Source organism: Shewanella sp. 5S214, assembly GCF_041439795.1.
GTDB classification, from domain to species: Bacteria; Pseudomonadota; Gammaproteobacteria; order Enterobacterales; family Shewanellaceae; genus Shewanella; species Shewanella vesiculosa.
Window position 1 is genome coordinate 1 of sequence record NZ_JBGOOV010000035.1, and the last position, 47,329, is coordinate 47,329.

Annotated in this window: 46 protein-coding genes and 3 pseudogenes; 23 read left to right on the forward strand and 26 right to left on the reverse strand. The window is 40.2% G+C overall.

The window, feature by feature from the left end:
* Positions 1 to 356 precede the first annotated feature (356 nt).
* The 12 genes and pseudogenes from ACED29_RS18565 to ACED29_RS18620 all read right to left on the reverse strand — a co-directional run bounded on the left by ACED29_RS18565 (position 357) and on the right by ACED29_RS18620 (position 7,656).
* Positions 357 to 947: a hypothetical protein gene (locus ACED29_RS18565; protein ID WP_371698356.1), complete on the reverse strand. Its 591-nt coding sequence runs from the start codon at positions 945 to 947 to the stop codon at positions 357 to 359.
* Between the two features lie 9 nt (positions 948 to 956).
* Positions 957 to 1,256 (reverse strand): AHH domain-containing protein, encoded by a 300-nt coding sequence (locus tag ACED29_RS18570; RefSeq protein ID WP_371698393.1) that lies wholly within the window; start codon positions 1,254 to 1,256, stop codon positions 957 to 959.
* Entirely contained in the window at positions 1,232 to 1,567 is a 336-nt protein-coding gene (locus ACED29_RS18575; RefSeq protein ID WP_371698357.1) for a hypothetical protein, read from the reverse strand. Before ACED29_RS18575 ends, ACED29_RS18570 begins: the two co-directional genes overlap by 25 nt.
* Before the next feature lie 256 nt (positions 1,568 to 1,823).
* Positions 1,824 to 2,141, reverse strand: a complete 318-nt coding sequence (locus tag ACED29_RS18580) for a hypothetical protein (protein ID WP_371698358.1) — start codon at positions 2,139 to 2,141, stop codon at positions 1,824 to 1,826.
* Positions 2,142 to 2,593: 452 nt separating this feature from the next.
* A pseudogene (locus ACED29_RS18585) lies at positions 2,594 to 3,277 on the reverse strand (endonuclease).
* Positions 3,255 to 3,563, reverse strand: a complete 309-nt coding sequence (locus tag ACED29_RS18590; RefSeq protein WP_371698360.1) for a hypothetical protein — start codon at positions 3,561 to 3,563, stop codon at positions 3,255 to 3,257. Before ACED29_RS18590 ends, ACED29_RS18585 begins: the two are co-directional and overlap by 23 nt.
* 16 nt (positions 3,564 to 3,579) lie before the next feature.
* On the reverse strand, positions 3,580 to 4,050 hold the full coding sequence (locus ACED29_RS18595; protein ID WP_371698361.1) for a hypothetical protein: 471 nt from the start codon (positions 4,048 to 4,050) through the stop codon (positions 3,580 to 3,582).
* A 76-nt stretch (positions 4,051 to 4,126) separates the two neighbouring features.
* Positions 4,127 to 4,585 (reverse strand): hypothetical protein, encoded by a 459-nt coding sequence (locus ACED29_RS18600; protein ID WP_371698363.1) that lies wholly within the window; start codon positions 4,583 to 4,585, stop codon positions 4,127 to 4,129.
* The gene (locus tag ACED29_RS18605; protein WP_182742717.1) at positions 4,575 to 5,084 is read right to left on the reverse strand and encodes a hypothetical protein; all 510 of its coding nucleotides are present in this window, start codon (positions 5,082 to 5,084) and stop codon (positions 4,575 to 4,577) included. Before ACED29_RS18605 ends, ACED29_RS18600 begins: the two co-directional genes overlap by 11 nt.
* Before the next feature lie 9 nt (positions 5,085 to 5,093).
* On the reverse strand, positions 5,094 to 5,549 hold the full coding sequence (locus ACED29_RS18610) for a metal-dependent hydrolase (RefSeq protein WP_182742718.1): 456 nt from the start codon (positions 5,547 to 5,549) through the stop codon (positions 5,094 to 5,096).
* 2 nt (positions 5,550 to 5,551) lie between these two features.
* Positions 5,552 to 6,295, reverse strand: coding sequence for a hypothetical protein (locus ACED29_RS18615; RefSeq protein WP_182742719.1), 744 nt, complete (start codon positions 6,293 to 6,295; stop codon positions 5,552 to 5,554).
* A 14-nt stretch (positions 6,296 to 6,309) separates the two neighbouring features.
* The gene (locus tag ACED29_RS18620) at positions 6,310 to 7,656 is read right to left on the reverse strand and encodes a hypothetical protein (RefSeq protein WP_371698365.1); all 1,347 of its coding nucleotides are present in this window, start codon (positions 7,654 to 7,656) and stop codon (positions 6,310 to 6,312) included.
* 214 nt (positions 7,657 to 7,870) lie between these two features.
* On the opposite strand from ACED29_RS18620, the gene ACED29_RS18625 reads away from it, so the two are divergent.
* From ACED29_RS18625 to dnaN, 5 genes are all read left to right on the forward strand, one after another.
* Positions 7,871 to 9,043 (forward strand): PD-(D/E)XK nuclease-like domain-containing protein, encoded by a 1,173-nt coding sequence (locus ACED29_RS18625; protein WP_347691020.1) that lies wholly within the window; start codon positions 7,871 to 7,873, stop codon positions 9,041 to 9,043.
* A 54-nt stretch (positions 9,044 to 9,097) separates the two neighbouring features.
* Complete coding sequence (locus ACED29_RS18630) at positions 9,098 to 9,796, forward strand: recombinase RecT (RefSeq protein WP_182742722.1); 699 nt, start codon at positions 9,098 to 9,100, stop codon at positions 9,794 to 9,796.
* 11 nt (positions 9,797 to 9,807) lie between these two features.
* The gene (locus ACED29_RS18635; protein ID WP_347691021.1) at positions 9,808 to 10,752 is read left to right on the forward strand and encodes a hypothetical protein; all 945 of its coding nucleotides are present in this window, start codon (positions 9,808 to 9,810) and stop codon (positions 10,750 to 10,752) included.
* Between the two features lie 2 nt (positions 10,753 to 10,754).
* The gene (locus ACED29_RS18640) at positions 10,755 to 11,705 is read left to right on the forward strand and encodes a hypothetical protein (protein WP_347691022.1); all 951 of its coding nucleotides are present in this window, start codon (positions 10,755 to 10,757) and stop codon (positions 11,703 to 11,705) included.
* 71 nt (positions 11,706 to 11,776) lie between these two features.
* Complete coding sequence (dnaN, locus tag ACED29_RS18645; protein WP_347691023.1) at positions 11,777 to 12,865, forward strand: DNA polymerase III subunit beta; 1,089 nt, start codon at positions 11,777 to 11,779, stop codon at positions 12,863 to 12,865.
* 416 nt (positions 12,866 to 13,281) lie between these two features.
* Here dnaN and ACED29_RS18650 read toward each other — a convergent pair whose 3' ends face one another.
* The 5 genes from ACED29_RS18650 to ACED29_RS18670 all read right to left on the reverse strand — a co-directional run bounded on the left by ACED29_RS18650 (position 13,282) and on the right by ACED29_RS18670 (position 20,240).
* The gene (locus ACED29_RS18650) at positions 13,282 to 16,431 is read right to left on the reverse strand and encodes a DEAD/DEAH box helicase (protein ID WP_347690964.1); all 3,150 of its coding nucleotides are present in this window, start codon (positions 16,429 to 16,431) and stop codon (positions 13,282 to 13,284) included.
* Complete coding sequence (locus tag ACED29_RS18655) at positions 16,421 to 17,251, reverse strand: Hachiman antiphage defense system protein HamA (RefSeq protein WP_347690965.1); 831 nt, start codon at positions 17,249 to 17,251, stop codon at positions 16,421 to 16,423. The genes ACED29_RS18650 and ACED29_RS18655 overlap by 11 nt, the downstream gene beginning before the upstream one ends.
* Before the next feature lie 257 nt (positions 17,252 to 17,508).
* Positions 17,509 to 17,961, reverse strand: a complete 453-nt coding sequence (locus ACED29_RS18660; RefSeq protein WP_347690966.1) for a HEAT repeat domain-containing protein — start codon at positions 17,959 to 17,961, stop codon at positions 17,509 to 17,511.
* Between the two features lie 646 nt (positions 17,962 to 18,607).
* Entirely contained in the window at positions 18,608 to 19,684 is a 1,077-nt protein-coding gene (locus ACED29_RS18665; protein ID WP_347690967.1) for a hypothetical protein, read from the reverse strand.
* A 16-nt stretch (positions 19,685 to 19,700) separates the two neighbouring features.
* Complete coding sequence (locus tag ACED29_RS18670; protein ID WP_347690968.1) at positions 19,701 to 20,240, reverse strand: zinc ribbon domain-containing protein; 540 nt, start codon at positions 20,238 to 20,240, stop codon at positions 19,701 to 19,703.
* An 882-nt stretch (positions 20,241 to 21,122) separates the two neighbouring features.
* Here ACED29_RS18670 and ACED29_RS18675 point away from each other — a divergent pair.
* Together ACED29_RS18675 and ACED29_RS18680 are read left to right on the forward strand one after the other, a co-directional pair.
* Positions 21,123 to 21,755: a hypothetical protein gene (locus tag ACED29_RS18675; RefSeq protein WP_347691046.1), complete on the forward strand. Its 633-nt coding sequence runs from the start codon at positions 21,123 to 21,125 to the stop codon at positions 21,753 to 21,755.
* 1 nt (position 21,756) lies between these two features.
* Positions 21,757 to 22,302, forward strand: a complete 546-nt coding sequence (locus tag ACED29_RS18680) for a CFI-box-CTERM domain-containing protein (protein WP_347691047.1) — start codon at positions 21,757 to 21,759, stop codon at positions 22,300 to 22,302.
* Positions 22,303 to 22,770: 468 nt separating this feature from the next.
* Here the strand turns inward: ACED29_RS18680 and ACED29_RS18685 are convergent, their stop codons facing one another.
* From ACED29_RS18685 to ACED29_RS18705, 5 genes and pseudogenes are all read right to left on the reverse strand, one after another.
* Complete coding sequence (locus ACED29_RS18685; RefSeq protein WP_347691048.1) at positions 22,771 to 23,340, reverse strand: PIN domain-containing protein; 570 nt, start codon at positions 23,338 to 23,340, stop codon at positions 22,771 to 22,773.
* The gene (locus ACED29_RS18690; RefSeq protein ID WP_347691049.1) at positions 23,340 to 23,792 is read right to left on the reverse strand and encodes a helix-turn-helix domain-containing protein; all 453 of its coding nucleotides are present in this window, start codon (positions 23,790 to 23,792) and stop codon (positions 23,340 to 23,342) included. Before ACED29_RS18690 ends, ACED29_RS18685 begins: the two co-directional genes overlap by 1 nt.
* Positions 23,793 to 23,912: 120 nt before the next feature.
* A pseudogene (locus ACED29_RS18695) lies at positions 23,913 to 24,071 on the reverse strand (integrase); the annotation flags it as partial.
* Between the two features lie 242 nt (positions 24,072 to 24,313).
* A complete protein-coding gene (locus tag ACED29_RS18700; RefSeq protein ID WP_347691050.1) occupies positions 24,314 to 24,904 on the reverse strand; it encodes a hypothetical protein in 591 nt (196 codons plus the stop codon).
* A gap of 51 nt (positions 24,905 to 24,955) precedes the next feature.
* On the reverse strand, positions 24,956 to 25,390 hold the full coding sequence (locus ACED29_RS18705) for a hypothetical protein (protein WP_347691051.1): 435 nt from the start codon (positions 25,388 to 25,390) through the stop codon (positions 24,956 to 24,958).
* A 90-nt stretch (positions 25,391 to 25,480) separates the two neighbouring features.
* Between ACED29_RS18705 and ACED29_RS18710 the strand changes: the two genes are divergently transcribed.
* Positions 25,481 to 25,882, forward strand: coding sequence for a hypothetical protein (locus ACED29_RS18710; protein ID WP_347691052.1), 402 nt, complete (start codon positions 25,481 to 25,483; stop codon positions 25,880 to 25,882).
* Between the two features lie 498 nt (positions 25,883 to 26,380).
* Here ACED29_RS18710 and ACED29_RS18715 read toward each other — a convergent pair whose 3' ends face one another.
* Both ACED29_RS18715 and ACED29_RS18720 read right to left on the reverse strand, forming a co-directional pair.
* Positions 26,381 to 27,919, reverse strand: a complete 1,539-nt coding sequence (locus ACED29_RS18715) for a Fic family protein (protein WP_371698371.1) — start codon at positions 27,917 to 27,919, stop codon at positions 26,381 to 26,383.
* Positions 27,920 to 28,016: 97 nt separating this feature from the next.
* Positions 28,017 to 28,609 (reverse strand): annotated as a pseudogene (locus ACED29_RS18720) (tyrosine-type recombinase/integrase).
* 556 nt (positions 28,610 to 29,165) lie between these two features.
* On the opposite strand from ACED29_RS18720, the gene ACED29_RS18725 reads away from it, so the two are divergent.
* The 5 genes from ACED29_RS18725 (at position 29,166) to ACED29_RS18745 (ending at position 35,966) form a co-directional block, all read left to right on the forward strand.
* Positions 29,166 to 30,080 carry an ABC transporter six-transmembrane domain-containing protein gene (locus ACED29_RS18725; protein WP_371698373.1) on the forward strand — a complete coding sequence of 305 codons (915 nt, stop codon included), beginning with the start codon at positions 29,166 to 29,168 and terminating at the stop codon, positions 30,078 to 30,080.
* Between the two features lie 23 nt (positions 30,081 to 30,103).
* Positions 30,104 to 31,306 carry an efflux RND transporter periplasmic adaptor subunit gene (locus ACED29_RS18730; protein WP_371698375.1) on the forward strand — a complete coding sequence of 401 codons (1,203 nt, stop codon included), beginning with the start codon at positions 30,104 to 30,106 and terminating at the stop codon, positions 31,304 to 31,306.
* Entirely contained in the window at positions 31,306 to 34,437 is a 3,132-nt protein-coding gene (locus ACED29_RS18735; RefSeq protein WP_371698377.1) for an efflux RND transporter permease subunit, read from the forward strand. Before ACED29_RS18730 ends, ACED29_RS18735 begins: the two co-directional genes overlap by 1 nt.
* Before the next feature lie 49 nt (positions 34,438 to 34,486).
* The gene (locus tag ACED29_RS18740; RefSeq protein WP_371698379.1) at positions 34,487 to 35,470 is read left to right on the forward strand and encodes a helix-turn-helix transcriptional regulator; all 984 of its coding nucleotides are present in this window, start codon (positions 34,487 to 34,489) and stop codon (positions 35,468 to 35,470) included.
* Between the two features lie 184 nt (positions 35,471 to 35,654).
* Positions 35,655 to 35,966, forward strand: a complete 312-nt coding sequence (locus ACED29_RS18745; protein ID WP_371698381.1) for a hypothetical protein — start codon at positions 35,655 to 35,657, stop codon at positions 35,964 to 35,966.
* Between the two features lie 834 nt (positions 35,967 to 36,800).
* Here the strand turns inward: ACED29_RS18745 and ACED29_RS18750 are convergent.
* On the reverse strand, positions 36,801 to 37,742 hold the full coding sequence (locus ACED29_RS18750; protein ID WP_182741265.1) for a ParB/RepB/Spo0J family partition protein: 942 nt from the start codon (positions 37,740 to 37,742) through the stop codon (positions 36,801 to 36,803).
* A gap of 2 nt (positions 37,743 to 37,744) precedes the next feature.
* Entirely contained in the window at positions 37,745 to 38,941 is a 1,197-nt protein-coding gene (locus ACED29_RS18755) for an AAA family ATPase (RefSeq protein WP_182741266.1), read from the reverse strand.
* A gap of 907 nt (positions 38,942 to 39,848) precedes the next feature.
* Between ACED29_RS18755 and ACED29_RS18760 the strand changes: the two genes are divergently transcribed.
* The 10 genes from ACED29_RS18760 to ACED29_RS18805 all read left to right on the forward strand — a co-directional run bounded on the left by ACED29_RS18760 (position 39,849) and on the right by ACED29_RS18805 (position 47,153).
* Positions 39,849 to 41,549 (forward strand): PRTRC system ParB family protein, encoded by a 1,701-nt coding sequence (locus ACED29_RS18760; protein WP_371698384.1) that lies wholly within the window; start codon positions 39,849 to 39,851, stop codon positions 41,547 to 41,549.
* 88 nt (positions 41,550 to 41,637) lie between these two features.
* Entirely contained in the window at positions 41,638 to 41,982 is a 345-nt protein-coding gene (locus tag ACED29_RS18765) for a hypothetical protein (protein WP_371698386.1), read from the forward strand.
* An 11-nt stretch (positions 41,983 to 41,993) separates the two neighbouring features.
* Positions 41,994 to 42,215 carry a hypothetical protein gene (locus ACED29_RS18770; protein ID WP_182741269.1) on the forward strand — a complete coding sequence of 74 codons (222 nt, stop codon included), beginning with the start codon at positions 41,994 to 41,996 and terminating at the stop codon, positions 42,213 to 42,215.
* A 2-nt stretch (positions 42,216 to 42,217) separates the two neighbouring features.
* Positions 42,218 to 42,367 (forward strand): hypothetical protein, encoded by a 150-nt coding sequence (locus ACED29_RS18775; protein ID WP_182741270.1) that lies wholly within the window; start codon positions 42,218 to 42,220, stop codon positions 42,365 to 42,367.
* Between the two features lie 292 nt (positions 42,368 to 42,659).
* Positions 42,660 to 43,694: a hypothetical protein gene (locus tag ACED29_RS18780; protein WP_371698387.1), complete on the forward strand. Its 1,035-nt coding sequence runs from the start codon at positions 42,660 to 42,662 to the stop codon at positions 43,692 to 43,694.
* Positions 43,695 to 43,746: 52 nt separating this feature from the next.
* Positions 43,747 to 44,487, forward strand: a complete 741-nt coding sequence (locus tag ACED29_RS18785) for a PRTRC system protein B (protein WP_347691002.1) — start codon at positions 43,747 to 43,749, stop codon at positions 44,485 to 44,487.
* An 8-nt stretch (positions 44,488 to 44,495) separates the two neighbouring features.
* Positions 44,496 to 45,197, forward strand: a complete 702-nt coding sequence (locus ACED29_RS18790) for a hypothetical protein (protein ID WP_371698389.1) — start codon at positions 44,496 to 44,498, stop codon at positions 45,195 to 45,197.
* A gap of 109 nt (positions 45,198 to 45,306) precedes the next feature.
* Positions 45,307 to 46,074 (forward strand): hypothetical protein, encoded by a 768-nt coding sequence (locus tag ACED29_RS18795; protein ID WP_347690999.1) that lies wholly within the window; start codon positions 45,307 to 45,309, stop codon positions 46,072 to 46,074.
* 118 nt (positions 46,075 to 46,192) lie between these two features.
* Positions 46,193 to 46,972 carry a PRTRC system ThiF family protein gene (locus ACED29_RS18800; RefSeq protein ID WP_371698390.1) on the forward strand — a complete coding sequence of 260 codons (780 nt, stop codon included), beginning with the start codon at positions 46,193 to 46,195 and terminating at the stop codon, positions 46,970 to 46,972.
* A gap of 4 nt (positions 46,973 to 46,976) precedes the next feature.
* Positions 46,977 to 47,153: a hypothetical protein gene (locus ACED29_RS18805; RefSeq protein WP_371698392.1), complete on the forward strand. Its 177-nt coding sequence runs from the start codon at positions 46,977 to 46,979 to the stop codon at positions 47,151 to 47,153.
* Positions 47,154 to 47,329: the final 176 nt, after the last annotated feature.

Here is a 47,329-nt window from a genome sequence, read left to right on the forward strand (position 1 = left end):
CTAGGAGAAAATCGAAAAGGCAAGCTCGTAACGCTTGGAATGAACCTGCTCTCACTGCTTTATAAGTTGCTGGGTATCAAACGATACCTTTGTGGAGGCTTGAGCCTAGTGCAGTGAAAGTTGCACGCTGGGTTTTTAGGAGGGCGGCACTTGGTAACAAGTGTCGTCTATCCGACATAAATAATTTACGTGTCGAGGCTAATTTCTGTACATGTATATGATTCAGTGAACATTTTTTATGGTTCATAAGAGAGCTAGCTTCACACGCGGAGCTTTTTTCTCGGTCAACATCACCTTTAATGGCATCAATAGCTTTCAGAGCTTTTTGATATGAAAAAATAATAAAAATCTTATTCTCAACAGCACTCTACTTCCTTAAAAAAGAGTCCTGAAATACTATTTTTTGTAACTATTGAATATAAGCTATTTTCTGCATCTGTAGTGTAATAAAAAAGACCCGTTTCACGAACTCTAAATAGGTTCGGGTTAGTTATACCACTCTTATTAAATACCATGCGCTTAAACTTACGAATCCTATCAGGTCGATCATTACGCATATTTCTTTCACTAAGATCTTCATTCAAAGCGCTATCAAACCCTAAAACATTAAATGCAAGCCATTTTTCGCCGTCATTATTACATTCTAGAAGCTCAATGTTCTTTCCAAAATCATTAAGGAATAAGTGCGAATACATTGGAGAAACAACAAAGGTAGAGGCTCCTAAGCCAGCTATGTCTGGTACTTTAAGCTTCTGATTGTTCGAAGGTTCAACTTGCCAAACAACATTGAGTAATCCCCAAAATTCTTTCATTGAAATATTACCGTTAAATGAAAGCAATCTATTTTCAGTCAATTGCAAAACATGTTCAAATGCGGATTCACTCAGAAGCATAAATTCATCAGGGTCAAGATATACGCTAAATACCTTATTAAACTTTGAAGTCATTAGTTATTATTACCCTGCTGCAGTTAAAGATGAATTAATCGGAAATACACCAATCTTGAGGTCTTCTGCTACATCACGTAACGTTTCAATAATCCCACGATGGCCTAAACCTTCGGCTATAGTATCTTCAAGTAGGTATTCAACATTCAGATAGTATTTACCGGAGTGTATCTTTGAGTGAGGATAAGCATCAGGCATTGAGTCCATTGGGACATGCTTTTGAAATCTAGGAAGGTAAACACCATTGGCTTCATGATCTATATCTATACCAAAAGCTGCTAATCTTAATCTAGACCTAGCGGCACGCAGATCACTCCAGGATAAATATGATGAGCTGCAGTATTATCAGGCTTCTTTCCACGATTAGCGGCATACATATTCTCGGCTAATTTAGTAGAGTGCATCTTCATGTGTTCCCAACGCACTCTTCGGGATAAAAGCAAGTCTGCTTGTTGAATTATGCCTTCTTTATACTTTACCGAGTCAATAATTTCACCTCGATAATAAATACTAAGAGATTCAGCATGAGCTTTTGCGAGGGTACGGTCACCTGTTATTCGAGTTAAATCATCCTCAATAGCAGTGACCGATACTTCATATATTTTTTGTTGATGGTTCATTTATCTAAGTTCCTTTTAGATTTTAGAAAGTTATTATCACAAATGGTAAGATTATATTCAAGTTTCATATGGATATGGATAAGTTATTACAACATTTATAAGTAAGGCAATAGGTGTTATTTACTTATATTTTGTTCACTAACTTATTTTTGGACATGTGTGAGTCCGTCTATGATCTAATTTAGATTTTCACGGATTAGCATAGATATCGAAAACTAGGTTGATGCAGTGCTCCGGCTGGCTCGGAACAATTTATCTACTCAAGTTTGGCTACTACACGTTTTTTGCGAGGTTTAGTTGATGCGGTAGATTGCCTTGCTAAATCTTCAAGTGTTAATCCTTGTGCTAACAATAAATCTTGAATTTCTTTAATCTTAGATGCTTTAGCTGCATTTTCAGCCAGCTCAGTATCCTTTAGTTTTTTGAGCGCGTTATAAACTGTATTAACTCGGTTTACTAGTTTGGTAACATCTTCATAATGAAGCTCCGAAAACAGACCTTTAATACTGTTTCTGTTGCTTAGAATTTCTAGTGCGATAGCACGTTTTTCAGTGATAGTGTTAGCTTGGCTCATTTGTATCTCCTACAATTTAAATAAATTTGTATCACAATATATTACCTCAATGAAAAAAGTTATAGAAGTTAAAGACATGGGTTTATCAATGAAAAGTGTCATGATTATATAAATACAGTAATAAAATACTTTCACTAAAATGGCGGCTTGCTGCAACAGGTAGATGTAGTCAGCAAAAATTAGTCAGTTTTATAGAAACGATGTTAATTACACTACTAGTTGTATATCCGATAAAAAATTTGTACTTTAATGATATTTAAAATGCACTTTTAACGTGTTTTAGCGCTTTATTAGCTCGTTCTGCATGTAATCATAAAAAATAGAATATGCAGCGTTTGCTGCATATTTAGTCATATTTTATCAATTTACAACGAGAACACATCTATCTGTGTGGAGTCAGTATAAGCATTGCAATAAGATGAAATACAGCAGTCAACTAAACAGTTAATTCACTATTGAATAGATTCGCAGCGACTATCAACAATCTTATTTGCATTGCCTTGAAGCTTTTCAATACGTTTAGAACGTTTACACTCCCATCGAGTAACAGGATCTTGTTTGTCCCAAACATGCATTAATTGACTTTGTTGCTTACTCATTTTGTATTTAGGATAAGTCTGTTCCATGTACATATATGTTCGAGCGATAATGCCACGAGCAACTATCGGAGGTTGAGCCTTGCGATTATCAATTCGCATGTCACAATTACCAAAATCAGATTTCGCTGATGGGAGCATAGTAAAGTTGTAGTTACTACGCAGCGCATTGACGGCACCAATTGCAGGGAAAAGATTGTGCATATCGGCCTGCATATATTGATACTCTGTATTCATCTTCTCAGCACACTTTCTTCCCTTAAATGACTTTCCTTTGCTATTGACACATTCGTTATGACCATCACTCTATTCACTAAAAGCACGGCCAAAGTTCTCAGCAGGAACCACATGTTCCCATTCGACTTTTTTAGCTCTTTTTAAATGAGTAGTAGTCACAAAGCCTTCTGGAGCTTCGATATTCATTTTAGCGTCAAATTTTGCACCACAGTAGAGAGTCAGACGATGATCTTGATAGACCTGTCGCTCAAGCATCGTTTTAGCTTTAGTAAATGAGTCGTTAGACACCAATACTTTCGTCATTCATTATTTGCATTATCCACGCCATGTGACCTACTTTGACCCCCTCGTGTCCATACAGAGTTCTAATGCGAACAATTAAGGTTTTATATCGGGTTAATTCATCACCTTGAAAAAAACGAACCCCCTCTTCTATCACGCCTTTATCAACCGGTTTAAATTGGTTTTCAATAATGAATTGTGCAGACTTTAATCCTTTTACTTTTCTTAAAAATACAAATGATATTCCAAGGAAGAACATGGCTATAACCATGAGTACATAAGGATGATTACTAATTTCTACAAACATTTCTTTTCCTTGCTTCTCAATTAATCGTTGTTAATACCAAGGAGTTATCTGCATAATCACTAGCCCTAAAGGTAAAGTTGATGCCCTCATGTCTAATGATAAGTTCGTTTAGCCCTAAAAGGTCTTGGTGCTGGGTTAAGGCTTCTTTTACAAGGCTATTACACCAACTGCTAATCCCACGTTCGCCATCGAATTCATTAATGAATCTATGCAAATAGATGGTACTAAGCCTATCTATTGCATGAAGGGTTATATCAAATGAAATTCCTAACACCTGGCTATCGATATAATTGCGTCTCTCGAGCTCGGCTGAAGCCAAAGACTTTTGAATCTCACTCGATTTAGAATGAAACTTTATTAATTTTAATTCTCTACCACGAAGCAGGGTGTATCGTTTACCTTTACAGGTTGAGAATGTGCACATTACGTTATGCGTTGAGCAGTCTTCATCTGTTTTTTGAATTTGATGATCTAAAATTATGTTCATTAGCTATGCCTATTAATGTGAGTTGTTTGATAGTTATATCTTTACACTCCATTCAAAACCGGCAACTGGGCCAAAATCATTTGATTTTAGCGTGAAACAATTCATATTTTTTTTTAAATTTTTGACTCATTTTAAAATAAATCACAGAGTCTTCTACCGATTTAATCAACTCAAATGCCCCCATCGAACCATGGTGGAACGTTTCATTTGTGGGTAAGAGCGTAAACTCATAATCATATTTTATTACTCCCTGGTTACACATATCCATGGCGGTTTCTTGCGGAGTAATTAGAACTTGCTTAATGGGTGTCCGTTTTCCATTCTTTACAAAAAATTCGTTCGTTATGTCGACGCCATCAATGCCTTGAACGTTTGTATTACAGAAGCCTTCTGCAGCGACCCAATCACCATAGACATTGGCTGTCATCTCAGCTTGCACTGATTCTTGGTTATTTTTAGAATCAGTAATATACCAAGCCGCAGCTGCGCCCAACACGCCTAAGACCAACACTGTTTTGAGTAGTCTAATGTTCATAGACACCCTCATTTGATATTAGCCCCGAGAACAGATGGTTATAACAATTTATAAAAGTATTGATCATGTAATAAATATTTCGCTTGGTCACTCCACCATTCATGTGAATATCAACGCGGTATATTGTAGCGTCGTTACTCTGGTCTATGGTGTAAAGTCGTCCTATTTTGGTGTTCTGATTGAATTTTGAAATAAAATTTAAATCAAAGCCAACAGGCAGCGTTGCCATAATGCCAAAGAAAGTCTCACCATTTCTCGTTGACCAAGAGCTATTACTGAAAAATAGTACCCTGCCAGCTTCAATGTTTATGCTAAACATTGAATCATCTGCAGCGAGCGCAACATCGGCATTGCTGAAACTAAACTCATTAATAATATCTACTAGTTCTTGAGTTGTTATGCGTTCGTATACCTCGGCTGAAACAATATCCGGTATTTCACTAACATCCTCTTTGGATAAAAGCACTTGATCTAAAAAGTCATCTTGTGTCGATTTCATATAACGTCCTTAATAAATGATTGATAAGCCCAGTAAGCCGAATGCAATTATCGGCTCAATCACACTGCCTGATGAACATAACTTTATACCCACGCGCCTCTGAAACGGCCAAAATAATGGTACTCCACTATCAGACACTAAATCCGCCAGCAAATGAGAGGCATACCCAATCATAAAGGCTAAAATTAAAGTCATTGTACTTGGCTCATAACTAAAAACCCATAATATGATGACAAATGGCCACAATGAATGAGTGATCTGTCTATGCCCAAATAAGCCTGATAACGGCAATGAAATAAATAGAAAGCGCCTTCCTATCGTAGAACTTGGATGGTCCAGATCTGGTAGCAAAGAGCCCACATAAATAGCCACCAGCAGCAACCACAACGGCAATGCAAAATCAGCGTGTTTTACAACGGTAATAGCTACCGCTGTGGTTACGACTAGATGGTTACGAAACATCATAATTAATTAACCATATCCAAAAAGGTCGATTTAACTGTGCTTTTCACTGTTTCTGGCTTAGGTTGTTCAACTGGCTTAACGATAGTTTTAGGCTTATCTGACAACACCATTTGTTGTTGCTGCATTAATTCCATCTTACGTTCATGATCTCGTTTCGCTTCATCAGCTTTACGATTACGTTTTGCTTCTAATCGTCGCTCTAAGTCATTAAAAGCTTCTAGTTCGCGAGCATCTTGAGAATCAAGCTTAATGCTTTGAAGCACCTTGTTGAATTCATCATATGGCAGTTTTAATAAGCTATAAGCCTGAAACCGTCCGTCAGGAAGTACTTGGATTTTTTGGTCTACCATGTCGTAACCAACAATCGGAACCGAATCAACCAGCTTGTCGATTAAGAACTGGCTCGTTTGCACGAGTGTGCCCATCCCATTTTCACGCTCATATACCCGTTCAGAGCCAGAAAGCTCTTGTCGATAGTTTTTAGCTAGCTCGAACTCAGCTTGTAAACGTGCCTTTTTCAATGCGTGATTCATGTCTTTTGACGATGCTGCACCTACACCCATGATGCCCAGGTCATCATTTTTAGGCGGATTTAAGTACCAATCTGGCACGCTAGCCAATTGAGCATTAGCATTATCTACGGCTTTTTCTTTTAGTGTTTCTTGATGTTCAACATACTGTTCTACGGGGTCAGTCGCACAACCCGCAAGCAATAATCCAATAAACAATAATGATAATTTATTCATTTGTGAGTCCTTAATTAATAAAATGCAATTTGTCTGCTTTGAAAACGCAATAGTTTGCCTGATACGTCTTTCCACTTATGCGATGTTATATCGTATGTTTCCCCCTCAACCTTAAACCCAACTTTTAACCCGTTAATGGCTTTTGCTTCAGGCATAAATGCCGACATAGTGACGTCTTCAATCAAAAGGTTGCTGATGTTCACTTTGAACTTTTCATCACCAATATTGATGTGCAACCAAAAGGATGTATTCGATAATTCTTTAAATGCATCCGTAAATACTATGGGGTCACTTGGCATTTGTGCCATAGGCCGCATATTGGTATAACCGGTTTGATAGAAATGCATATTTTTATAAGCATACTTTTTTGAACTTCCACACCGAATTTGGTTATTGTCATCACTGAATGACTTCGCACCAGGCGCGTAATAAGGGAGAAATTCAAACAATGAATCACCACAATATTTCGGCCTTAACACTTCTTTGACCTCAACTTCCTTTAACTTGGTATACACCAGCGCGTCACAGCCATAAAAGAACTTATTACATAATTCAACGTCTGCACCGTTTTGCAATGATGGATACCAAGGCGCGTTGTAATCACCCTTTCGATTTATCGTAACTCGGATCTTAACTTCCGCAACTGCGTATTCATGTGGAATAATATCAAGCACTTGGTAGTCAACCATTGGGTTGGCCATGAATGGCAACACAAACATTTCATAAGCTGCAAGCAACTCGGCTTTCAATTTCCCTTTACTTGTAGTGCCTTGCTTATGAGCCAGTAATTGATTTTTAATCGCATCACCGTCAATTACAGTCAATGAACTATTTAACGCTGCGTAATAATCGGTAACAACAAGAGCATCAAGATTGCTTAACGTGATATTCCGTTTCATCTTTTCAATTACTGCTGATAGCTTTTGGTACTCATTCGATAAATCATCTATGGTTGATTCCAATAGCCGTTCACGCTTCTCACTCCCAAGCTTTGCTTGCATCGCTGAAATATCTACCGACACATCGGCCGTAACGTGTAGCACAATTCGACCATCCTCCAGTCCTCGTTCATATTGAGTATTAAACACACGAACATTGGCCCCTTGAGCAATTAAACCTTTCTCAATAATTTCATCCGTTTTGCTATCGTAATGCGAATCGAGGCTTACAAACTTTGGCGTCATTGATACAGCGTTTATCTGCAACATTGATTTTGCTCTGTTTACAGCTTGGTCAATTGTCTCGTTATCTTCCAAATACACGGAAGCCGATAAAGCTTTGAATTCATATATATGCTGACTTTCTGAAAAGGCATAACTACTCACTAACAGCATTAATATACAAAATAACCATTTTCCCATTGATAACTCCCTATTCGATATAACAGATATATCAAATGTTTTCGTTTTATCGTCTTAACATCGTGTCTATTTGGGACACGCTATTTTTTATTTCATTTTTACACATCTTTAAAAACGCGCAACTGAACATTAAGTTATTGATTAGTAATGCAGTTGCGGGTTTCGACTTTCATGTGATTATAAATATTAGAAATCGAAACAAAAGGGTTTAATTATGAATACGGCGCTCAAATCACAATCTACTTGGCATGACTTTATTCAACCTGCCTACGGAGCTAATGGTAAGGCCAACTTCCTTACCGATTCTGGTGATATTGTTGAGGGTATTTATACTGATATGCCTAATGCCGTTTACCATTCCTTAGACGCACACAGTTCTACGGGGATTAAAACCTTTGCCAAAGGTCGCCATCATTACTTTCGACAATACCTTTCAGATATTTGCCGTCTAAGATCTAAACAACAAAAACATACATTTGATGCGGGTACTTATGGACATATGCTTGTGCTTGAACCACACAATTTTCATGGTAATTACATGAAAAACCCGACCCCTGATGATTTCCCTGATTTACCCTTGATTGATACTATTCCACAGCTTAAAGAAGCGTTGGCTAGCCGTAACTTGCCCGTTTCAGGCGCAAGAATGGCATTAGTGGAGCGCTTATACGAAAGCGACCCTACATTGCCTATTTTTGAAAAGCTACGCGAAAATGCCATCTGTAAATTTTTAGATGCTCGTTATGCAAATTATCTTCGCACTGATACAGAACTCAATGAAATGGCAGCATTTTATGGTATTGATACCTCGTTAGGTCGTGATATGAAAATTGAATTAATTCTCGAAATTAGTCCATCTCAACCTATTTGGGAAAACCTCATTGAACAACACGTTATTGACCATATCGTATGGGATGATGCCTTTCGAGTTGAAAAAAGTACCCGAGCGCACCCGAAAGCAGATTGGTTAATTAGTGACGGTTATCCAGAACTCTCTATGATTGCTCGATGCCCTAAAACGGGGTTACTGTTTAAAGTTAGATTTGATTGGCTGCGTAATGACGCGATTGCCGTTGATCTTAAGACCACCCTTACCACTAACCCCACTAAGTTTGGCTATCAGATACGTGATCTTCGTTATGATTTACAGCAAGTCTTCTATACCTACGTGGCTAATTTGGCTGGCGTTCCAGTAAAACACTTTTGTTTTGTCGCCACAGAGTACAAAGACGCTGACAATTGTGAAACCTTTGAATTATCAGAACGAAAAGTCACTGATTCAACTGATGAACTGTTTACTTTATTGGATGATTTCAATGAAGCCCTCTCCACAGGCAATTGGTATGGCCATGATAAAAGCCGTTCAACATGGGTATTAGATGTGTAGTTGCGGGTTTAGCAATCTGATTTACATTAAACCTATCTTTTTTAGGAGCCAGTTATGAATATCATCCCATTTCAACATGTTTTCACTGAAAGCTTTGCATATTTAAGTTCCCAAGTCATTGGCCAATCAATTGATCTAAATGAAGAGATTAATTATTTAAACCATATCATTTTTAATTCTGAAAACACGGCGACCCCTTTTAGCGAGGCGGCACCATGGTCTGTCTACGAATTATTATTGAATATGTGTCGTTTAGGCCTATCCCTTAACCCTGTGAAGAAACTGGCTTATGTAATGCCCTCTTATACTGAAACAGGTGAATTGCAACTTAAACTCTATCCTGGTTATCGTGGTGAAATCGCCATCGCAACTCAATTTAATGTGATTAAAAATACCAGTGCAACACTGGTTTACGAAAAAGACCAATTTAGAGTCCAAGTGGCTAATAACGACGTTGAGCATTTTGTCACGTCTTTATCCATTGACCCCAGTGTCCGTGGCGCTTGCACTGGCGGGTATTGTCGCAGCGTTTTAATGGATGGTTCCGTCCATGTTTCTTATATGAGTATCGAGGAATTAGATGCTATCGCCCAAAATCAAATTGAAATGAAAATGGGCAATACCCCATGGAATAGCATTTGGGCAACGGAAATGCGCCGTGTCGCACTATATCGACGCGGGGCTAAAGATTGGCGCAACATGATTAACGCATCGAGTGATACGCGCTCTGCTCTTTACTCTACTGAATATTAGGATTAATCAACATGGATACTATCAAATCTACATTAGAACAAATGACAGATGCTTTTGCTCACCCATTGAATAACCAACAGCTAGATGATATCGCTAAGTTCGTTACCGACTCATTAAGCACCCGATTTCAATTCGGCCATGATTTCTTCACGATGAAAGATGTGATCCCTACATCGCTGGTTGAAGCATTATCGCCTTACATTGATTCTGGCTTACAAATCACTGGAGACTTAATGGAGTTAGAAGCTCGCTATCATGAAGCTAAATTCAGCTTTGAATTTGAAATTAGCCATAGCTTGAGCGGCCTTGTGTCATTGCTTACAACCCAAACTAGCATTGCAAATATCGTGATCAATGCCGTATATGAAAATGACTCATTCAAACTCGACCATGCTAATCAAAAAGTATTTCATGACGTGTCTGCTGAACCAAGTGAATTACACGGAGTATACTGCATCATTGATATGGAGAATGGACAATCGTTCTTATCTCAGATGTCTGCTGAAGAAGCCAAACAAGCTATGTGGGCAAACACTCATGACCGCTTGAACGGCGTCAATCCTTATACAACGAATACGAAAAAATTGATGTTTTATAAAGCATCATGCTTACGTCGCGGCCTTAAAACGATATCAGCTTTGAATAACTGTGGTGACATTCAATTAGTTTCTACATTGTTGAATTTGCATGACCGTCAATTCAATAAAGCAAAAGCGCTACGCAAAGTAATGCCGTTAAATAACTACAAATTTCGTGGCTGTTCAAAACAACCCAGCTCAATTGACCAGATTTTCAAACAAGAACATGGGAATGTGGTGATACCGTTCTCTCAACCTGTAAAACCAACGGTGAAAAATAAGAATGTCGTTAAAGAGGACTCTACTAAATGGCTCACTGAATTGCCAGAAGATTGTATCGAGTCATGGAGTGAAGACACATTAGGCGTGGGGTTTTAATTATGCATCCTTATAAATTTATTGAAAAATTAATCGTGCTACAACATCCAGATACGAAACATATTGTACGGCTCATGATAGAGCATGATGGCCAACAAAATTACGGCCTACAACGTTCCATCCTTAACAATGGAACGACCCGGCATTTCTATAATAAGAAAATTTGGCATTCAGCTTATAACATTAAATTGGAGCTCAGTCGGCGGGTGTCTGACTATGAAGATAAGGGTTTTGACATGATGACTGAAATTTCGCTTCGGCCGAATGATGTCCCGCCCTGTCCTGAGTTTAATTACTCTACAAATATGATTGAACCCGATGAGAATACCTTACCCATTAACCCAACAGAGATGCCAATATTTGTTGATTGTAGCTTCCATCAATTATCTGTTCGGGATTTACGCTATAACACTGAAGTTACCAATGAAGAATTACTCACGTTTTTTAAGGATTTACGTAAATCAATCGAGTATCTCCCTTTTGCAATGGTAGCGATATGGTCTGAAAAATCGATAAAAGTTCTGAGTCTTGAATTCCGCTCAAAACCTCAACCCAAACACGCTATAAACTATATATTGATGCTTTCTAGTAAAAAAAATAGTCATTTTATGATTGTCGATGCCACTGGACCGGGTTCTAACCAACAGTCACAAGAAAGCAATCAAAGCTATGCAGTGTTAGCAGGGGGCAACTTAACATTTCATGTGGCTTCTACATGGAAAATTGCCAAGGCTTTCTTAGAGAAGCATCCTCACTCTGCTAATTTTTCGGTTTACGGCATGGATTCAGATAAGTTTATGAAAGTTGGAGAAGACATCTCATTAGGCAACTTTAAACGCTCTGGTAATGCTGAAATACTGTTTACTCATGTGAATAGTCAAATAGCTAACATAACATTCATTCGCTCACTTGAATTTGACGTGACAATTGATAATTTGAATAAGCTAATTTGAGATAGTTGCGCCTTTTAAAGTGTATGTGACCATAGAACACATGGCTCACAACACAAACAAAGGCGCTCAATATGTTCACTTTACCGTTAGATCAAAAACATCGTATTCAAACTATTTGCAATCACGCTAATAGTAAAGTTAATCCAATTTTTGAACTCGTTTTAATTGAAGTTGATAATGATCAAGTCCGATTTAGCGCCTCTAATGGCACTCAGTTCAACTCATTAACATTACCTGCACAGATTGACACCCCTGTATCGTTTAGCATGTCAGGCAAGCGATTAAGTGCCGTATTGAACGCTTTATCTGCCGATATCGCAAAGTTTGAAATAAAAAATGAAAGTCTATTAATGAAAAGCGGCAAAAGTAAATTGAAGTCGCCCATTTTTAATGCCGATGAATATCCCTCTGCCCCCATAATAAATGCCCCTATTTCTACTATCCAATGTTCCATTTCACAACTCACCTCACTATTTAATTCTGCGAGTTACGCGGTGGCAAAGAATGATGTTCGAAATTATTTGTGCCACGTAAATTTGAAGATAGACGATCAAGTCGTTATGGTTTGCGCCAAAGACGGCCATCGACTTAGCCAATTACAACATAGGAATTTAACATGTTCTGGAAATGGTAATTACTTAGTGCCTACATCATTAATGGCGGCTGTATTAGCTCAAAACTTGGACGATGATGAAGTTGTGAGTATTGAATTTGATGAACAAAAAGCCTCTATTGTCAGTCAAGACACCTCTGTTATATCAATCCTTGGTGATGGTAATTACCCTGATACCAATCGAGTAATACCAACTGATAGACGTAACGGAGTGACATTTAATTTGGCAGAGCTAAAGAGTACCGTTAAACGATTTCATGCTGTAGCGGCTCTTGAACGCATTCCCGTTATTAAATTTGATATTGGTGAAACCGTGCAAATGTCGGTATCAAGTAGCGACCAATCTAACGAGTTTTCAGAGTTGATAGAGTCCGAAATAAACCAATGTGAGAATTTGATAGTCGGCGTTAATCCGTCCTGTCTTGCTGATGCGCTTGCAAAACAGTCTGGTGAAACCGTGACATTTTATTTTACCAAAAAAACGGCCATATTAATTACTTTTGATATTAGTGAGTTAGTTACTCTAATAATGCCCGTTAGAGTCTAACGGTAGATTTGTAAATGTTTTATTCTCACAAAAAAGTCCATGAAGTGAATACCTTCATGGACTTATTTATATATTTTTACCTAATCTTCGGTAAACACCAATTCCACTGGGTAATAAGCGCATGTTGGATTATGCTCAAGCCTGAAGGCTTCTAAAGCAGCCTGAATCTGGTCTTGTATGACCATATTAAAGTTTGATAAAAAATTAAGGTTGTCATGAGCGGTAACAACGCAATAGTTTGATAATTTATCTGAGGACGAATGTCATTTCTTGATAATAAAGTTTGATCATTTTCAAGCTCACTTTTGGACATAAATGATTTACGGTTTTGTAAGTGCGCCTTCATTTCAGATAAATAAAAGTAATACATAGTGTTAAATCGTGGTCATTTATTTGTCCTGTTAGTTATTAATGAATTACGTCAATGGTGCAACAATCCCTTGAAAAACATCTCTAAAATAAGAGGGGTAATTGTGGAGGACTAGCTCAAAGTCGGCCAGATTGTCACGTATCAAACTACTGGCCTCGTAGCTAGTCTCGGCAGTATCCAAAATTGTTAAAGCCATGTGCTGTGCTATTACTCGCTCAGAGAAACCAGCCTCGTAATACGAGATAGGCTCCTGACCAGGAAGTCCGTATTTCAAGCGTTTCTGAAGAAGATCTGCATACCCTCTAAATTCATCTCCAATCTCCTCTGCCGCCAGAGTTAAGAACGCCTCTTTGACAGCAGCAAGGAGCAAAGCGAACTCAAAGCCGAATGTCTGCTCACAAAGATCTACGACCAGATCAAGATCGAATGTCCTAAAATTTGCTCCATGAGGATACTTAGCACCTATGTCATCGAGCTGTTGCAGAAGAACTGCGAACGAATGCCCTTCGAGCCATCCAGTAGCCAATCTACCTAATGCCACATTAGGAGTTGTGTCATGAAGCCTCTTCTCGGTCGAAAGAGAAACCAACAATGGCCAAACCCTCTTAAATAGCTCGCTCGCCGATGAGACCTCTTCCAGAGTTTGCTCATTGGCACTAACCCAAGTATCAATTGCCAAAGCATAATCAATACCCAATAGAGTGCGTCCAAATCGATGTTGAGTAGTTGTATCAGGTACAAGCTTTTCAATCCTTCGTGCTACAGACTCAAAAATACCCGACAGCAACATCTGCTGCTCTGGAGTGGCGAGTGAATAGGCCAACGTCTCACTTGAAAGGACTTTGGCATTTGCTACAAAGGTCTCTGAGTCCACATCACTTCGGTAGGTCATCAGAAAGCTTTCTACGGCTTCGACAATCTTCTTTTTCCCCCCCAATTGTGCACGAAGGGAGGCGACTGAATATCCTTTTCGAATGAGATCCTCAGAAATATTTCCTACCCCAGCCCAAAGGCCGTCCCAATTATCGACAATCTGAGTAGCGATCTCAGACGGGCTCGGTTTGGTTATGGGATCTCTGCCTGAATCGTTCGTCATCGGATCAAACAGAGAAAGCAACGTGCTTCCTGTGGACTCAGCAGTATCAGGCTTTATTAGATTCACCGTATCGCTCCAGCGATATGACTGAGTGGAACGTTCATCGTACAGGCGATGATCTGTGAAAATTACCGTGCCCTCACCATACATTCCTGCTCGGCCCGCTCGCCCCATGAGATTATGGAAATCTCGAACTCGAATAGACTCCCGTCCAACCATTGCACTTGTGACAAGCAGATAGCGGATGGGAAGATTTACCCCTTGAGCAAGAGTGGAGGTACAGACTATTAGACGAATAAGACGTTGCCTCATCGCATGTTCTATAGCGAGGCGAACACCTTGAGGGGTGTTTCCATGATGAGCAAAAATACCTATCCCAGCTGCCTTCGTTAGGTAAGCATCGTCGCCGAAGTTCTCACTGTATAGTCGAACGAATCGACGAATCTCTTCCGGATCACTTTGATCCAGCGGTGAAGGGAGGGAGATGCCACGGAGAAAAGTGTCTTCGACTGCATCCCTCACAATCTTTGCGACAGATGCTTTTTTGCCTGCATAGATAGCGACACCACCATTCTTCAGAAGTAATAACGCGAGGTATAACGCAATAGAGCCACTTTCCTTAGTAGGGAAAAGTCTGTCCTTTCGTTCACCTTTTAGGCGGGGCATCTTTTCAGAGACAATCACACGTGGCACATAAAAGCTCTGTTCACTGTCCGCTAAGACGTTGAACTGCAACTGCCCATCCGTGACATTTTTAGGAATACTCGCAAAAGCGACCAGACGTCTCGATTGCATTGAGTTATCAGCCACTACCTTCGACTGATCTTCCAAAAGCCAATTAGCAACGGCTGACGCATTCTGTATTACCGCCGAGATCAACACGCTTTGCGCATCTTCCGATAGTATCCGTTTGATGGAAGTTAGCAACAATTCGTACGTCACCCCGCGAGTGCCAGTATCGAACTGATGGCCTTCGTCATAAACCACTAACCCCGCGTTCGAAACGATGTCTGGTTCTTGCCGTAACAAGAAAAGCAGCTTCTCTGGTGTTAAAACAACGACCTGTGGCTTCGTTTCAATCTCTAAACCCAAAATATTGAGATCAATATCGAGCTGTAACGCGTCACTGACCTGATTAACACTGTAACCGTCATCCTTAAACGCTTTATCTAGATCACTCGCTATCTCTTGGCAAAGCGCCCGAAATGGTGCAATCACTAAAGCCAATTTAGTCCGCGATGAAAGAAAAGCGGATCGGATTACCAACTCTGTTGCACGAGACTTGCCGGTGCTGGTTGGCATTTGAACAACGCTAGACTGTCCCCTGTATAGACCTGCTTCCCCAAGCATTCGCTGTGAAGGCCACATTTCCTTGATAGACAGGGCGCGAGATAGGTAAGGTCTCCATATTTCTGGAGCCAGCTCACTGTATTGAGGTATCAACGTCCACGCGGAGTTAGCGATTCGATTCACCGCCACTGCACCAAGCAAATCAGACATCAACAACTCATGGGCTGTGGCCGATGAATACGCCCAATTTCGTAAATTTCTAATCCCACTGACGACTGCGCTGTTCTCCAGTCCTGTCGCGTAATGCCTTTGGAGCGCTACCAGAATAGCTCTCGCTCTGGGGATTTCAAACGCAACTCGGGATCGAACCCATGGTTTGTCTAAGGCAAACCTCACTGCCTTTGCGAAGGGGTCAGGGTCCGCTTCCGACTCTGAAAGCTGGCTTAACCGAGATATCTGAACTGCGGCATTGCCGGGGATATTCCCAAGATAGAAGCCTGCCGCCGACAACAAACGCAAATTGAACGAAATGCTACGATTCAGCAGGGACTCATCAAAAGCCTGAAGCACCTGGGCTGAGAAGATGATCTCATCTTGGGGAGTCTCGATGCCATCTTCCGACCCAGCGACGCGGCCCACTGTTTCAGATGCGATGTCTCCCAGTGTTCCTATAGCCAAAGGAAACTGCATATCAAGATCGAGCCCTTTTGGGAACTCAAGATGGTCCTCCACGGGAATCCCGTATTCATACATTTTGCCTTTCGAAAGAGTTATTGCCGCAGCAAAACGGGTTCGTTTTTCAGGCTTCATTAGCGGCCCTTTCATAAAGAGTGTGTACGAAAGCCATTAATGTATTGGCATGCACAACAACGAGCATAAGATTGTCGACATTCTCGTGACCGGCACAATTGGTCGTCTCAGATATATAGGCAGAGTCGTAAACGCTAGAACAGAAAACTGCGGCAGCCCCCGTCATTCGAACGTAGGGAATTTCTAGTCCATTTTGGAAGCGCTCAATTCGGTCAGCACCGTGCTCATCGCCACGGTTAATCAGGCGCCGCTTGATAGCGTTTAAGGATTCTGAAATACGATAAACATCTTTAATGGAGTCTTTCACAGCATCTTGCAGCCGTGGCTGGACCTTATTACCGCTAAGTTGTGCCTTAGATTCGAAAGATATCAAAACGTCTTTACGGGAGGGATTATAGTGACTTGCACCATGAAACTTGAACGCAAGCACATCGGTGCCTTTTGGTGACTCGTTACGAACAAGCTTATCGTCATAACGTGTCCTAGGTGCCCAGAAACCAAACTGACTTTCAAGAAGATCTGCAATGAGAATTTCCGCAAAATCTCCGGAACGTGTCGCTGGCCCGAAATCGTGTGATACGTCTGGAAATACCATATCTGTTAGGTAGTCAGCGCGAGACTTACCAGTGCCCCTTCGGAGTCGGTCTATCTGTGTGTCAAGACAGTAATGCTCTCGAAATGACTTCGCCCAAGCGCTTAGCATTTGAGCCATACTATGATCTATTTGAAGCTCAAACACGTCGACAGACACACCATCCGATGTTGTGACTTTTTGGCCAGCTTTTTTTAACCAAACTGTATGTGACAGATTTGCGGACATCTAAGCTCACTTCGCTCGTTTTCGAGCAATTGAATCCATTCATAGGATGAGTATTGTAAAATTACGACAACATTTTAAAATCAGTACCTTAAGAGACTAAACTCAATTTTTCGGACTTCCATGCGTCGATATTCTTTTGCCTTGTGTGCTTAATGCCGTCTCAACTACCGGGCACTGTTGGCGCCTTTTGTGCGGAGTTTTGCACAAAAGGTAACGGTGGCCGGAGCTCAGATTTGCAGGTACTTGTTTGCACTTTTCTAATCTTTAGGTAAACTCTTGTAAGACGAAATTATCCAATTATCCAATTTACTGCCCTTCTCAAAGCTCATTACATCGTACATTTCAGGGTTAAGAATTTTGAAAGTTTCTTTGAATAAAGCCAAATCAAGCTCATCCATTTTTTTGTCTCTCTTAACTTTCAAAAATAGCTTTGTAAAATCTTTTGACTTATAGCCAATATCTTTTCTTCCCAAATTTATCGGTCTTCCATTTTTCTCAAGACCAAATGCTTGAGCAGCTCTAAAAGCTTCTTCCTTAACTTTATATACTTTGTCGTGTAGAGCCAGCCTAATGATTACATCTCTTGATTGTTGGCAATCATATTTCCTCAACTCTTCTAACGCAGAAAGCCGAGCCTTCCAGTCATATTTACAGCCAGCATTTTGAACTAACTCACCAATATTATCAGGCGCTTCCATTATCGTTGTCATTTTCTACTTCCTTTATATGCCAATTCTATGAGTAATATGGGATGCTAAAGTCTTAGTATTTATGCGCATGCTCGCCTTCCTTGTTCGACCAGCAAAAACGCATGCAACTAAATACTTGTATTAGTTGAAGAAATTGACCGCTGTCTAAAAATTCACTATAGTTAAACGTGTATGAGCACTTATTAAACCAATTATTTAAACCGCTGCATACATAAGCACATGATGTTACGCGATATTTTTTTTCAAACAAGTATAAGTGAGCATATTTTAGACAGTGTGTTAATCACAAATTTGGTAAGAACTAGATAATAATGTATATATTCATACTGTTGAGGGGCTGTGAACCAAAATCAATAGTCAAAACGCCCGCTATTTGAAGTTTTCGCGTATGCAAAACTGTATTGGACGACTCATTTTGTCCAGATAGATAGACGTTATGTGAGTAATAGTGCGCACAGCACTTTTTGAAACTGAAGTGCACTTTAATAGTTATTTAAGTGCACTTCTTGCGTCATATAGAGCTTAATCAACGTGTTTTGAGCATTATCGTGACAAACTAGCATAAAACTGAGTTTATGCAGTCAGTTATGTATAAATAGTCACATTTCTATCACTCTATCTCAGGCTGTATGCTTATAGAAGCTTGTTAAAACGCCTCTGTTCCGAGTAATGCATTCATAAGTTTTTGATTGTTCTCTTCATTACCAAGTCGAATAATCTCAAACAATGGATATGCCGAATTGAAATACGAAATGGCGCTGTCAAAGAATTCTCTATTAATCTCAGTGGCCATGTCGTTCTCTAATAGTGCCAATAGCCTGCTCGCGCTAGAGTAATAGTCTCCATTCAAATCCAGCATGAAGTAATTAGCTCTTAGCACCATTTCACTCAACAACCTGTCAGCTCTCTGTATCCATCTTCTTACGCTGAAACCAGCACCATGCTTCTTTTCAAAAATTATCTCTTGTGGAAAGCATTCCAAAAACAAACCAAATGGAAGCATTTCTTCGGCTAAGACAATTCTGCTTCCATCGAATGTCATAGTTATAGATTTTAAGTATCCGTAAAGGTTGGAATAGAATTCTGTTGTTGTCGGTATTTTTGTAAATTCTAAATCGAGAAAAATATCGACTGTTGGGGTTATCAAATAGTCATTTAGAAGAAGATGCCCGACACTGTTATTTCCCAAGCTTTTGGGTGTAGATGTGTTTTTTGATTTTTTCAGTTGTTCTTCGGTCTGTAAAACCCAACAATGTCGTCGCTCATTGATTTTTAAACGAGAGGCTAATATCAGGGGTAAATCGTACAATTCAGCATACTTGGAATATTTGTTTAGAAAGCCTGAGCCAATTTTATTTGTGCTGCCTTTAGTGGTCTTTACCTCTACGAAAGCAGATATTTTGGCTGGCTTGGGGTCTAAATCGTAAATCGTGTTGCTAAGGTTAAATGCTACTAGATAGTCAGGCACTTTAAAACCATTATCTATCGCAAAGCTCTGATCTAAACCGTTGATAGCGATGCAAGATTTCATCAATTTACACAGAAGCAGAAATTCGTCCTCAAATAGAAGGCCATCAATTCGTCTGATGACTTCCTCCACGCCCTCTTCACCTAGGTGGTTTTTTACATACGCTTCGAACTCGGCTTCATTTGAACAGCCAAGTCTTATTGATTTGAGGATCTTTAGCTGTTCAATTTCAGATAAATCTTTCAAACCATCCATGAATTTAAGACCCCTGTTAGAGTGTCGTTTGGGGCTGTTGCTTTTCCTTTAGACAAATCTTTGTCCAAATGTCTGCAATATTGGTATCTTGCCCCTCAATGAATGTCGTTTTGCCATTCGATATGAAGCGCTTGTAACCAGAGTAAGCTCCGAGGCTGTTTTTCGAGTCAAAGTTGCCGCACACCACATCACCGCCAGCTTTCGTGTTATTGAAGAATACGTTCTTGAACTTGGTTGAATCGGGATCTTTCATCATTTCAGATACGCTTCTTTCGGCCTTAACCGTTAGTTCTATTTCTATGCTGCGTTGAGCGCGTTCCTTTGCCAACGTCTTAATGTCGGCTTGCTGCTGCGTTGACAGCTCTGGCGGTTCGCTACTATTCGTTGATGATGTGCTTTCAGATCTACTGCCGCCATAAACAATCAATACGATGATGAGCAATACGCCCCATGTTACGAATGAGGTTTTCTTAGCCGCCGACTCACCGCACGCAGGGCATGTTTTAGCCTTATTGCTGATTTTAGCCCCGCAAGCTTTGCACTTGATTAATGTCATTACATTTCCTTGTTAGAGCATTTAGTTAAGTATGAAAATTAGTATGCGATATTGCTCGGTGATTTGGCTTAATTTACTATGGCTTGGCCGCTTCTTTTACTTCCTGTGAAAAGTCATCTACGCAATCCATGTACAAATTTATCAAGTGTTCTATCTGTTAAAATTTATCAAGCCACCCAACATAAAAAGGACCATTTCACTACATGACGATTCTGACGCTATAAAAGTTAAATCTGCTGTAGGTGACTGTTTATTCGTAACATAAAGTATCAATACGCTGATGTTTATGCAACTAGGATAAATGGACACCCATAAGATTTTTGCACTTACTGTCTGTGGAACTTACTCGGCATTTTTGCTGATATCTAGCAATCCATTCTAGAAGCGATGCTTAAACCGAAAAAATACGTAATGTTAATTACGTATTTTTTGATGCTTTTATCAATAGATTTAGTATGGGAAATTTTGCTTCTTACAAAATGACTGAGTAATTGTACTAACGAGGAAAGGGGCAGAAACGTGTCAGCTATCAAACTCAGAAATGGATATACATGAGCCAGTAGCTTTATGGGTATGTGAAGCTTTTGATGCCTTCAGGGGATTATATGTTCTCATTGCTGTGATCTTTCGCATGAACTGGTCAAGTTGTATTTAGGTTTGAGCAGCTTATTTGTTACTGTAGAATTCAAGAAAACGATATTGCTCGACTGGGTTTTAAGTAACGTCTCGAGCATCCTATCTAGTTAAACTTACTTTTTGGAAAGTTACAATTAAATGAGAAGACGTTATCGTTATAGCCCTAGGTCATACAAGAGTTGGGGGCGAGCAACACAGTCGAAAGAGTATAAGTTAGAAAGGCTTATAGGTGCATCCGCTTTAGATATGATCATTCAACGGTTTTACACTGCAACTTCCAACGAGATTGAACTAATTCTCAGAGTCTATGCTCTTGAGCATGGACAAAGTGCATTAGCATACGCCCGAAAAACACTCCCAAAGTGGAAGTCAAATGCAACCAAGCTTTCAGGGCAAACGAAAGAACGACTTGTCCGTTGCGTCCCTGAGTGCCTACAAGCGAATGAACGGTATGATATAGCAAAAGAAATCTGTTTGTTTTATGAAAGCAAAAGGCATAAAAAAATAGCCCATATCAGTATCAATACTGACGAACCTCAAGAAGGGTTGGCTCGAGTCTACGATACTATACAGAGTTTTTATGAGGCTAGAGAAATCATTGAGTTGCCTGAAGATCTAACTCAAGCAATTTCTTGGCTGGCGAAGGATGATGTTACTATCGCTCGCGCTTTGCTTGCTAAAGTAGAACAAGAAAGTGCAAACCGGGTTGAAAAGCGCGCATATGGAGATTTGGAGGTTGTCGAAAGTTTTCTCGCGAAAGAAGAGCCAGCACAAATCAACCAAACTATAGAATTTCCAAATGGGAGTATTTCATTGTCGACTTATACACCTCGCAAACCGTTTTTGAAAAGGTTAGTGTCATCTATTTTCGGAGGTTGAATTGAATAATAAAAGTGAGAACAAAGCGTTAGTTACTAGCGACATTCTCGGTAATGCACTCGCAAACCTGAACGAAGAACAAATAAAAAATATAAGTGTAAAGGCTGCTGAAGAAGCTCTCAATATTCAAAAGAGAGAAGTTGACCGTGATAGTTTGGAAATCCGATCACGAAAAGAAGCAGAAGACCACGTAGATACTTTTAACGAACTTAATAAAGATGGGAAAGTTGCTCACGAAGTAATTACTAAAAGTACTACTGCAACGGGTACTAGGACGATCACTAGTCGAAGTGGAACTGCCACAGCAAAAAGTGCGTGTTTTGTCGCTACAAGTGCATTCGAGGATTTTGACCATCCAACTGTTGATGAGTTAAGGTTCTGGCGTGATGACAGGTTAAAAAAACATAAAGCAGGACAATGGTTTATCACTTGGTATTATAAAAATGGAGAGTCACTCGCATTGTGGCTCGATAAAAGACCTAACCTCAAACCATATATCCGAAATACCTTGTCTGCTTTTGTAGCTGTTGTAAGACCAAAGAAATAGTAAATATAGAAGCGCCATTTTTTATGATGGCGCTATTGTTTACTTACAGAGAATCAATTTCTACATGCCTTGAAAAAGCAATTTGCTTCAACTCAAACTTTAATCAATATGAACAAACTTTGAGGCAAAAGTGATTTACTCGTCTAGGCTCATTTCTGGACATAAACGTTTTACGAACTTCGGGCGACATCTACATTTCCCACTTCCAGATAGCAAAACGGCACCTTATGAAGCGGTGCCGCTAGTGACTGGAATTGGACAAAATCATTCACCTCTGCTCTGAAGTGTTAGATTCATTATATGCAAAATTTCTTGCTGAACATGCATAACGCATACATCGATAAACACTGAAGCACTTTTGCACAAAAGTGTGTCTCAACCACTTTTCATTTCGTGTGATCACTAAGCGATTCTGAACTTGTTGGATTAAAACGCGCTTGGCGATCTTTATTACAAAACGATTTCTATTTAAAGCATAAGCTTAAAGTTCTTTAACTTTGAGACAAAGCTTGGAAGTTTCTGCTTTTGCAAGCAAGCTAAAAACTCGTCTTGACTCATTGGTGGCCTTTTCAACGAACCTCGTTGTTGCTGGGCAGCCTTGACGCAAGCACTGCTATCTAACTCAAACATATCACATAAGAACTCATCTGGATGTATTGCAGAAAGACCTAGCGGATCAAGCTCCATTGCAGGGAAGTCTTTTAGATTGAAGGTAATGATAGACTCCGCTTGTCCTTTAATAGCAGCAGCAACAACGTGCCTATCATCTACGTCTGGTAAGGTTAACCCATTAATCAATGGTTGATAACCTTCAACCAAGCAGTCAGGTACATGAGCGTTCATTAACTGCTTGGTTCTTTCTAGCCGCACAGGATCGGTATCTGGGTTGTTCCGGAGAAGATTACGGATCCATTCATCATGTATTTGCTCTGTCCATCGTGCTCTGAATAGCCCTGTGTTGGACAAATACATTAGGTAACTGCGAAGTGGAGCTGGATACATAACACATGCGTCTAAAATTACCGTGTATGATGTCATTAATATCCCATATCTATTTCTTGATCTAATGCGGATAGTTCAGCAAGAGCAGCTAGTCTGTTTTCTTCTAAACGGCTCTTGTATTCCATAAGATCAGCATAGGCCACCTTCCTACGGTTACCAGTGCGACTAAAAATAATCTCCTTAGAATCTAAGAGCTTAATAAATGTAGGGCGAGACATATTTAGCATGTCAGCACCTTCTTGCGTTGTGAGTTCAGCATGAATAGGTGTAATGCTAACAGAGTTACCCTGACCTAATTGAGTAAGCACCTCAATCATCATGTTTAATGCACTTGATGGGATCATGACTTCGTGAGTCTTACCAGACTTATCGATAACATTAATCCTTTGAGCTTCGCCATTGGTTTCCATAACGGCTGACAACTCTTGGCTACCAAGCTTAGCCAGTGCAATTTCTTCAGCGCTTGGCAATTTTGTAGCAGTATTCATCGTATTTCTCTCTAGTTTCAAATTTAGACTATACAAATCTGTATATCACAACATTATCCGAAATATTCGAAAAAGTCAACATTCGAAATATTCGCAATACTAAAAGTTTACTGTATAGGGTATGTCGCTCGCCCTAAGTTTGCTATCAATTGCCAAATTGAGCAGTGCTAACTGCATCAAGTTGCTCTCAATCTCAAGTCTGGTACGAATTCGCCAAATTTTTTCAAGACGAAAAGGCTTTTTGACACCACTTCGTTGCCCACGGTTTAATATGACCATGATGACCTCCTTTTTGGGTGCTTGGTCATCACGATTATAGTTAGTGGCATTGGGACAGAACCTTGTTAGGTTTTTTGCTCTAATTCGTTGGTTTCGGATTAAAATTTCTATGGGTTAACACCCGCTAAAGGGGCGGACAACGCTACTACTAAGCTTCTGAACAACACCGCAATCACAAAAACCAACGTATAGCAAAAATGCCACGCGTTGGCTGTCCCTCTTAAGCGTTTGTATGGTACATTTCAACGTACATCTAGACCAAGAGCTTTTCGCCCTGCCTCCAAAATGTCCAATAGGTGCCCTGCCTTATAATTATCATCTAGGTTTCTAGGAAAAAACTCATGGCTACGATTTCCCTTGTCGATTGAGATCGTATTAAACACCAATTCTAAACTATCAATGATTAGTTCAATTTCTTTTATTGGTATCGTCGGCAAATCGAAGTTTAACTTGTTTGTCAGATCGTTGTGGGAAATGCGTTTATTGCGGTGAGTTTTTATTTTTGTAAAATTAGCTGAGATATCTGATTGGGTTCGATCAATAATCTCTGATACCTCCAACGAAAATGGCTTGTAGGTTGTGATAAGTGTTTTCAAGCTTAGATTGTGTTTACCACATGTTTTTTCAGGATCTAATAACCGAGAAATGATCAACAGTACGTGATCATGCAATCTCAACTTAACGATATCAAATAACAAAGGATGTGACGGAAAAAGAACTTCACGTCGACGCTCTTTATGTTTATGTCCATATAGATCTAAAAACAAATACCAATGATTCTCTAGATCCCATAATTCTTTTTTAAACGCTTCAAGAATATCAAATTGACTCATAATTTCCCTATGTACCATAACGCCGTTATAATTGCTCCCTTTTTCAAAGCCTTATACGCTCCCGAGCCGAGATAACAACCTTTTATAGAAAATAATATTGTTGGCACCAATTCCTGGGCGTACCAAACTACCCAAATTTGGTCGACTAAAACTAAGCTGCTCAAATTGACTATGAAATGGAGAGTCAGTGACTAGTCGTATGCAGCTACCCTTAAATTCATCAAATTGCTCCGCGGTTAGGTCAATGATTACCTCAGAACCGACGAGCACCCAATAGTGAACACTATTTCTACCCGATATAATTGCTCGATTTCGAGTAAATACGACTTCTTCAACTCCTTTAGAGTCCAAATATAGCGCAACCATCTGGCTAATAGCTTCGCAAGAGCCATGAGGAAAAGAACTTAGCTCAGGATTTAAGTATTCAGCTTCATTCAACTCATCGATTAAAGCAACGCAAAACCGCTCGACCAACTCTTGCAACATGAACTCCTTGTTAAAAAGAAAAATTAGTTCGTTCAACTGCAAATCAACGGCCAAATTCACTATGCCACAACAGATCGAGTTATTGAGGTCGTGCAGCTAAGATTAGACGGTAAGAAGCTTAAGCATGAGGACATTGAAGGAATTAATTCTGAACGTCAGGTTAGTTACTATGTGAATGCAGCTTGGTGTTTAGGGCTTTTAAATAAGAATAAAACAGTTTCATCACCAGGTCGTGTACTATGTAAAAAAGCCTCCATGGTAGCTAAATACCAATATCTGGCTGAGCGAATGGAATCTAGTGATTTTGGTTGGGCATGGATGAAATGGGCTAAAGTTGATAGTCTTGCTGAATTAGACCCTTCTTCTGCCGAAGCATTCATTAGAGAGTGCGTTAACGGGCTTAATCGTGACACTATTCCTAGGCGTTCAAACTCACTATCTACTTGGCTATCGACCTTGCAGGAACATGCTCGAGTATATTCTGATATCTAGTGAGAGTTGAAAACTAATTTGTGAGGAAGCCTATGGCTTGCACACAATTAACTGGTTCATTTGTGGCACAGCTCTCTTAAAGAAAGAGCACACTGGAGAGTGAAGAGATAGAAGCAGGGACTAGAATGTATTAGTCTAATGATTCAATCGTTAACAAAGGGGTCGTAACGAATTCGCTAATGGTTAAATCGAAGAGATAACCTTCTCGTAAATCATCTAGTGTAGATGCAGCTGCAAGTGTAACCATCCCTTATATCGATCATATTTTAAGAGATTTTTCCTGATTTAACCGCTCATAGAATTTGGGCGGTATGTAGCAATGAAGATGAGACCTTCAAACACATCCCCCAATACCCATTCTGCCAGAATATAAAATGTAACCACTTTCATTTGAAGGCTAGCTAACTTTGGGGCAACGTTGAGTCAATTATGAACAACTGACTTAACGGTGGACAGCGCCGAGCCTGTTATTCTTTACCGACTCTAATTTAAATATGCTTAAACTGGCATGATTTTATGTATAAACTTAGCAAATGGAATAACGTTACCATCAATCGATGCTTGTTCTAATCCACCAAGGTAGGTTGTGCGTTCTGTAACGGGTACTACTACCCAATTATAACCACCTAGCAGAAACATAAAATTCATCAAAAATCGACTCGTCCTGCCATTTCCATCCGGGAAGGGATGAATATAACCCAAAAAGAAATGCCCAAGTACAGCTTTAATTGCAAAATTAGGTTCATTCACAATGAGATCTTTTAAGGCTGCCATGCAGTCCATAAGCTGCTCGCTCTGTGGTGGCATATGCCTTGATGTTCTGATCATGATTGGGCCTTTACGATAGCCAGCTAAATCTTGATCTTTAATGATACCGGCACTAACACAAGGCTTAAATAACGATGTATATATCTGCGTGATGCTGACATCAAGCAAATAGGCAAGATCCAAATTAGTGGCACCTTCATCATGCGCCTCTTTAATCAACCCACGTAGCGCTTGAAACGCTTCATAGTAACCTCTTGCAGCCAGTGCGTCCTTTTGTTGTTTGTCCGATTCAATTTGATTGACATCCCACTTTCCGCTCGCGACACGATTAATCAGATCTTCCGTAACAACATACCCTTCAATTGATAGAGAGTGATAAGCATCAGAAACGTATACCTTATCCACAGAATCAAGTAAATCATCAAGTGATCGTTGAAAAAAATCAAAAACAACATGGTCGTTAAATATTGCTTCAACATCGCCACGGAGCTTTTGCCAAAGTAATTTTACACGTACTGCTGCCGCTGATTCTTGACGTTTATTACCAATCTTAACCACTGGTATTTCAAATGGATTCACACCTTTAAGCGGACCTAAACCAACAGCATCAATCATACTTGTCAGATTTCGAGAATCAGCTTTACGCCCAATTTCTAGGTAGGCTCCAACCAAGCGGTTAGCCGATTGAACATTTTTAGTAATAAGCAAACTACTTGCCACAGTATTAACATCAGATTGACCGAGTGCAATTTGTACGGCCAGCGGGTTTGAACGATATATACTTGGTGCTAGACCTGCGAGTGCAAACTCTAGCTTTAGAACCTGCACGCCATTAAGTTCCATAATTTCAGTCGGCTTTTCTGAGGTTTTAATGACCATCAAACTCATATCATTCGGTAAAAGAATGTTCCTTGTCTTTCCTTGACTAGTAAACACGACCAATTGTCTTGGCAAAGAATTGTTGGCAGTGTGGATATCTATAGAAGCCTCGGGATTTAGCCAGTAGTCATCACCGTATGACTCATTTAAATATTGTCCAATAAACTGCCAAATTGATTGATACCATAAAGCGGATTCTCCTGTTTTCACCACTGAGACGTCGGCGTCGAACAGGTACCATCCACGAATAATTGGTTTTAGATAACCTTCGCTGACCAAAAGCGTTCGCGACGTTGGTTTAAGGTTCCGACTATTGACGATATTTCCAGCTCTTATCGTCGCCGCTTCTCTAAGTGAATCCACTAATTTTTCATTACCAGTCTTTGCCATGCCTGAATACTTCTTATAAATAGTTTTATTTGATACATTAAAAACTTGTTTTTACGAAATTAAAATACTTGTTTTTACAAATTTACACAAGTTACTTTTATGAATCAGTATCCTCTGAAATATTTAAAGCGTCTTCTAACTCTACACCCAAATAGCGGATGGTATTATCTAACTTAACGTGGCCAAGTAGTAACTGTACTGCTCGTATATTTTTAGTTTTTACATAAATTAATGTTGCCTTGGTTCTTCTCATGGAGTGAGTGCCATAACGGTATTCGTCATACCCTAACTCTCTTGCCCATCGATGAATAAACTAGAGTAGTAGCTGTGACTCATTGGATAGCCGCTCTTTCTAGGACTTGGAAATATATAATCTGTTGGGGTAAGTACCTTTTCATTAATCCATTTAGACAGAGATTGGGCTGTTCGAGAAGTGATTTCAAATTGAACGTCGCGGTCAGTTTTACTCTGCCTGTAAATGACACGTGTATGGATAACGCCACCACTGCTAATATCTCTAACTTTCATTCTAAGTAAATCACAAGAGCGTAACTTACAATCTATCGCTAGATTTAACAAAGCGAGCTCTTTAATATTTTTTTCAATTTCTAATCTTGTCCTAATTCTCCAGATATCTTCCAGTTTGAATGGTTTTTTCTGTCCTGTTGAGTGGCCTGTTTGCGTCAACATAACGCACCTCCTTAGTAACAACAAGATTGCCCTTACTAAGTTTAGTCGGTGAAAAAAATTTAATTATTAGAATAAATGCATATCTGGATTTCCAGTAAAAAGACAATTTAGATTTCGTTTCACTGATACAGAGATGGCAACCTTTCACATGAGAAAATATATGGAAAAAGTGATCCACCGATATGTTTATAGGTTTATTCGCTAAATGGCTTTGGGGCATAAATACTTTACCCGCCTAGGCTCATTTCTGGACAGAAATGGCTTAGAGCGATCACTCTAATACATACCTGGACACCAGTAAGCGAGAAAATCACTTCTGCTCATATTACTTCAGATAAGATTTCGTACAGAAAACTTCTAAGCAAGTGGCCAGACTCTCTTAGCCACTAAATTTTTCTAACTAGTTACTCATTTCTACTTTTTCCTGTTGCTTTGTTATGTCTGCGCCTTATTTGCAGCATTAGGTTGTAAGCTTTCGCCAATAAAGCAATCTGGGACACGTTTCTAGATTGCTTATTCTTTATCCTCCAGTCATTGAATTGTGCAGAGATAGATCATGAAACTTAAAGGAAAACTGACCTTATGGCGTTTGGTTGTGGACTTTAAAGGACCCGTTAGCATCACTTGGTTACTGCTATTGCTTGAAAATGCCTTAATGGCTTTGATGCCGCTGTTAATTGGTCTGGCAATCGATGGCTTGTTGGATAAACAGACTCAGGCGCTGTTTTTACTGGGTGGGGCCATGACGGTGCTTACTGTGCTGGCAGTGGGGCGGCGCATGTATGACACCCGCGCCTACGGGGCGATTAAACTTGAGCTTGGTAAAAAAGTCGAGCAGCGCTTGCATGGTCTGCCTGTGTCTGTGCGTAATACGCGCCAAGGCCTTGCCAATGAGCTCATCGCTTTTCTTGAAGTGCAATTACCTGAAATATTTTCCGCCAGCATTCAAATTTTGGCCTCTGCCATAGTGCTTGCCAGTCTTCATTGGTTATTAGGCTGGGCGGCTTTGGGTTTAGTGGTCACCATGATGCTGGTATACAGCTTAGGGCACAGGTATTTCTACGATTACAATCGTTGTCTTAATTCGCAAATGGAGCGTCAGGTAGCCCTGCTTAGCTCAGATAAACACGTTCAAGCGCGCCAGCATGGGGCGTTTCATCGACACCTTCATAGGCTTAAAGATTGGCAAGTTAAGCTATCCGACATGGAAGCTTGGGTATACGGCGCTATCTTTGGGCTTATCACCCTGTTTATTTGCCATAACCTCTGGATTAGCGTCAGCTTGGAAAGTATCTCAGCTGGTATGCTATTTACCATTATTACTTATTCCTGGGAGTTCGCCGAGGCGGCATTAGCCTTGCCAATGGGGCTTCAAAGCTGGACTCGCCTCAGTGAAATATCCACTCGCTTAAACCAAGATGTGGACGGCGAAAGCCTTTCATTAGGTTTAGCGAGTCGTAACTCATTTTAATTAAAAGTAGTGAATGTAACGCCATGATAAAAAATATCGTTAAGTCAAAAAGTGTGATGTTGGCCATCGGGGGGCTCAGCTTAGCCCTGCTGTTAGTGGTGTTGTCTTTTGATGAAGATAAACCTGTGACTCAGGCTAAGTTCACGCCGCCGCTAATCTCTGTGGTTAAGGCTAAGGTCCAAACTTTTAGTGCGCCTATCAACCTTGTGGGCGTCACTCAGTCTCGCTGGCAAACTAAGCTTGTAAGCGCGGTAGAGGGCAATGTAGTCGAACTTGCGGCTGAGCTCGACCCAGGCACAAGATTAAGAAAAGGCCAAGTGTTAATAAGCTTAGCGTCACAGGCTTATCAAGCCGAAGTGGATAGTGCCTTAAGCCGCGTCGCCAGTAGTGAGCTTGAGCTGGTTAAAACCCGCTACGAGCAGCAGGTCGCCTTGCAAATTGGCGGTAAGCTTAATACTGCTTTTGCCCGCTTCGAGCCGCAAATTGCCTTGGCTACTGCGGAGGTCCATGCGGCGAAAAGTCAGCTTGCATATGCACAAAAAAGATTGGCCGATACCCATATTCGTGCGCCTTTTGATGCACTAGTGTTACAGCGCTTAGTGACGCCGGGGCAAAAAGTGCAAGCAGGTGAAACGCTACTGATCATAGCCGCAGCGGAAGTGTTAGACATTCAAGTGTCTTTGTCACAATCGGCGTGGGAGTACTTAAGCACAGTCTTGATTGGCGCCACAGAAAATAAGCCCTTAAACGCCTTTATTACATTAGTTAATGGCCAGCAGCTACCTATAAAGCTGAGATACTTAGAGCCTATTCGCGATCCGGTCACCCGCCAATACACCTTGTTGATGACATTAGATGGACCCTATAAAGACTCAGGACTCTTGCCTGAACAACAAGTTGCGCTAACGATTTTAGGCTCCGAGATAGAGCATAGTTTTAAAGCGCCAGCGTCGGCATTGACCCAAGATGGTGGCATATGGCTGGTGGATGACAGCGAAAAACTGCATCTAAATCAAGTGAAAGTGCTGGCGCAAGATGACACTCATGTGTGGTTTAGCTTGCCGAGCCGCGAAACCGTGAGTGCCGAACAGGCATCATCAGAGTTAACGCTGGTGCGCTACCCTATGTCGTACCTTATTCAAGGCCAGAGCATTCGCCCTGAGCTGGTCGATCTTGATGGTAAGACTATAAGTGTTCAACTTGCCACTCACAGTGAGGCTAAATAATGAGTTGGTTAACGAGCTGGTTCATTCACCATAAAATCGCGGCTAATTTACTGATGTTTTTGCTGATGGCAGCGGGAATTTTATCCTTAGATACCATAAGGGTAGAAAGCTTTCCGCAAATACCCAGCAGTCAATTAACTATCACGGTTATCTATCCCGGAGCCAGCCCAGCCCAAGTAGATGAGGGCGTAACCCAGCGCGTTGAAGCTGCGATTAGCGGCATTGCGGGTATAGGTAAAATATCCAGCCAGTCGTCCCAAGGCATGGCGCAAATAACCGTTAAAAAAACCACAGGCATAGATCTTAATCGCCTGATGGAAAACATTCGCAACCAAGTGGATGCCATTGTCGGTTTTCCCATAAAAGCCCAAAGACCGCAAATAACCTTAGATGAATACACTAACTTAGCGGCCTACGTGATGCTTTATGGTGACGTAACCGAAACCGTTATGCAGCAAGCTGCGGCGATGACAAGTTTGGCATTAAAGCGCCATCCGCTGATTTCACAGGTATCAGAGCTTGGAAAATTGGGCGCTGAGCTGGTTATCGAGCCAGACCCCCAAGCACTGCAAAAGCACAAACTCACAATAGGGCAATTAGCCGAGCAAATTCAGGCGCGTTCACTTGAATATCGCAGTGGAATGCTTAAAACCGCGCAAGGCAATATTTTGCTAAAGGGTGACAACAACTCAGACACCTTACCCAAGCTTGCAGCCATGCCTATAGTGGTCACGGCCAATACTCAGGTGCTCTTGGGGGATATTGCGCGCATCAAGCGGGCATATGAAGAAAATGACAGCCTAGTGAGATACCAAGGAAAGCCGGCAATTGCACTATTAATATCAACCAGTAAGAAAGATAACCTCTTGGATGTCAGCCAAGCGGCGGCAGAGGTTATTAGCGAGCTGAACCAAACCCTGCCCGATAATATCGAGCTAGATATCATGGCCGATATGGCGCCTTACATTAAAGATCAGCTGTCATTGCTTGGCACCAATGCATGGCAAGGTCTATTAATAGTAGTGGTGTTATTAGGGCTATTTTTGAATGTGCGCTTGGCCTTTTGGGTTGCTTTAGGCATACCTATCTCCCTTGCGGGCACGATTTGGCTTATGGGGCCTTTAGGTTACACAATCAATGACATTACCTTGTTCGGGCTTATCTTAGTGCTAGGGGTGTTGGTGGATGATGCGGTTGTTGTGGGCGAGAGCATACATGAAGCCCAGCAAGAGATAGCGTGCCCTAAATTGGCGGCAGAAATTGGCGTTAATAGAGTCGCTACCGCCACCACCTTTGGGGGGCTAACCACGATTGCGGCATTTAGCCCTATGATGTGGATTGAAAACGAGCTGGCTCGCACCCTTGCAGGGTTTTCTGCTGTGGTGATTTTAGCGCTGATTTTCTCGCTAATTGAGAGTAAGTTTATTTTGCCAAATCATTTGACCAACATGAAACAAAACCAAGCAGGCTTTAAACCCCTGACTCGCCTAAGGCTGTTTTGCCTTGGTGGCCTTGATAAGATCAACCAAAGCGTTTATCAGCCGTTATTGGCTAAGGCGTTAGATCACAAACGCCTTAGCGTTATAGTGTTCGCAAGCATTGCCTTGCTTGCCTATGGTTTGTTAACCGCAGGGGCGATAAAAAGCGCGTTTTTCCCTGAGGTGCCGAGCCGATTTTTAAGCAGTAAAGTCATCATGAAACACGATGCGCCGCTGGCACTGACCTTAAGCAATGCCACTAAGCTTGAGCTAGGGTTAGAAAAAGCCCAGAAAACAATAATGGAACGCTATCAGCTTGAAGAAGCCCCAATTGTGAGACGCTTGATTTCTAATGACGAAAGCCACTCAATTGAGGTGGTGGCCGAGTTATCCTATCAGGCCTTAAGCCGCTTACCGAGCAATGAAATGCTTAACGCTTGGCAGCAAGAGGTAGGTAAGCTTGAGGGAAGTTACGCTCAGCGTTTTACTGCCAGCGAAGAAATGGCCGGCGGCACTGCGCTAACGATTAGCGCGCCCACCAGTGAATTAGCCAAAGAAGTCACCACTAAACTTAAGCAATTACTTGCCAGTCAGGCTGGGGTCAATGACATTTATGACACTAATCAAGGCGGACGCAGGCAAGTGCAATTTGTGCTTAATGAGTACGGCAAGCAGCTGGGGATCACCCAAGCGCAATTAGCAGAGCTTATTGGCGGCGCCTTTGGTGAATTAGAGTTACAGCGCTTAATGCAGCAAGGGGAAGAGGTGCGTCTGCTTATTCGCTACCCAAAAAACTTGCGCAGCAGTATGGCTCAATTGCTTGATACGCCTATTCAGGTGGCTAATGGTCAGTATGTGCCCCTTGGTGATGTGGTCAAGCAAACCACAAGCCAAGAAAGCCAAGTGCTTTACCGCTTAAATCGCGATCAAGTGGTGAGCCTGTATTGGCGGCAGGACCGCAGTGTAAGCTCCCCGGAAGCCGTGCTTAGTACGATGGAGCCAGGCATTGCAGCACTAAGCCAAGCGTATCCTCAGGTGAAAATTCGCGCCGCTGGCGAGTTTCAAGAATTGGCAGAAGTGCAAAGTGGCTTTAAAAAGGCCATGTTACTGACATTACTGATGATTTTCGCTCTACTTGCTATTCCGCTGCAGTCTTATTGGCAGCCCTTAGTGATCATGGCGGTGATCCCCTTTGGCTTTGCTGGTGCTATTTTAGGTCATGGATTAATGGATTTACCTGTGAGCATCTTGTCATTATTTGGCATGATGGCGATGACTGGCATAGTCATTAATGACTCCTTGGTGCTAATGACGCGCTTTAACCAAAACCTAGAGGCGGGCATGGCAGCTAAAGCGGCGGTGCTGGAAGCGGGGCGAAGCCGCTTAAGGGCGATATTTTTAACCACAGTGACTACAGTGTGCGGTCTATTGCCCTTAATGCTGGAAACATCAGAACAAGCACAGTATTTAAAACCTGCAGCCGTGTCGTTAGTCTTTGGTGAATTATTAGCAACGCCAATTACCTTAATATTGGTGCCTGTATTACTCTTAATAGGGCGGCATAAAAAAGTTCAATCAAGTCAGGTTGACCAAGCACAGGATAGGCAAGGAAAACTGCCACTAGAGAGTACTGCAGATGCGAATTTAACCTAAGGTTACCGTCGCAATGATTAGCGATAAGCATCAACATAATGAGCATTTTATGACAGCAGATACACCACTGACACTGCACAATTTGCAGCCTGAGCAGCAGCTGGTTTCGGCATTGCCTAAAAAGTGGCAGCAGAGATTTATGTTGGCGCTAAAAGCGATGGACAGCTTAGTTTATGACGGAAATAACATGACCTGGGAGCAGATAGCACAAGACAGTGTTATCTCGGCCCACCATTTTCACCGCATGTTTAAGCTAGTATTTAATGAAACACCAGGGCAATACATTAACCGCCAAAGGTTGCAGTGGGCGGTGACCTTACTGGTGAGCGAGCCAGAATTTACCATCACAGACATAGCCCAAGAAGCGGGGTTTTCATCATCTCAGGCCCTTGCTAAAGCACTGAAGCGCACTTTAGGGTTAGGCGCTAAAGCGATTAGGCATAAGCAAAACGATCTCACGTTATTTGAAGCATTAATGCGAAAGCTAGGCCAGCCAATACAAGAAAATCAATGTCTTGAAGAATTATTGGCTGCCAAGATTGAATTTAAAGTGCTGTATTTTCCGAGCCGCCCCTTAATAACTCGGGCGCTAGCGACTACAAGTATGGTAGAGCAAGACAGAGTGTGGCGGAAAATGAAACCCAAAGATAACTCTTGCAGCATGGTGACACTAATGAAAATGAGCATGCAAGAAAGTCAAATCGACATCACGGAATTTGAAGTGGGTTACTTTAGTCATATAGCAGGGCTAAGTACCCGTTTAGGTATGACTTCTGAGACGACTTTAATACCCGATTTAGAATCTTCTACTGTATTAACACAAAACTTACCAGCCGGGAATTATCTGTGTGGCAAAGTTACAGTTAGCAACCTAACCGCATACTTTGCCGCTTGGGATGCGCTATTTATTCACTTGCTTAACCAAGATCTCACCCCAGACCCTGACACTAAATACATCGACATTATCGAATCTCCTGATACCTTTTGGGCTCAAACTACAGACATCATTATCAGCATCAGGTTGATGGATTAATGAACTAGTAGCAGTTTGATTATGTATTTTTTACATTTTTCTTTAAGTTCAATTTAGTTGTACTTACAACACAATTAAAATCTCTCTGAAAATTTTCGAATACCAAATTAGCAGTTTTGGACACGTTTTATTCAGGTATTGGATATATCCTCTCGGCATTACAGGAAACAATTAGCGGGTTTACATGACAAAAATCTTTAGGGAACCACCAGAATGGGGATGGTTTATTGGTATTTTAATAATGAGTATAAGGGAGATAATCAGAGGGCACTATCTAGGATTACTCACAGGAATTCCATTTTTACTTGTCGCTATTTTAGCGCCAGAAAAAGCACAAAAGCCACTGTGGGTTCTATTTACCTTAGGTTCTTTGGCTAACTTTATTATTGCAGTCTCTGGAACTGTTGACTACATCTCTGGAGCCATTTACCTATCACTGGTCGTATATGGTGCTGATGAGGTATATAAAATACTTGTGAAAAATAAGAAAAGTTAACTCTATGAAGTATCTAGTTTTTTAGGGGTTTACCAGTTTTACGTCTTATTCTTATAAGAGTGTAATCACCTAGTGTTCAAGTAGAATTAGCCAGTGTTTTGTCGGCTAACCAGATACTACTCAGTGCCTATCATTAGATATTGTAATGTTGTTAACAATAGTGCGTAAAGCACAATGGGGCATAAATGATCAAACACTATTAAGAATTATCAAACTTTAATATAAACGCACAGGTCTCCTTTAGCTGATTGACCTCCCATTCCTAAGTCGTCAACGAACCACTCTAATTCGTTGAATGTCACTTGTGCGCTTTCCCAGTAATTGCCTTGTTGGGTATCAAAGCAAACTGATAACGCTTGTTCATTGTCATAGTCAACACTTTCAGCATAAGCAATAGCATCTGTGCTTGAAGAATATAATTATGATCGGCCACATGAATCACTGAATGATTTACCACCCAAATTGTATGAGCGGTTAAATAAGGAAAACTCTCTTAAAATATGATCGATATAAGGGATGGTTACACCATCAAACGATATCCTGTATTCAAAATTGCATTTTTAAATAGATTTTTAATGAATAAAAAAGCAGTTCTTTTAACTGCTTTTTGGGTTATCTACTGATTGGCAAGCTTCGCCTCGTGCAAACATCTACAAAATAGAGCCCAATCTGAGAACCGCATAGCCGGCATTTTCACTTTCTGCCCCTTTGCAATCGATTCAGCAACTGATAGCATTGTCGCAATTGACATGATTTTTCTCCGTAAATTAATCCTGTTAGTTGGCGACGAACATGAGCTACTTGGCGGTTGAGCATGTTCGTCGTTCTATTTTATTATGACTCTTTTGTACCTTTCATTACTTTCACTATGTACGCTTCAATCAATGCATACTCTTCCGAGGTAGCTCGGTTTAGCGTTATCGTCGTTTTATCTTTTACCCGCTTACTGTTTGCCCATTTCTTAGCATTTAACTCAAGAAACTTTTTAGGTTTAGCAGTAACTTTCACAACCTTGTTTATTTCCGCTGCTTCCCGAATAAAATCAATAACCTCATCATTTGATGTTCCAGGCTTCACTTCTGTTAATAGAATGATTTCTTCCAAGGGAATTTTTTTACCAATGATGACTTTTATAATTTTTGAAATTTCCGCAAATTGACTGAACGTCAGATCACTTGGGAATTCAAATAGATTAATGATTTCTTGGGGAATTTCCCACGCCTGCAATGCTTTTGATACATAGCCTTGCGTGAAGCCCTCTAGTTCCGCAATCTCTGCTTGAGTTTTCATTGGATCATCACTGAGCAAAGTAGCAAAAACTCTACCATTGTCTCTAATTGAGTGCTCTTTAGCTGTCTGTAGCTCTTTAGATAACGCTTTGACCTCTGCCGGCGTTAACTCTTCATCACAGAATAAAATTTCAAGGCCAACTCCTGCAAAAATAGCCGCCTGACGTCTACGAGTTCCGTCTAAGGCCGCATATTTCCCTTTGATCCTCTGAGCAATAACAGGCTGGTATTGTTGACGCGCAATCGAATTGATTAACAACGACAATGAAGCGCGCGTTAAATCAGCTGCAATGCGCTTATTCATGTCGTGAGCAAACGTTAACGTTTCAACTTGATCTGCAGGAACGATGACTTTCTGAAACATAACCTTACGCCCATTGTGTAAGGTATATTCGTAAGAAACAGCCTGCTGTGAATTGCTAGAAAATGGTGATAACTCTCCGATACTTCTACCAATCGGAGCTTTTCGGGGGGGTTTGACTTCCATAATTAATTCGCTCTCAAATATAATTGGACATGCTGGAATACTGATAAAGCGAAATCATCAATTGCATCTTTCGCTGTTTTTAAAGATTTTGAATCTCCGGCATATTCCTTCGGATTTACAGATATAACGGTATCGAATGTCTCGCCGCAACGCTGATAAGCTATTAAATTTGGTACATTACAATCTAACATTTGCTCTCTAAATACAGCTTTAGCAATCGCCAATGCATCTTTATCTTGAACACTTTTACTAAACTTAGTCATAAAAGAAAAATGGTGTTCAGGTAATTTAGTTACGCCACTTTTTATTAACGATTCCATAATGGATGGCAAACGACCTATGTATTGCAAGGTCGAATGTAAATCGACTTGTGATGGTGGTAAAGGAGTGGCCAAGACATCTGCTGCAACAATAGCGTTTTTCAAAAATGCATCAAGATGCGGACCTGTGTCAGTAATTATCCAATCAAAATCACCTTTTAACTTATCTATCACATTCTCTTTTAGCACCATGTTAACGTTTTGGCCCGGAAGATATTCTGCGCATAATGCTTCCCAGTTCGACGAAATAAAACCATCTGCTATTGACGATGGCATAACGAAAACATTTTTTACCTTTGACTCTACAACAAAATCACTTAATAGCTCTTCACGAGTCAGATTTTGCAGCATAGCTTGAGCACTTGTGTACTCAACATCGCCAATAGAATACTGATGATTTAACATCATTGTTGATGATGCTTGCGGGTCAAGGTCAATAACCAGAATACGCTGATCATATTTAAGTAGTTGGGGATGAGTGCGTAATGATTGTGCGACTGTGCTTGCTATGAGTGATTTTGAGACACCACCTTTAAGGTTCGCGGGAAACAGAACAACAGCTTCGTTTTGAATATCTCTTAACTTTGGTTCGCCTCTGTGAGCATATATATCAATTACCTGCTCAATAGTGAGATCATAACTTTCTACTGTTCCCGTTAATTTTTTACTAAAGACGTAACCTTCTGCTTCCATTTCAAACATCGCTTTATCAACGATGGCTCTAGATAATCCAGACAGGCGGGTAATAGCTGATTTGTTAAAACGGACATGAAATTCGTCATAACCAAACTCTTTTTTATGCTTAGCCTCATTATCAGAAAGGCGTTGTAGTGCCTCTCTTGCGTAAGCACCTGTTTGTACGAAATTAGAAATATCCATAAATCCCCACCGTAATCAGTTTAAAGCATATTTTAATGATGCAAGGTTAAAACAACAAAACAAAACAATCAACAAATATCGAAGCTACCAGCAATGTTTTTTGCATTTATCCTAAAAACAATGCTTAACGCCTGTTTTCTATTAATATTGAACAAGATTTTGGACAACCACAAAAAACACATAAACCAATGTTAATAAACATTATTGTTGAAATTATTCCTGAAGAATAAGACAAATATTTTATGATTATTGATTTTTGGATTTAGACGGTTTTTGGTCAACTATTTTAACTTAATGAGACATAACTTATGAATTATGACTATCTAGTGTCAATTTTCATAGCATTTATCGACATTGAGAGTGCCATTGATACTTTTTCGTGAAAAGCAAAATTATTGTATGGATCAAAAGTAAACACCCTCATTTCATGAAAAACATCAAGAAATAAAGATATACATGAGATTTATTACATTGTATTTGACCTAAAACGAATTTATTTCAAAATATAAACAATAAAAAACGTGCTTAACGTAAGTTGGAATTTTTGATTGCTAATATGAATGGATAATTTGGCCAATAATCCATAACCTTCATCACGAAGTTTATGCAAAGTAATAGTGCCTGCTTGCGCGAAAACCGTTGCAGTTCCCGATAGAAACGCCCAATGGGTCTTGTTCAGAAATTATAAAGATATTTCATATTCTTTATATCAAGCGGTTGTTGAGCGTTTATCTGTAACTCTCAATATTTCTGAACTTATTACCTCCACTTGAAACCAGCCCCGCTCAGTTAAACCACTCAATATTGGTGTAATGAATCCACCAGTATTGAGCGGTTGCGCCTTTTAAAACCTATGAGAAAGTCATTCTATCAAAACGAACTAACCACTATTATCAAGGTGATTAACATGGAACAGAATCAACATTTATCAACCCACAACACTACGTTACCTGTCAATATGATTGATGCCCTCCCCTTTGGTAATACAAGACGATCACGCAACGAGGCAAAATATTCGGAGTTAAAACAGAGTATTCGCTTGCGTGGTGTTATTCAGCCTATCTTGGTTCGCCCCGCCGCTGATCGTTTTGAAGTTGTTGCTGGTTATGGCCGACTTACTATCTCCCGAGAATTGGGATTAAATGATATTCCTGTTTTGATTAAGCCACTCTCTGATGCTGAGGCTTTAGAGCATCAAATGGAAGAAAATCTGAATAGAGAAGATCTATCTCTCATTGATGAATGCAAAGCCGTTCAACAACTAAGTGCGTTCTACAATGGTGATCGTCAAGCCATTGCTGACCGACTTGCATGGACGATTAAAAAAGTTAATGAACGAATTGAAATTCTAAAATGTTGTGATGAAGTATTAGGTTGCGTTATAGACGGTTCAATCACTGTTGGTCACGCTTTATTACTCGCGCCTTTTTCAACCAAACTCCAACAAGGCACGTTAAAGAAAATTATTGCTGAAAAATGGACTGTATCTTATTTACGTGAACGTGCAGCGAAAGGACAACAATATTTAAGCCTTGCGAAATTTGATACGACTAATTGTAATACCTGCCTTCATAACAGCGCAGCACAATCAGGCTTGTTCGGAATAGAGGAACAAAAAGCAGCTTGTTCAAACCTTAATTGCTTTAAAGAAAAAACGGGCGAATGGCTTGAGTCAAGAAAAGCTGAATTAGCTGACCAATACGGAACTGTCCTGTTAGTCCAACAGATCGCGGATTCTGACCGCAATACAGTCGATGCAGTTACCGTTGGTGAAGAACAATTCTCAACAGGTTGCCTTGCTTGTCAAAAACGAGTTGTATTGATTGATGACCGACTAGGCCGCGCTCTAGGCTCAACTTATCCTAACCAATGTGTAGACGCTATTTGCTTTAACAAATGTGTTAACGCCCTATCGACTGACTCTGTGGACGTTGAGGAAGCAGCCATTGAATTAGCTACCCCAATTGATGTTGATAATGCTAACTCGGACGGAGTTAAGGATACGACAAAACCAGCAGCCAAAACCGATAAGCCTGTAAGTTGCATTGTGCCTAAGAAAGTTATTGATACTAACAAAGCGATTATGCGAGAAACCTCCGCATCATTATTAATGCCACAAGAGCATTTTCAATTAGCCATGAGTTATGCCGCCCTAAAACGTCTATGCACTAGCTATAAGGCGCTAAATGAAACGCTTGGTGTACCGACTCATTTTGAAGCCACCATACAAGCCGCTTTACGTGTGAGTCTTGACGATTTAAAAACTGAAATACTTAACGTCACTCAACACCTTGCCACTAAACAATGTGACCAAACTGTCAGCATGACCGACATTATGATTTCCAATATCGGATTTGTAGAAAATGCCCGATCGGTTGCCATTGAAAAATGGACTCCAACCAAGGCCATTTTATCGGAGTACACCATTGGCTCATTATCAGCGTTATGTATCAAAGCTGGTTTTGATCAAGCAATGGAGAACAAAAAGGCGGGTAGCTTTGCCAAAGCCGCTAACAGCGGTAAAGGCAAGTTTATTGACACTATCTTAGCGACTCCATTCGATTGGACTCACTTCGCACCTGATGAATATCTGGCTCTTATTAAATAACGTCACAGGCAAGCGGGTAGTCAGTTGCCCGTTTGCCAACTTGTCGCACAATATCGTTATCAAAACCAATTAAATTATCGAGGCTTAAATGTTAACTCAACTTAATCAACTCAATACTATCGGTGGTGCAGAACGCATCAACTTATCAATTCAATTTTTAGCCGCTAATAAGGTAAGAGTGGTATTAACCACACAAGTTGACGCGAATGCCAAAGGTGAGTTAGCCGACTTATTGCGAACCCCTATCGTGTTAACAGGGAGTCTTTCTGACATTGAAATCATGCTGACCAACGAATTGTTTTCATTGTCTGAAAACGTCACCCACTCAACTTCTAATGTTGCAGCACAACCCACACCAACTGATGATGCAAACATGACTGAAAGTGACGCAGCAGATTTAATTGATGAATTAGATGATGAAGATTCACTTTAAGGGGTATGACAATGTTAAACATGAACACGATAACTAGAAAATTTAAAATTGGTGCTGCAATTATTAACGATCCAGCCCCACAAGCCGACATTGATGAAGTTCAACGTATTTTGACACAACAGTTCCCCATGTTGCGCCATACCCGACTTTATATCGAAGATGGCGTATTAAACGAGTCAGCAACCGAAATTGTTTACGATTTCCCATTAATTCCTGTCAAAACTAAGGGGTAACAATGAACGATTTACTGAAACAGTTAACTAGTTGGGAAGTGGCTTATAAAGCGGCTCCCGATGAATACTCACTGATTTTGATTAACCGTCTTTCCAATATTAATACATCACCTCAGCATGTTCAGTCCAAGGATATGCCTCCGATTGGATAATCAGGTTAAACGAAATATACACGCCCTCTATATACAAATATAAGGGCGTTTTTTTTGAGTGGCGCGTTTTGCCGAGTGCGTTAATGTCATGTCATCACGTAGCAAGAGATTAATCGCCATGAGTATCAACCCACCTCGTTTATCGAACCTTTGGTATACCCGCATGAACAATGCTTATGTGCCTAAGCTTGAGGGTTCAAATTTAAGCGCCCTTACCTCTCGTTATAAGCTGTTTGACGATAACGTGAGTCAGTTATCTCCTATGTTAGCGTATGCGGTTAAATGTGGCTGGATGAAACAAGAGCAGGTGATTGAGGCTATTAGCGAACCTGATATGTTATTACAAATCAGTTTAGTTTCAAAATTAGTGGCCGAGCAATTTTGGATACCGTTTACAACAACAGTTTCAACGATGATGGATGCCCACAAATCCACTATTAGGGCGTTAATAGCAGACTCTCTTAAACATGATCCTGAAACGCAAAGCACCCTCCTAGCGAACTATGACAGCATACTTAATAATAGAGAACAAATGATGACTTTCTCAATGTCATTGCCCAAGGAAGATGCTGGCTTTGGTGATGATGGCAATAATATTTTTGCCTCTCGGATCACGTTCTCAGAAGCCTATCTCACCGAATTTAATATGAACAAGTTTGCATTTGATAATCGATTGCAAAATACGTTCTATAAATTGATTCAAACCGTTATGGCGCATCAATTTGAGTGCAGCACTATTGATATAAATAGTGGATACAACAATTGGCTGACCGAAGAATTATTCTGTGAAAATGATATAGAGTTGATTGGGGAATACATTACTCAGAAGCAAGGTGAATATGAGTTGGAACAACTTTATATTGACTTAAACATGAATGACGAAATGATTTCAACTATCGAGGATTATGGGGTTGAATGTGCTTACGACTATTGGTGTATGTCTCAGTTAGAAGATAGCATAACGGAAATAAGTAAAACCCCTACCGCTGACGTTCAAAAATCATTAGCAACATTAGCAACTGTTCACCCACTGCTATTACCAGTTCAAGCACTGTTCGACTATTTTGAGAAAAATATAAACTCTCGCGCATTCCCCTTTGATGTTGGATCAGACGTTGATGTGTCAGAGCAATTAATTTATTCATTTTGCCAACCAGCAGAAGAAAGTTGTATTCAAGATGCGTCAGAAAGATTTTATAACGGTAATGAATTTGCATCATTAAATCTCAGATTGAGTGATGACAATGTATTGGATTTTTTTGAAAATTTCTCAATTTCTACCTGCATGATAAGTTTGCTATTAGCGGTTATCGAGTTGCGCGATTAGTGAACTGACTTATTGTAACGGTATCAAAGTACATCACAGGGATATTAAACCAATGCAAATCGAAATCGGATCAGCCAAACAGATAACTGAGGCATTTATTCAATCGACTGTGGCAGATGAAAAAATCATTGATAGTAAACTCGCCCTTGTCGTTCACTCAAATCATTCAGGCTCTTTATCGTGCATCACTCGACATACCATTAACAACGATAGATTAGGCGTTGGTGAAATTATCTCAATAGATGATGTAACGGAAACATTCAATGATATTCAAAACCGAAGTGAAAAAGGACAATCTGATTGGTTTAATTCATTTACCGATGAACACATTATTATCAGAAGCGCCAAAATGCTCGTGTGGCATACTCCAAGACAAAGCCGTGTTTTATACCTTTCAAAAGGACAAGTGAAAGTCACGCTGCCACCACTGTTATATATTTTTCGTGTATCCAACGGCCATTTAACGACTGAACTGAGCGTATTTGCTTTAGCAGCAAACAAGCGTCCCAATCGCAAAACAAAGTTATACCACGCCCCATTGATGAACCTTTATTCAAACGGAAAGCTTTGCCTTGGCAATATGACGCTTCCAAAAACCATTAATCAGGACACCATTGAGTTGGTTGAGAAAGAGTTTTTTAATTCTCGATTTACTCACCCGAACCATAATGCGTTAACTAGAAAGCCCGTAGATATTGAAGCATTTTATAAAATAAAAGAAAAAAGCGGGAAACGAATTATGACTTCTGAACTCATGCCAGTAGGCATTAAATTAAACGATGTTTTAGGATGATTAAGGCTATGGACAACATTGAAAAAGATATACTTGATATTGGTGAACACATTTCCGAGTTTAGTGTCGCAAATCTGGCCTTTCGGTATTTACAATTAGCCAATGCATACCGACAAGTTGCAGATCAATGGACTAATGAGTCTTTGAATTACCAACTCATAGAAGCGCTTTTCCACTTAGCATTATTAGCACGTAAAGAAAGAGTCCACCCTGTTTACGCTAATATGTCTATCGTGGAATGGACAAGACCCCCCCTCGCACACACATACGCTCTGTTGGCTAAATCAATTAAAAACTTGCATGAAAAAGGTCAAAGCATGAGTAAACTTGTTGATCACCTAACGCGAAACCCACAAGCCTTTGCTAATTGGCAAATCGTTATCGTGCCTCAATTGAAATCGACACCTAATACTCCACTTAGACAACTCATTAGCTCGATACCGCGGCGGTTACGCAATGAATGTAAAGGCGTCACGTTACACCCCGATTTAGGTTTTTCAAGTTCAGCAACGTTTAATAATCTTGAACAACTCTATCAATGGCTTGGTGGTCGAAGCCAAGCCTATAATGCTCATAACTTGCCATACCTACATTGGAAAATTGCGCGTTTTAACAAAACACTCAATATTGAGGATTTACGACCTCATTGCGCTCAATTTCCCGCTTCACCACTATTAAAGAAATTTGGTATTAATGAGCAACGCAACTAATTCGTTTGCATCCAATCTTCAAAACTCTTGGCCGCACGTCGTTCCCATCCAGGACTGAAGTCAATATATATGTGGCGTCCATAAGAGGGCGCCAAAGGACAATGTTTACATGAAAAATAAATTAATGCTGTTTGTCAAAATCATCTTTATAGCACTCTTAATTTATAGCGCTATTAAGAATGATGTTATCGCCATTTTTATCATACTTTTCGTATCCAATGTTTATATAACGAAAACATACATCTTACAGTGTTCAGACATGCCACAATCTAAAGATAAGGTATTTTACCTCGTATGGGTGTTGTCATTATTTGTTGTTTGGAACGCCATTATCATTGCTCAATGGGGTCACATAACCGCCCGCTATGCTGATTTTCCTATAGAATGTAGTCTTTTGAGTATTCCTTACATTGGTAATATTATCTACAGCTGCTTTGCGTATAAAACAGGTTGGTCATTAACTCAATTTGATTCGGGTTCTAAGCTGTCATTTAAATACGAACAAGAGACAGGAGAAATAGAAATGCATTTTTCGGGAAATAAAAAAAATATTTATCCTGCATACCGCTCATTCAAAAGATTACTGAGTCATTCGTTAACCAACCCAAGATTAAGCGTAATAAAACTCACATCCCCATTATTAACAATTGTAAAATTTAGGACAAAACTAGAAAATTATGTCTCTTGGGCAAATACAGTCACTAATACCACAAAAAGAATTACTATTATTGAGGCAGGACATTATGTACCTCGAATCCATGAGAGGCTAGGGTATTGGCTGACATTCACTTTAAAAGATATAAAAAAAAGTAAAGAATATTGGGAAAAATCAAAGTTAAATTGGCCTATATTAAGACTAACTGTTACAGAAAAATAGTTGATTAAATCTCGATTATTCAGGGCTTAATATCTCTAATTGTATTATTTAATATAGCAGTTGCGGGTTGTCTAACGTGAGTTAATCTAATTTTAACTTAACTCACAAGGCAACCTTTATGGACTTTTTTATACCTCAAAAACTAATCAATAAACCCATTAATATTTTACTGATTGGGGCAGGTGGAAGCGGTAGTCAGATAGCCACTGAACTATTCCAAATGGATTCACTTCTTAGACAAATTTCAGACCAATCTGTGTATATCAACCTCACACTGGTTGACGGAGATACCGTCTCAATTTTTAACGTAGGCCGTCAGGCGTTCTACTCAGGAGATGTTAATTCTTTCAAAGCAGAGGTGTTAGTGAATAGATTTAATAACTTTGGTGGGACGCATTGGAAAGCTATGAACGAATACTGCGACCACGATAAAATGACGTTCAATGGCTATGATTTGATTATCACAGCAGTCGATAAAGCGGAGTTCAGAATTAAATTAGGCGAGGTGTTTAACAACACTCAACATGCAAGCGACTTATTGTGGCTTGATGTAGGCAATGGGAAAAGTGACGGCCAAATAATCTTAGGTCACGCATACAGAAACATATCGAGTACGGGGATACGATTACCGAATGTCTATGACTTGTATTCAGAATTGCTCAAGCAAATCGATGATGCCAGTGAGGATATTCCCTCATGCAGTACCGAAGCAGCCTTAACCAAACAAGATTTTGGCTCCAATCGGGCGGTTTCAGCACAAGCGACACAATTGATTTGGCAATTAATTCGCTATGCCAAAATTTCGCATCATGGGGCGTTTGTCGATGTTGCTAATGCCACTGTTCAACCTTTGAAAATAGACCCGCAATTATGGGCTGTATACGGTTATAAGGTTTAAATATATGAAACATAATTCAATTGAAAAAGCTCATAATGCCGCAGAGGAAGCAGCAAAAGGCTTTGGTTTCTCAAGCTATGCCGAATTGAATGAGAGTGTCGATGAACAAGCTAAAGAGGCTGCGAGAGCCGCCTTTTCCTTTCCAAAGTTCATCTTTATCTTCAAAAATCATGCTCGGTAACGTTCCTGTGTTTGAATGAAGTTTCATACATTCTTAATATACTGATAAACCTTTGCTCATTAGCCATTGATGGTAACCCTAAGTTTCTACCTACCCATGTTTCATAGTTGTACCTGTGTAGTTTCCTATGTGCAGGTGCTTGTTCCGTAGCCCAATCAATACCTTTATTGCTTTGA

Coding starts and splice junctions, on each gene's coding strand:
- ACED29_RS18620 (WP_371698365.1), bottom strand. CDS start 7,656: ATGGGAAAATGGTTATTTTGTATATTAATGCTGTTAGTGAGTAGTTAT.
- ACED29_RS18780 (WP_371698387.1), top strand. CDS start 42,660: ATGAAACAAGAGCAGGTGATTGAGGCTATTAGCGAACCTGATATGTTA.
- ACED29_RS18655 (WP_347690965.1), bottom strand. CDS start 17,251: ATGTCCGCAAATCTGTCACATACAGTTTGGTTAAAAAAAGCTGGCCAA.
- ACED29_RS18770 (WP_182741269.1), top strand. CDS start 41,994: ATGTTAAACATGAACACGATAACTAGAAAATTTAAAATTGGTGCTGCA.
- ACED29_RS18575 (WP_371698357.1), bottom strand. CDS start 1,567: ATGAACCATCAACAAAAAATATATGAAGTATCGGTCACTGCTATTGAG.
- ACED29_RS18705 (WP_347691051.1), bottom strand. CDS start 25,390: ATGTTGCAAGAGTTGGTCGAGCGGTTTTGCGTTGCTTTAATCGATGAG.
- ACED29_RS18790 (WP_371698389.1), top strand. CDS start 44,496: ATGGACAACATTGAAAAAGATATACTTGATATTGGTGAACACATTTCC.
- ACED29_RS18690 (WP_347691049.1), bottom strand. CDS start 23,792: ATGAATACTGCTACAAAATTGCCAAGCGCTGAAGAAATTGCACTGGCT.
- ACED29_RS18670 (WP_347690968.1), bottom strand. CDS start 20,240: ATGACATTAATCAAGTGCAAAGCTTGCGGGGCTAAAATCAGCAATAAG.
- ACED29_RS18605 (WP_182742717.1), bottom strand. CDS start 5,084: ATGAAATCGACACAAGATGACTTTTTAGATCAAGTGCTTTTATCCAAA.
- ACED29_RS18755 (WP_182741266.1), bottom strand. CDS start 38,941: ATGGATATTTCTAATTTCGTACAAACAGGTGCTTACGCAAGAGAGGCA.
- ACED29_RS18775 (WP_182741270.1), top strand. CDS start 42,218: ATGAACGATTTACTGAAACAGTTAACTAGTTGGGAAGTGGCTTATAAA.
- ACED29_RS18685 (WP_347691048.1), bottom strand. CDS start 23,340: ATGACATCATACACGGTAATTTTAGACGCATGTGTTATGTATCCAGCT.
- ACED29_RS18630 (WP_182742722.1), top strand. CDS start 9,098: ATGAATATCATCCCATTTCAACATGTTTTCACTGAAAGCTTTGCATAT.
- ACED29_RS18595 (WP_371698361.1), bottom strand. CDS start 4,050: ATGAACATAATTTTAGATCATCAAATTCAAAAAACAGATGAAGACTGC.
- ACED29_RS18565 (WP_371698356.1), bottom strand. CDS start 947: ATGACTTCAAAGTTTAATAAGGTATTTAGCGTATATCTTGACCCTGAT.
- ACED29_RS18785 (WP_347691002.1), top strand. CDS start 43,747: ATGCAAATCGAAATCGGATCAGCCAAACAGATAACTGAGGCATTTATT.
- ACED29_RS18650 (WP_347690964.1), bottom strand. CDS start 16,431: ATGAAGCCTGAAAAACGAACCCGTTTTGCTGCGGCAATAACTCTTTCG.
- ACED29_RS18730 (WP_371698375.1), top strand. CDS start 30,104: ATGATAAAAAATATCGTTAAGTCAAAAAGTGTGATGTTGGCCATCGGG.
- ACED29_RS18580 (WP_371698358.1), bottom strand. CDS start 2,141: ATGAGCCAAGCTAACACTATCACTGAAAAACGTGCTATCGCACTAGAA.
- ACED29_RS18615 (WP_182742719.1), bottom strand. CDS start 6,295: ATGAATAAATTATCATTATTGTTTATTGGATTATTGCTTGCGGGTTGT.
- ACED29_RS18745 (WP_371698381.1), top strand. CDS start 35,655: ATGACAAAAATCTTTAGGGAACCACCAGAATGGGGATGGTTTATTGGT.
- ACED29_RS18740 (WP_371698379.1), top strand. CDS start 34,487: ATGACAGCAGATACACCACTGACACTGCACAATTTGCAGCCTGAGCAG.
- ACED29_RS18610 (WP_182742718.1), bottom strand. CDS start 5,549: ATGATGTTTCGTAACCATCTAGTCGTAACCACAGCGGTAGCTATTACC.
- ACED29_RS18760 (WP_371698384.1), top strand. CDS start 39,849: ATGGAACAGAATCAACATTTATCAACCCACAACACTACGTTACCTGTC.
- ACED29_RS18795 (WP_347690999.1), top strand. CDS start 45,307: ATGAAAAATAAATTAATGCTGTTTGTCAAAATCATCTTTATAGCACTC.
- ACED29_RS18675 (WP_347691046.1), top strand. CDS start 21,123: ATGATCATTCAACGGTTTTACACTGCAACTTCCAACGAGATTGAACTA.
- ACED29_RS18805 (WP_371698392.1), top strand. CDS start 46,977: ATGAAACATAATTCAATTGAAAAAGCTCATAATGCCGCAGAGGAAGCA.
- ACED29_RS18800 (WP_371698390.1), top strand. CDS start 46,193: ATGGACTTTTTTATACCTCAAAAACTAATCAATAAACCCATTAATATT.
- dnaN (WP_347691023.1), top strand. CDS start 11,777: ATGTTCACTTTACCGTTAGATCAAAAACATCGTATTCAAACTATTTGC.
- ACED29_RS18725 (WP_371698373.1), top strand. CDS start 29,166: ATGAAACTTAAAGGAAAACTGACCTTATGGCGTTTGGTTGTGGACTTT.
- ACED29_RS18700 (WP_347691050.1), bottom strand. CDS start 24,904: ATGAGTCAATTTGATATTCTTGAAGCGTTTAAAAAAGAATTATGGGAT.
- ACED29_RS18635 (WP_347691021.1), top strand. CDS start 9,808: ATGGATACTATCAAATCTACATTAGAACAAATGACAGATGCTTTTGCT.
- ACED29_RS18735 (WP_371698377.1), top strand. CDS start 31,306: ATGAGTTGGTTAACGAGCTGGTTCATTCACCATAAAATCGCGGCTAAT.
- ACED29_RS18765 (WP_371698386.1), top strand. CDS start 41,638: ATGTTAACTCAACTTAATCAACTCAATACTATCGGTGGTGCAGAACGC.
- ACED29_RS18660 (WP_347690966.1), bottom strand. CDS start 17,961: ATGACAACGATAATGGAAGCGCCTGATAATATTGGTGAGTTAGTTCAA.
- ACED29_RS18640 (WP_347691022.1), top strand. CDS start 10,755: ATGCATCCTTATAAATTTATTGAAAAATTAATCGTGCTACAACATCCA.
- ACED29_RS18590 (WP_371698360.1), bottom strand. CDS start 3,563: ATGTTTGTAGAAATTAGTAATCATCCTTATGTACTCATGGTTATAGCC.
- ACED29_RS18600 (WP_371698363.1), bottom strand. CDS start 4,585: ATGAACATTAGACTACTCAAAACAGTGTTGGTCTTAGGCGTGTTGGGC.
- ACED29_RS18750 (WP_182741265.1), bottom strand. CDS start 37,742: ATGGAAGTCAAACCCCCCCGAAAAGCTCCGATTGGTAGAAGTATCGGA.
- ACED29_RS18715 (WP_371698371.1), bottom strand. CDS start 27,919: ATGGCAAAGACTGGTAATGAAAAATTAGTGGATTCACTTAGAGAAGCG.
- ACED29_RS18665 (WP_347690967.1), bottom strand. CDS start 19,684: ATGGATGGTTTGAAAGATTTATCTGAAATTGAACAGCTAAAGATCCTC.
- ACED29_RS18625 (WP_347691020.1), top strand. CDS start 7,871: ATGAATACGGCGCTCAAATCACAATCTACTTGGCATGACTTTATTCAA.